The sequence below is a fragment of the Bradyrhizobium sp. WSM1743 genome, assembly GCF_000473065.1.
GTDB lineage: Bacteria > Pseudomonadota > Alphaproteobacteria > Rhizobiales > Xanthobacteraceae > Bradyrhizobium.
Window position 1 is genome coordinate 1 of sequence record NZ_AXAZ01000042.1, and the last position, 55,706, is coordinate 55,706.

A 55,706-nucleotide genomic window follows, 5' to 3' on the forward strand; every position below is an offset into this window, starting at 1 on the left:
GTCAGTTCCCGCGCCCAGTAATGCGCCCCGCCGCAGGCTTCCATCCCGACCTTCGTCGCCGGCAGCCGTGCGAAGAAGGCCAGCATGTCACGCCGGCGCAGTTTCTTGCGCAGCACCGGTTGCTCCGCTGCGTCAACCCCATGCAGCTGGAAAACACTCTTGGACGTATCCACTCCAATTCGGATAACCTCGCTCACGGACGGCTCCCTTGTCTGAGATCTAAACCGACCTCATTCTGGCACACTGATGCCGTCGGGGGGCCGTCCACCCCAACAGGAACCCACCACACTATGCGCGGCCCCGGCTCTGCGGCGCTGCGTGCTGCGCTGCGTCGGGGGCTCCCACGGCCAACCGTCTGGAACCCGGCCCATCCGCAACCGTTGGTTTGCGGTTGCAGCCGGAGAACGCGGCATGCGTGCACTCCTCATCATCCTCCTTCTGGCAATGCTGGCGATGGCCGGCTACTTCGCCTATTCCGCAATGGCGGTCGAAGGTGAGCCGATCCCGACGGAAGGCTATGTGGCGCTGGCGCTGGGCGCGGGGTTTTCCGTCATCGTCGGCGTCGGGCTGATGGTGCTGCTGTTCTTCAGCAGCCGCCGCGGCTACGACGAGCCGCCACATTTCAGGTAGGCAATCCGCCAGCGACGGCGGCACGGACGGCAGGCCCGGCGGGGCGGCGCCGGCAAAGCGGCCTGCGCCATCGTTGACGGCCTCCGCCCGGGCGGGCACTTTGGCGCCGACGTCCCAACCGGGGCCTCGCGACTTGCCCCGAGACCGAATAGCCTTCCCGCATGTCCAAGCCGCTGATCTCCGCTCTGGCCCAATTCGCGGCCGCCACGGCCGGCCGCAACATGACCAAGGCGGCCTATGTCGCGGTAATCGTCGGCGTGCTCAGCATGGTGTTGCTGACGGACAACCGGGCCAGAGAGGCGCGGGGCTGGGTCGATGCCCTGCTCTGGACCTGCCTCGCCTATTTCGTGTTCGAATGGCTGGTGCGGCTGCGCCACATGGCGCGGCAGGGGCGGCTTTCGCTCTATGTATCCTCCTCCGCCGGCATCGTCGACGCGATCGGGGCGCTGGCCGTGCCGGTTGCGCTTCTCCTCGGCGTCGAGCCGAAGACGGCCTGGCTGCTCAGCGTGCTCTGGGTTCTGAAGGTGGTGCCGGGCATTCCCGGCCTGCGGCAGCTGCGCCGCGTCCTGGTGCTGGAATCGGGGCCGCTGGTCAGCGTGCTCGTGATCTTCCTGATGGTGGTCTTCCTCGCTTCCGTCGCCGAATATTTCCTGGAGCGGGACGTGCAGCCGCAAACCTTCGGCAGCGTGCCGGCCGCGCTGTGGTGGGCGGTGGTGACCCTGACGACGACGGGCTATGGCGACGTCGTGCCGGTCACGCCGCTCGGACGCGTGGTGGCAGCCCTGGTGATGATCTCCGGCCTCGGCGTGTTCGGCCTCTGGACCGGTATTTTGGCGACCGGATTTGCCGCGGAGACGCGGCGCGACAATTTCCTCAAGACCTGGGAGTCCGTCAGCAAAGTGCCGTTCTTCGCGCCCCTGGGACCCGCAGCGATCGCCGACGTCACCCACATGCTGCGCACCATCGAGCTGCCGGCGCGCACCACAATCATCCGCAAAGGTGCGCAAGGGGACTGCATGTATTTCATCGCCGCCGGCGAGGTCGAGGTCGACCTGCCCGGCAAGAAGGTGCAGCTCGGCGAAGGCGCCTTCTTCGGCGAGATGGCGCTGCTCGGCAACAACAAGCGCGGCGCCAGCGTCTCGACCACGAAAGTGTCACGGCTTCTGGTGCTCGACCTCGTCGATTTCCGCGTGCTGATGGCGCGGCATCCCGATCTCGCCGAGACTATCGACGCGGAAGCAAAACGGCGCGCGCTCGAAAACAAGTAGTGGAGACAACAATGTCGGACACAGCCGACGCAGCCACCGGCCCCCTGCTCGAGATCACCGGCGCCCGCGCCACCATCTGCCTCAACCGGCCGAAGCATCTCAACCGGCTCCAGGCGGAGGATCTCGACGAACTGACAAGACTGTTCGACCGGGTCGAGGCCGATCCCGATATCCGCGTGCTGGTGCTGACCGGCACCGGGCGCGCCTTCTCCGCCGGCTACGATCTCAATTCGGTGGCGGAGCGTGCGGTCAGCGCCAGCGAGCAGCAGAGCGCGGGCTCGGCCTTCGAGGTGGTCGTCAATCGGCTCGAGGATCTCGGCGTGCCGACGATCTGCCGGCTCAACGGCGGCGTCTATGGCGGCTCGACCGACCTCGTGCTCGCCTGCGATTTCCGGATTGGCGTCGACACCGCGGAAATGTTCATGCCGGCGGCACGGCTTGGGCTGCACTACTATCCGAGCGGCATCAAACGCTACGTGACCCGCCTCGGCGTGGACAATGCGAAGAAGCTGTTCCTGACCGCGCAGAAGATCAGCGCCCCGGAGATGCTGCGCATCGGCTATCTCACCGCGATGGTGCCGGTGGAGTTCCTGGACGAGGAGGTCGACAAGCTCGCTGGCCTCCTCGCCGGCAACGCCCCGCAGGCGATGCGGGGCATGAAGCGCGCGATCAACGAGTTCGCCCGCGGCGAGCTCGACGAGCGAGCTGCCGACCAACGCCACCGCGACAGCATGCGCGGCGACGAGATCAAGGAAGGCATCAAGGCGTTTGCGGAGAAGCGGGCACCGCGATTTTGAAGCGCCCTCTCATCCACCAGCAGCCTCGGCATGCTGCGCTGCCATCTCCGCATCCGCGGCAGTGATGCGTTGGAACGCCGGCCGTGCGGTCATGCGCTCGGCATAGCGAACGAACACGTCCTTCTTCGGCACGATGCCGAACATCATGGTCCAGCTGAAGGCGACGCCCCACAACACATCGGCGGCCGTCATGCGCTCGCCGAGCAGATACGGTCCCTTCGACAGCTGTGCCTCGAGCGCGCCCAACATCGTATCATAATCGGCATAGGGCGACTGCGTGATCGGCGCCGGCTCGCGTTGCATGAACTTGTCGATCAAGGCCGGTTCGAACGAAGAGCCGTAATACGAGATCCAACGCAGATAAGGCCCGCGCAGCGGATCGTTCAGGGCGGGCGTGAGGCCGGCCTGCGGAAACAGGTCGGCAAGATAGATGGTGATGGCGACCTGCTCCGTCACCAACGCCTCGCCGTGGCGGATCGCCGGCACCTTGCCGAGCGGGTTGATGGCGAGATAGGCCGGCTTGCGCTGCTCGCCGGCCTTCATGTTGAGGACATGAAGATCATACGGAGCCCCCATCTCCTCCAGCAGCACCCGCGTGCCGGTGGCACGCGTCTGCGGCGAATAATACAGCGTGATGCGGTTCGGATCGGTCATGGCAGTCTTCTCCATCTGGCCGGCTGGCGATGGGCTGCTTGTAGCGAACCATACCTGACATCCTCTGTCAGGTATGGTTTAAGGCATCATGCGCGCGAGCCGGATGCTGTCGATCCTCACCACCCTCCAGGCCAGAGGGCGGGTCACCGCGCCCGAGCTCGCGGAGGCCTGCGAAGTTTCGGTGCGCACGATCTATCGCGACATCGATGCGCTCGCGGCATCCGGTGTCCCCGTTTACGCCGACCGCGGCGCGGAAGGCGGCTATCGCCTGCTCGACGGCTATCGCGTGCGGCTGAACGGGCTCTCGCAGAGCGAGGCGGGCGCGCTGTTCCTGGCAGGATTGCCGGGCCCGGCCGCGGCGCTCGGGCTGGACGCGGCGATGATCGCCGCGCAGAACAAGCTGATGGCTGCGCTGCCAGCGAATTTGCGCGAGGACGCCGGGCGCATGCAGGAGCGTTTTCACCTGGACGCGCCGGGCTGGTTCGGCGAGGCGGAAGATCCAAAGCACCTGCGCAGCATCGTCGGCGCCGTGCTGCGCGGAACGCTGATCAAGATCCGCTACCAGAGCTGGCGATCGGAGAAGCAGCGCCGCGTCGCCCCGCTCGGCCTCGTGTTGAAAGGCGGCAGCTGGTATCTCGCCGGGCAAGTCGACGGCAGCGTGCGGACCTATCGCGTTGCGCGCGTGCTCGACTGCACGTCGCTCGACGACCGCTTCGATCGTCCCGCCGGCTTCGATCTCGCCGCCTATTGGCAGGCTGCGACGATGCGCCTCGAGGCCGAGATGCATCCCAATGTCGCGATCGTCCGGCTGTCGCCGTTCGGCGTCAAGCTGCTCGACGCGCTGAGCCAGCCCTACATCAAGGCGCGCACGCAGCTCGAGGAGAGTACTGATGCAGACGGCTGGCGCATCGCGCGCGTGCCGATCGGCAAGACGTCGTGGCACGCCGCCGCCGAATTGCTGCGGCTCGGCCCCGAGGCCGAAGTGCTGGAACCCGCCGATCTCCGCGACAAGATGGCCGAGCTGACGCAGGCGATGGCTGTGCGCTATCGGGCGGTGCGAAAAGCCCGATCGCGACACATTTGGCCGCAGCCCACGAAACAATCCTGAAACACGATTCTTCCCTCGCGCCGTGAACGCATTCGCATTTCGCCTCGACCGAGATGCAGGGACACAACAATGGCCTTGGCGCCAAATGGAGAATGAAGATGTTTCGTAAGCTTGCTCTTGGTCTGATCGCCGCCGGTTCGCTCGGCGTTGCCGCGCTCGCCCCCACCGCCGCTTCGGCCGGTGGTTTCCATCATCACCACTGGGGTCATCACTGGGGTCCCGGCTGGGGCTTCGGCGGCGTCTACGTCAACACCGGCGTCAGCAACTGCTACCAGGAGCGCCTGGTCCAGACCCGTCATGGCCTGCGCGTGCGCGTCGTGAATGTCTGCGCCTACGGGATCTACTGATAGCTCGCGTTCACGACGAAGCTCCGGTCGCATCGCGGCCGGAGTTTTGCGTTGATGAACCAGCCTGCCGCTGCCGGCGAAACCATGCCCAGGTCTCGCGCGTCGTTCTGATGTAGCCGCGGCCGCGATGGACGATCTCGCCGTCGACGATCGCGTTCAGTCTCGGCAGCGCGTGAAAGGGGATCGAGGGATAAGCGTGGTGCTCGACATGATAGGGCATGTTCCATGCGAACCATTTGACGATTGCAGCGGTGTAGGTAGTGCGGGTGTTCTGAAAGGCGCTGCGGGTGCGATCGCAACCGGTGTGCTCGGCCAAGAGATAGGGCCGTAGGAAGAATTGCCCGATGACCAGCGGAACGACCCAGACCATGAGCAGCAGCGCGGAGGAGAACCACAGTGAGAGCGCGAGCAGCAGAACATAGAGGGTGCCATAGACGCGCGCTTCGGTCACAATAATGGCGCGCTTGTTCTCGGGGATCCAGGGCACCGTGACCTTGCCGGTGACGGCATGGCCGAGCATCAGCCGGAGGCGGCCCGCAACCTGAAGCAAGCCGCTATAGGCGATCACGATCTGGGTGTCGGATTTCGGCTTCACGCCGACGATCAGCTCCGGGTCCTTCTCGGGATCCTGGGTGTAGCGATGATGGTCCCAGTGGAACAAGCAGTAATATTCGTAAGGCTGCCCGATGATGAAGGCCGAGAGATAGCCGACCGCGAGGTTGAGGCTGCGGCTCTTGAACGCGGTCTTGTGCGCGGTCTCGTGCACCGCCATGAACAGAAAGGCGACGAAATAGCCCTGTACCACTATCAGCGGCAGCGCCCAAAGGATGCCATAGCTCGAGCTGACTTTCCAGATCAACGATCCGACCAGAATGACCACGCCGTAATGGCAAAGGCTGCGCGCCGCGCCCTGGAAATTGGAGCGGGCCGACAGTTCGCGCAGCATCGCCGGGCTCAGCGGCTTCAGACGATGGCCGGACTCAGAAACGCTTGCGTCAGTCATGATCGGGTGCATGTCTTACTTGCGGAGGAGCCCGGCGATCTCGGCCTTGATGAAGGCCTGGTCGCGGGGATTGTTGACGGGATTGCCGGCGCGATGGCCGTGCAGCGATGGGATCGGATGCAGCACGGCTGACTTTGCATTGACCAGCTTGCCGAGTTCGTCCTCGTTGTCGCGGACGTCGAAATAGCGATCGGTCGCGCCGGGCATCAGCAGCATATTCGCCTTGATCGCGGCGAGCGCGCGATCGAGATCGCCGCCGAAGGCCGAGCACCCGCTGATGTCGCCGCGCTGCCAGATGCCGATCTGCGCCAGGAGATCGTTGGCATCGCGCCGCGCGAAAGTCGCGTCCCAGGCGCGGACGAGATAGTCCTCGAGCGAGGTGAAGCCGGCCTCGCGCCAGAGCTCGTCGCGATAGAAGCCGTGCGACATCGCCCAGCCGGCATAGACGCGTCCCATGGCGCGATAGCCGGCAACGGGTTTTTCGACGAAACGGCCGTCGCGGAAGGCGGGATCGGCCGTGAGCGCGGCCTTCACGCTTTCCAGGAAGACGTAGTTGTAGGGCGCACAACGCGCGCTGCCGCAGACGACTGCGGCGCGCTCAACCATGTCGGGATGCAGCGCCGCCCAGTGATAGGCCTGCATGCCGCCCATCGACCAGCCATAAACCAGCGCAAGCTTTGAGATGCCGAAGCGTTCGGTGAGCAGCCGGTGCTGGACCGCGATGGCGTCGTGATAGGTCACTTCTGGGAAGGGCGTGGGCGTGTTCGACGGCGAGGACGACGACAGGCCGTTACCGAACAGATTCGGGATGACGATGAAATAGCGCGAGGGATCGAGCACGCCGTCAGGCCCGATCAGCCACTCGGTGTCGGTGTGCTGCGCGCTGAACGAGGTCGGATAGAGAATGACGTTGTCTCTGGCCGGGCTCAGCGTGCCATAGGTCTTGTAGGCGAGCTTCAGCTTCGGAAGGACGACGCCGGATTGGAGCACGACGTCGCCGGCCTCGAAGATCTCATAGTCGCGCTCAGCCATTGTGCGTCCCAATCTCGCTCGCGGCCCCCGCGACGCGACGCGGAGACGGCGATGCATCGATCATGCCAGCCGCAGACGCGCCATTGCGTCACGCTCAATAACTGTACGTATAGTACATTTATTATGGGCCGGCAAGATAAATCCGATCGGGCGCCGGGTCTCAGGCGATAGCCGCGATATATCGCGCCACCGATGCAGCAAACGCCGCTTTGGCGCCGCTCGCGATATTGCGGCCCCACCAGGCGCCATAGATCCGGTCAAAGGCGAGCGGCTCGACGGCATCAGCGATCCGCCGCACCGCGGCGGCGTTGAGCGGCATGTAATTCGGATAGGAATACATGAAGCTGACGAAGCGCCGGTCCATCGTCACCTGAGCGATGTCCCCGGTGAGCAGCGCGCCCTTGCCGCCCGCACCACGCGCATAATGCAGCACGGTGGCGCCGGCGAAGTGGCCGCCGGTGCGCAGCAGCAGCACATCGTCGGAGATGCGATGGCTTTCGCCGGTCCAATGCACGATCGATGGATGCGGACGCGTCACCCATTGGCCATCGTCCGCGTGCAGATAGACGGACACGCCGCCGAAGGCATCGCTCCAGTCGGCGAGCGCACCATAATAATGCGGATGCGAGATCGCGATCGCTTTTAACCCGCCGAGCGAGCGGACATGAGCGATCGCCTCCGGCGTCACCAGCGGCACGCAGTCCCACATCATGCATCCGTCCGCTAGCGGCACCAGCAGCGCGCGCTGGCCGATGGCGAAACTCGGCTCGAGAGCGAGACCGGTGAGGCCGAGATCATCGCGCCAGACGACGGGGTGGCGCTCTGCCAGCGCCGCGCGCGTCAGGAAGATTTGCCCTTTCCAGCCCACATACTGCCGTTCGTCCTCGCAGATCGGACAGGATGCGGGCGGATGTCCGCTGTCCGGAAATTGCGCGCCGCAGGTTTCGCAGGTCCAGAGTGGCATGGCCGTAATCCTGATTGAGACCGTCGCACGTATGACATGACGTCGCGGGCCTGCGATCGCAAGGGCGATCGGAACCAACGCGATGAGCGCAGGTTAGGTTCTGGTCCGCCCGGGCACCTATGGGCCCGCAATCTCCGCCTCATGCGAGATCCCAGTCGATCGGCAGCATTGCGTTCAGCGTCTCGATGGCATCGCGCTCCCCCTCCTCGTCCCGTATCTGGCCTTTGTTCGCGCTCAACTTCTTCATGGCCGACATGCAGTCCGGCATTGGGCCGTTCGTCGGGGTATTTCTTCAGGAGCGCGGCTGGGCCAGCGGACTGATCGGCACCGCCATGACCATCGGCAACGCCGCGGGCATGCTGATCACCACGCCGATCGGGGGCTTCATCGACGCCAGCCGCAACAAGCGGCTCTGGGTCGTCATTCCCGGCATCTGCGTCGTTCTCGCGTCCGCGATCATCCTGATCTCGCAGAACTTCTGGGCGGTGACGTTCTCGCAAGTCGCGCAATCGCTGGCGAGCGCCGCGATCGTGCCGGCGGTCACGGGCATCACGCTCGGCATCGCCAAGCAGAAGGGCTTCAATGCGCTCAATGGCCGCAACCAGGCCTTCAACCACGCCGGCAACATGGCTGGCGCCGCATTGTCGGGCTATCTCGGCTACAAGTTCGGCTACGTCGCCGTGTTCGCGCTGGCGGCCGTGTTCGGCGCCATCGCCATCGCCTGCGTCCTGATGATTCCGGCCAAGGCAATCGATGACCGCGCTTCGCGCGGCATCAAGGAGGACGATTCCAAGGCTCCGCCGGATGCGATCACGATGCTGCTCAAGCACAAGCCGCTGCTCGTGCTTGCACTCGCGCTCGCCCTGTTCCATCTCGGCAACGCCGCCATCGTGCCGCTCTATGGGCTTGCGGCGGTCGCCGAGGAACAGGCCAATGGCCCGAGCTTCGTCGCGACTACCGTGGTGATCGCACAAGGCGTGATGATCGTGACCTCTCTGATCGCGATGAAGGCCGCGAGCAAGCGCAACTACTGGCCGGTGATCCTGGTGTCTTTCATGTTCTTACCCGTCCGCGGGGTGCTCGCCTTCTTCGTCACGGGATGGTGGGGCGTCGTGCCGATGCAGGTGCTCGACGGCATCGGCACCGGGCTGCAAACTGTCGCCGTCCCCGGCATGGTCGCGCGTTCGCTCAACGGCACCGGCCGCATCAATCTCGGCCAGGGCGCCGTGATCACGGTGCAGGGCGTCGGCGCAAGCCTCAGTCCCGCACTCGGCGGCTGGATCGCGCAATGGATCGGCTACGGACCGACCTTCCTGCTGCTCGGCGGGTTTGGCCTGGCGTCCATCGCGCTGTGGCTCGCCTTCGGGGCAGCGGTGAAGAAGTATTGACTCACCGGCGCGCGGAATGCCGAGCTGCGGCACCTGGTCGCTGGCGCAGCGCGTAGTTGCGTGTGGCTTTTCGCGCAATCCCACGCTTTTCTCGTTGTCGCAGCTCGGCGCGCCGCGCGAGGATGCGATCCGCACCAAATCACCAACGAATGTTTTCCAGTGACCGATGACCCAGCCGCAACTCTCATTCGATGGAGATCCGAACGGTCCGGCCTATGAAGAATGGCGCGAGCAGTTTTGCCGCCGGGTCGCGAACGTCGACTTCGTGCCGGTCGGGGAAGGGCGCGTTCACCGGACCATTGCGCCTGCCATTCTTCCCCGCATCAGGCTCTCGGCATCGTTCGGCACGCCGATGTCTTTCGTGTCATTGGGGACGAACGACGAATTGGTGATCACGATGTCGCCCAATTCGGCATTGCGTGGGGCCATGGGGAAACGCCCGCTGGAGGTCGCCGCCGGCGACATCACGATTGGCGATCCCTCAATCAAGGGGGCCCAAATCACGCAACTGACGTATGGTAATTTCCAGACCGCACTGCTGCCGCGCAAGGCACTGCTGCGCGCGTGTCCGAATGCCGAGGACCTGATTGCACGGTCGATTCCCGGCGCCAACCCGATCACGTCGATGTTCCTGCGATATTATGACCTCGCGCATGCGCACGCGGACAAGCTCGCGCCGGCGGAGCTCGACGCGGTCTCGCAGCACCTGTTCGACCTCGCCGTCCTGATGCTCGGCGCACGCGGCGATGCTGCCGAAGAAGCTCGATTGCGCGGCCTTGCGGCAGCGCGTTTCGACGCCCTCAAATCCGACATCCTGGCGCAGCTGGATAGCCCCGCATTGTCGCTGTCCGACCTCGCAGCCGCGCACCGGATCAGCCCGCGCAGCATCCAATTGCTGTTCGAGCGGGCCGGCATCACCTATAGCGGCTTCGTGCTGGAGCAACGATTACTGCGCGCCGAGCGACTGCTGCGAAATCCTGCCATGCGCAGCCGCAAGATCATCGAGATCGCGCATCTCGCGGGATTCCACGATGTATCTTACTTCCATCGCGTATTTCGCCGCCGCTTCGGACAAACACCCGATGACATGAGGAAGCTCGCCGGCGACGCCGGCTAGCAAACTCAGCGACGACGGCACCCGCCCCTACGTTCCAAAATTCTTCTGGATCGCCTTGTCGAGTGTCTCGCCGCCGACGAAGCGCTGGCGCAGCTCGCGCTTGAGCAGCTTGCCGCTCGGATTCTTCGGCAGGCTATCCACGAAGATGACGCGCTTGGGCACCTTGAAATGCGCCATCTGGCCGGCGCAGTGCTGGATGACCGCGTCCTCGTCCAGCTTCTCGCCGCTCTTGACCACGACGATCGCGGTCACCGCCTCGATCCAGCGCGGATCGGGCAGGCCTACGACGGCGACCTCGGAGACGGCGGGGATGCGGTAGATCATCTCCTCGACCTCGCGGCTCGCGACGTTCTCGCCGCCGGTCTTGATCATGTCCTTGACACGATCGACCACGGTGATGTGACCTTCCTCGTCGACGGTGGCGAGATCGCCGGAATGAAACCAGCCGCCGGAGAACGCCGCCGCGGTCTTGACGGGATCGTTGTAATAGCCGGAGAGCAGATGCGGCGAGCGGTGCACGATCTCGCCGACTTCGCCGACCTTGACGTCCTCCATCGCCGTGGTGACCACGCGCGTCTCGACATTGAGGACGGGCTTGCCGGCCGAGCCGGCCTTGCGCAATTGATCCTCGGGCCGCAGCACGGTCGCGAGCGGTGCGATCTCGGTCTGGCCGTAGAAATTCCAGAACCTGACATTGGGCAGGCGCCGCTGCAGCTCGAGCAGCACCTCCACCGGCATGATCGAGGCGCCGTAATAGCCCTTCTGCAACGTCGATAGATCGGTCTTGTCGAAGTTCGGCGAGCGCAGCATTGCGATCCAGATCGTCGGCGGCGCGAAGAACGAGGTGATCTTGTGCGCCTGGATCAGCGCCAGAATATTGTCGGCGGTCGGCTTGCCCGTGATCACGCCGGAGGCGCCGAGATAAACCTGCGGTCCCAGGAACACGTCGAGCTGGGCGCAGTGATACAGCGGCAGCGCATGCAGGAACTTGTCCTCCACGCTCATGCCGCCGTCGATGATGCAGCTGACATACTGCCACATCACGGCTTCATGGGTCAGCATCGCGCCCTTGGGCAGCGATTCCGTGCCGCTGGTGTAGACGATCTGCGCGAGATCGCGGCTGTCGACCGATGCGTCCAGGAACGAGCCGTCGGCGTCGAGGAGAGCGTCGAAAGTGGTGAGGCCCGCAGGCGCCGTGGCCGGATCCTCGCCCGGCAGCCAGATCATCTTCTCGACCGCGCAATCTTTCGCGCTCGCCGCGCGTGCGGGCTCGACGAAATCAGGTCCGGTCGCGAGCAGCTTTGCGCCGGAGCTCTTCAGGATGAAATTGATCTCGTCCGGATTGAGCATGAAATTGATCGGCACCAGCACCGCGCCGATCCGCGCCACGGCGAAGCGCAGCGCGGCGAAGGCGTGCGAATTGCGCGAGAGCACGGCGAGGCGGTCGCCCTTCCTGACGCCGAGACCGAGCAGGCCGCGGCCGAGCCGGTTGCAGATCGCGTCCATCTCGGCAAAGCTCCAGCTGACATTGCCGCAGCTCACCGCGAGCTTGGCCGGCTCACGGCCCGCCGAGCGGCGCAGGAGATCGCCAATGGAATGCTCGCGCGCTTTCGAGATGGTGGCTTCGGTGTCGCCGGTCATGTGTCCCTCCAATTGATTATCTTTGCTTGTTGAAACCGTTTGAAATCCACGGGCGCTATCTGCGCCGGGTCGCCTGCGCGTGCTCCATGTACATGTGCTCGACCGAGCGATCGAGCGAAGCGATCTTCTCGAAGCCGCGTCGCCAGTCCTGCAAGTGCCGGCGCGTCCACAGCACGCCGGCCTCGCGGTCGCGGCGGCGGATCGCGTCGATGAGATGGCGGTGCGCCGCGACGAGACGCGGGCCGCCTTCGGCGACACCGGTCACGATCATCTCGGTGGTCGGATAGAACAATTGCGCAGCCGGCTCGCGTGCGAGCTGGAGCACGCGGTTTTGCGAGGCCTTCGCAACCAGCACGTGGAATTCGGCGTCGCATTCGGCGAGCATCGCGGGATTGCCCACAACGGCCTCGCTGCGCGCGAGATTGTTGGTGAGCTCCGCGATGTTTTGTTCCGTCGCGCGCTCCACCGCGCCTTCGATGCTGGCGACCTCCAGCGTCATCGAGGCCTCGTAGAGTTCGCGGAAGGTGACCTCGTGCAGGACCAGCGCGCGGCTGAGACGGCTTGCGAGCTTGCTGTAGCGCGGCAGGCAGGCGTGCAGGCGACGCGAGGAATCGCGCCGGATCAGTCCGCCCTCCTCCAGCACGCGGATGCCCTCGCGAATGGTCGAGCGATTGACGCCGAACTGGCGGACCAAATCATGCTCGGTGCCGATGGGATCGCCCGGCTTGATACGGCCATTGACGATCTCGCGCTCGATGGCGTCCGCGACCTTCTGATAGGCGGGCGCGACATCGATCGGACGAAAGAGCGGCGCAACGGGCAAATCAGACCTCATTGGCGATTGTCGGACAAACTATAGCATTGACCGCAGAATGCGTCAAACTGCCGTTATTCCGGCGGTACATGCAACAAATTGACTCTGCCGGAACCCGGCTCTAGCTTTGTCGGACAAAGGGAACAGAATGGTCCCGCTCAAGAGGAAACGTATCCATGAAACCTATCGCGGCACTCGTGTCTGCCGCCGGCTTGCTGTCGGCTGCCCTGATCACCCCCGCCTCGGCCCAGCAGGCGCCTCTCAAGATCGGGGTGCTCTCCGACTTCTCTTCGGTCTATTCCGACATCGGTGGCATGGGGAATGTCGAGGCGACCAAAATGGCGATCGAGGATTTTGGCGGTCAGATGTTCGGCAAGCCGATCGACATGGTCAGCGCCGACGTGCTCAACAAGCCCGACGTCGCCTCCACCATCGCCCGCAAATGGTGGGAGACCGAAGGCGTCGACATGATCATCGATCTGCCGACCTCAGCGACCGCGCTCGCGGTGATGGAGCTGTCGAAGCAGTACGAGAAGATCATGATCGTGACGGATGCGGCGAGCTCCGATATCACCGGCAAATCGTGCTCGCCCTACACCGCGCACTGGACCTACGACACCTATGCCAACGCCCATACCGTCGGCAGCGCCATCGTCAAGAACGGCGGCGACACCTGGTTCTTCCTGACCGCCGACTACGTGTTCGGCCATTCGGTCGAGCGCGACACCGGTGACGTCGTGAAGGCCTCCGGCGGCAAGGTGCTGGGCAGCGTCAAGCATCCCCTCAACACGGCGGATTTCTCCTCGTTCCTGCTTCAGGCCCAGGCTTCCAAGGCCAAGATCATCGGTCTTGCGAACGGCGGCGGCGACACCATCAACGCGATCAAGCAGGCCGGCGAGTTCGGTATCGTCGCCGGGGGGCAGAACCTGGCTGCGATCGTGATGTTCATCTCCGACGTGCACAGCCTGGGCTTAAAGCTGGCGCAAGGCCTGATCATCACCGAGGCCTATTATTGGGACCTCAACGACAAGACCCGCGCCTTCGGCAAGCGCTTCCTGGAGCGCGTCAAGCGCATGCCGACCATGAACCAGGCCGCGACCTACAGCGCGACGCTGCATTACCTCAAGGCGGTGCAGGCCGCCGGCACCCGCGACACCAAGACGGTGATGGCCAAGATGCGCGAGCTGCCGGTGCGAGACGCCTTCACCGACAACGGCGTGCTGCGCGAGGACGGCCGCATGGTGCATAGCATGTACCTGTTCCAGGTGAAGAAGCCGGAGGAATCGAAGGGACCGTGGGACTATTACAAGCTGCTCGCCGAAGTTCCCGCTGACCAGGCGTTCCGACCGCTGAAGGACGGCGGCTGCCCGCTGGTGAAGTGAGACTCGAAGGCGCGCGAAGCAAGACCGCGCGCGCTTGGCCTGCCCGCTGTCGCGCGGACCCGCCTGCTCCCATCAGGTCACCTCGTCGCCGCTCGCAAGCATTCCGGTCAGCATCGCTTCGGCTTTGTGCTTGAGCGGCAGCGCGCCGCTGTCGGAGGCGAGCGCGATGGCGGCGCGCAGCGCGACGAGGATGGCGGCCTTGTTCGCCGCGTCCGACGGTGGCGTCACGACGGCTTCGCCGAACAGGGCCTCGGCCTCGAGGCCCGAAAACCCCTGCTGGCGGGCGGTGTTGCGCGCCTCGCGCAGCATGTTCTGCGCGGCCCTGACATCGCCGAGGCGGTGGGTGGCGAGCGCCAGGTAGATCGAGCTGCGCAGCACCGCCGAGGTATAACCGACCGCCCTCGCCTCCTCGCGCGCTTCAGTCAGCATGCCGCGCGCCCGGTCGAACAGCCCCTGCTCCAGATACGCGATGCCGAGATGACAGGCCAGCACCGGCACGAACAGCCGAATGCCGTGCTTCTGCGCCAGGACAAAGCCATCTTCGAGAATGGCAGCGGCCGCGGCGGGATCGTTCCGGCCGAGCTTGAGCCAACCGCCGCTATAGGCCGCGGCGACGCGGTCATAGGGGCGGCCGGTCTCCTCGGCAATCGCGGCGGCCTGTTGCTGGAGCTGCTCGGCGGCGTCGAGCTCGCGCATGACGGTGTGGGTGAAGCTCTTCATCATGCAGCAGAGGAGGAGTGTATATTTCGGCGGCGTGGCGAAGGGCGCACTCGCTTCCATCCCCATGAGATGAGCACGGGCCTGTGCGAACGTCTGCTCTGCCTCGCGATAGCGTCCGGCAAGAAAGTACGCTTGGCCGAGATTGTATAGTGCGAGGTTGCGCCACCCCGGATTACCTGTTTCCTCGGCAAGACCAACAACTTCCTCACCGAGAGCAACAGCTTCGGTGGGCGTCCCGTAGAAGTTCTGTCCGCCGGCCATGACCGTCATGGCGGCAACCTTCCTGCCGACGTCTTCGATCTCGCTGGCCCTGCGGTCGGCTTCCTTTCCCAGATCGACCCACTCGGCAATCCGACCGGACCAGATGAAGGCCATGCGCGCCTCCATCCGGAGATCGATGGCATTCGTCTCCCGCGAACGCGTCATCGGAGTCTTATCGAGCGAACTCATCGCCGTCTGGAAATAGTCGACCGCATCGGCATATGCCGAACGCAAAAGACACTTTTGTGCGGCGATTCTCCCGTAGCTGAACGCCTTCGGCCAGTCCTTGGCACGTACCGCATGGTAATAGAGGGCGTCGGGATCATCTCTCCACGTACCGTCGCTCTCGAAAGCCGCAAGAACGCGCGCATGTATGCTCTCGCGTACCTTTTCAACCATCGATTCATAGGTAACTTGGCGGACCATTTCATGCCGAAACTCAAGCGAATTCTCGAGGTCGCTATCGATCCGAACGAGAAGCTCAGCGCGGTCGAGCGCCGCAAGGCAATCCTGGAAGGCGTTTTCAGGCAGCGCCGAGACCTTCTGCACGACCGCTTCGTTCGATCGCGGTCCCAATGCGGCAGCCACCTGCAAGACGAGGCGCTCCTGTCGCGACACGCGATCCAGCCGCGCTGCAATCACGCCTTGGATGCTCGCGGGGATGCCCAGCTCCTCAATCGGCCGAACGAGAGCCAGATCGCCCCACTGACCGCGCAGCGTACCGTTATCTTTCAGCCCACGGCAGACCTCCTCGATGAATAGCGGGACGTTTGCCGTGTGAGAAATGATCCGGTTCTTCAAGTCGCCATTTGTCGCGGATGTGCCAAGCATGTCGGCCAGCATCGCCAATCCTGAATCATCGTCCAATGGACGCATCGCAATCACCTCGGCATGACAACGCGCGATCCATTCCGGCATTCCGTTCGGTCGGCTCGTCAGGAACACGAACAGATTGGGAGCCTGGAGCGACGCAATGGCCGCAATAACGTTGTCGCTGGCTCGATCGACCCAGTGTAAGTCCTCTATGAGAAGAATGGCGCTCTTTCGCCGGACCACGCTTTCCACGATCGCGCAGCTTGCCTCGGAAATTGCGCGACCACGCGCGTAAGGCTCCAATTCGCTCCAGCGCGGATCGGAAATGGGCAAATCCAGCACTGCATCGATTGCAAGCCGATGCACCGCCGACAAATCCTCTCGAGGATCTCCCAGGCGATCCGAGTCCTTTGCGACGGCCTCGAGGACAGAAAGCACCAGACGCTTCAAGGTGCTGAATGGCGCCCCCTGAAGGTTAGGGCTGCATTCGGCGTCGAGCAGCAGCCAGCCATCGGTCCGAAGATCCTGCACAAACTCGTGTGCAAGCCGCGATTTTCCAATGCCGGCGTCGCCCATCAGCAGAACAGTCTGCCGACTCGTCGTAACCCTTTCCGCGGCACGCCACAGCAGCGCCCGCTCCGTCGTGCGATCAACAAACCGGGAAACGCTGCGCGCACGCCGCACCCGCCAGCTCGAAAGATCGCTCGCTCCGACAACGCGATACACAGGTAGGGCTTCGCTGAAGCCACGCAGGCTCTTGCGGCCAAGAAAATCAAAGCGGACGTGCCCGTCTGCCAGCTTCTGGCAGGCTTCGGACACATAGATCTGGTTTGCCTCAGCCGCCGACTCCAGCCGCGCGGCCAAGTGCTGGGCTGCGCCACCAATCTCATAAACCTTGGAAAACTCGCTGGAGACCATGTAGGCCACCACATGGCCCGAGTGGAGGCCGACCCGGACCTGAAGTCCGGGATCGCCAAGGCTGCCTACACGCCGGACCAGCTCGATGGCCGCGTGGCAGGCCAAGGGTGCATGGTTGTCGTCGGCGATCGGGGCGCCAAAGACGGCCGCCAGCCCGTCCCCCAACTCCTTGCTGACAATTCCGCCAAACTGACGTACCGCGGCCCTCATCGCCGCCAGCGCCGGCTCAAGGCGCGAGACGGCCTCCTCCGGCTCCAATTCGGCAACCAGACCCGTGGAGTCCACGACATCAGCTCGCAGGATCGTCACAAAACGACGTTCGCTGTCGGGATCGACTTGCTTGCGCACTGCGGCCCCGCATTTGGAGCACCAGCTATCGTCCGGATCGATCGCCGACTGACATGCGAAGCAATGCATTCCTGCGCCTCAAAGGTCGCGGCCCTTCTGTCGACCAGAATCCACCGGCAACTTTCGACAACAATACCTATCAAGGACCGCTTAGCAATCGCGCTCGCTCCTCTGTCAGTAGGCACGGTGCGGTTGGCGATCTGGACGAAGCACAGTCCTGAGTGGTAGCGTAAACAATCCCAGCAAAGATGGGGCACGTTTTCGACGGCGTGAGGTCGGCCAGACTGATCAGCGTTGCCGGAGTTGTATGTATTTCGCAAAGCCAAGGAAATATTGAGGGAAATGCGATGGGCTCGAGAACTTACACCGGGGCTTCTTTCAAGGATTTGATGAACGACAATTATTTCCCGCTGGAAAACATGCAGAGGAGCGTGGACATCCTGAAGGCGTCGCCGGACATTCATCTGCCGACTCTCGAGTATGGCCAATACCACCTGATCCTGACGCCGGCCGACAGATGGCCGGATGGGAGCGCAGCGTATTGGCACAAGGAGAAGGGCCGGGCTCGCGTCGATCTCAGCACCCAGCCGAACTGCACGCCGCTCTCCAACGACGAGCCCGGCGTCATTCCGCTGACCCGCTGCGATCTGCTCGATGCCAGCGTCCGGAAGTGCTTCAATTCCGAGCCGCCGATCCCGATGAAGACCAATATCATCACCCATGCGGCGAGCGACGCCTATGCGCACCGACACGAGATCCGGCTGACGTGGGAATATGCCAACGGCGATGACAAGGCGCCGACGCTGCTCTATCTGACGATGGTCTGCCCGTACAGGGAGTGATTAGAAACGTTCTGTTTCGTGAGCATGAACGCCCGCGCCATAGGCGCGGGCGTTTTGTCTAGCAGCTGACCGCCGCGCGCCACGTTGCTGCTCCAGGCGCGAGCGTCGCGCCGACTTGAGCCCGCCGCAGCGCCTTGCGCGCGTCGTCCCGTCTCGCCTTCCATCAAGGGTGTTCGCACGAAGATGGCGCGCTTCCCTGCTGCATCTGCACTCGTGTCGATGCGCCGAACGAGGTGTTCGACACCTATGCGCGGCCAGTCGGCGATTTGGTTGCGGGGGCGGACGCAACCACCGCTACCAGCATTCGGTTCGGGGTGCCATTTGATCGAGGCCCCTCCTGCCTCGCGGATGCAGTGAACATATTCCAGGCTATTGATTTTTCGAAATCGACGCCGGATCGAACGAAAACGTCAGATCGCGCGACAGAGTTGCATGGCTGGATCTGATGATCCCAATGCTTTGCCTGAACCGGATGAATCTCTGGATCGTACGGTGCGCCTGCCGCCCAACGACTGCTCGCTGGCCGGGACGGTGCAGCAGGGCCGCGATATGATGTTCGCTCAGCTCGCCGACGTGAACATGACCGAAGCGCTGGGCAATGTTTCACGACGCGGTGCTCGAAGGCGCCATTTTAGCGCGTTGCGATCTGCGTGGCGCGACCTTCAATAGCGCCAATCTGCGCCGAGCCGACCTTCGCGGTGCGAATTGTGGGCTCGACAATCTAGGCGGTTCGACCGATTTCATTGGAGCTGACCTTTCAGGTGCCGAATTGCGTCAGGCCAATATCGGCGGTGCGGATTTCACTGGCGCGAAGTTGATCGGCACCGATCTTTCCGGCGCCAACGCCGTCAGTGAGTTGCCTAACTGGCGGCTCACATGGTTCAGGGGCGCTGATTTGACCAATGCACGTCTTGCGGGAGCAAGGCTGAGCGGCGCGACATACGACGATCGCACCGTCTTTCCCCGCGGGTTCAATCCGGACGAGGCCGGGATGATCCGATTCGTCGGGAGAAAGATGTAGACGGTGGATGTGAACACCTTCGGGAATTGCGGGGCGGGACATTCGATTGAGCGACAAGAAGTCCGCATTGCTGCAACGTCTCGCCAAGCTGAGCCTGCGGATGGGGTCAAACGACCTTGCAATAGCCTCTGCCGAAATAAAAATGGCCCGCATCAAGCGGGCCATTTTCGTATCGGATCCGGTCAATCCGAATTTGGTTGCGGGGATAGGATTTGAACCTATGACCTTCAGGTTATGAGCCTGACGAGCTACCGGGCTGCTCCACCCCGCGTTAAACACTTGCGCGCCTTCGCCAAAATGCCGGGGACGGTGGATGAGGGCCGGCGCTGTTCGCGTGGCTTACTTGTCCCGCCCAAAGGCTTCCTTGGAAGGCAACCCCGGGGCAAAGCCCGTCGGGTGCGGGGCGTATGTATCAAGGCGAGGTGCCTTTGGAAAGAGCTGCGGGAACGTTTTTTTCGACTTTATGACAGGCAGATGGACCGGATTCCGGTCGATTTGCCGCATACTTGCCAGAAGTTCCGCAAAGGGCCAGCTTGCGGCAACAAACAGAGGCGAAACGCCGTCTTGGGGAGGACCGCCATGGACCACGCCTTGGACCATCCCTTGGATCGCCCCCTGACGAGCGCCGCGCTGCGGGTGCTGGAAGATCGCTTCCACGCCATGGTCGCGCGGTCGCGGAACGAGCCGGCGCCCGACCTTGCCCAGCGGCTTGACCGGCTGGCACGGCTGCGCAGCGTCGTCGCCGACAACGAAGAGCGCTTCCGGCAGGCGATCTCGACCGATTTCGGCCACCGCTGCGCGGTCGAGACCACCATCGCCGAGACCATGCTGGTGTTCTCCGAGATCCGGCATGCCAAAAAACACCTCAAGACCTGGATGACGCTGCAGCGCGTCGCCACCGCGCTGCAATTCCTGCCCGCGCGCAACCGGCTGATGCCGCAGCCGCTCGGCGTCGTCGGCATCATCGCGCCATGGAATTACCCGCTCCAGCTCACGCTCGCGCCCGCGATCGGCGCCATCGCCGCCGGCAACCGCGTCATCATCAAGCCGAGCGAGCTGGTCCCGCACTTCGCGGCGCTGCTGAGGGAGACCGTCGCCCAGAAGTTCGATGCCGCGGAGGTGCTGGTCACCGGCGTCGAGGACGAGATCGCCAAGGGGTTTGCGAGCCTGCCATTCGATCATCTCGTCTTCACTGGCTCGACGCGGGTCGGGCGGCTGGTCGCGGAGGCCGCGGGGCGCAATCTGACGCCTGTTACGCTCGAGCTCGGCGGCAAATCGCCTGCCATCATCGACGCATCCGCCGACCTGGAAGAGGCAGCCGAGCGCATCGCCTACGGAAAACTGCTCAATGCCGGGCAGACCTGCATCGCGCCGGACTACGTGCTGGTGCCGGAAAATTCTGTGCAGTCCTTCGCCGAGAAAGTGCGCGCGCAGATGCGGCGCATGTTCGGCACCGATCCTGCCAACAAGGACTACACCTCCATCATCTCCGACCGGCATTATGCCCGGCTCGAAGGCCTGGTTGCGGATGCCGTGCAGCGTGGCGCAAAAATCCTGCAACCGGCAAAGCCCGATGATCCCAACTGGAAGGCGCATCGCAAATTCCCGCCGACGCTGATCGTCGGTGCGACCGAGGCGATGGCGGTGATGCAGGAGGAGATCTTTGGCCCGGTGCTGCCGGTGCTCGGCACGCGCGATGCGGCGGAGGCGATCGCCTTCGTCAACGCGCGCGACCGGCCGCTCGCGCTTTATTGGTTCGGCAAGGATGGCGGCGCGCGCGACGAGGTGCTGGCGCGCACCGTCTCCGGCGGCGTCACTGCCAACGACTGCCTGTTTCACTTCACGCAAATCAACCAGCCGATGGGCGGCGTCGGTGCCTCCGGCACCGGCGCCTATCACGGCGAGTGGGGTTTTCGCACCTTCAGCAAGCTGAAGCCGGTGTTCTATCGCTCCAAGTTCAACCGCCTCGCCGATCTCTATCCGCCCTATGGCGGCAAGATCGCGCGGCTGGAGAAGTTGATGCGGTTGATGTCGTAGGGGCAGTCGTTCCGGGGCGCGAAGCGAACCCCGGAACCTCGAGATTCTCAGGTGCGCAAGTGCGCACCTGAGTTCGCGCTGCGCGCGCCCCGGAATGACGATAACGGGGGAAATAACCTTGACCGACACAGTCGACTTCGTCGTCGTGGGCGCGGGCTCGGGCGGCCGCACCATCCCGCGAGGGCGGGGACCCATAACCACAGGGAGCAGTTTGGGACGGGATGGAAACTCCGAGTCTTCGTCAAACCAGGTCCTGTGGTTATGGGTCCCGGATCTGCGCGCGCCTTTGGGCGCGCTTGCCCGGGACGACGGCGGAGTGCAAATCGCCTCTTCGTGACGATGGGGAAACTAGTTCAGCAGGAAACCACCGTCGACGGTGATGACACTCCCCGTCATGTATCGCGACGCGTTCGACGCCAGCAGCAGGATCGCGCCGTCGAGATCGGACTCGGCGCCGACGCGGCGCTGGGGAATGCGTTTGGCGAGGCGCTCGCCTGCCGGCGTCGACCAGAACGCGTGGTTCATCTCGGTATCGATATAGCCGGGCGCGAGCGCGTTGATGCGGATGTTTTGCCCCGCGAGCTCCAGCGCCATCGCCTTGGTGGCCTGGATGATGCCGGCCTTGGAGATCGCGTAAGGCGAGACCGCCTTCAAGACGCCGGTGCCGAGCACCGAGGCGATGTTGACGATGTTGCCAGACTGCTTCCGCGCAATCATGCGCCGCGCGACTTCCGTCGCGAGGAAATAGGCACCCTTGAGGTTGGCGCCGATCACCGCGTCCCAGTCCGCCTCGGTCTGCTCGGTCGCGAGCTTCTCGATGGCGATGCCGGCATTGTTGATCAGCACCGTGACGGGGCCGAGCGCGGCTTCCACGGCGTCAACGGCCTTGGCGATCGAGGCGGTGTCGGTGACATCGAGCGCGACCGCAGCTGCGCGGCCGCCCTTGCCGCGGATCTCCTCCTCCAGGCTCTTCAGCTTGTCGGTCTGCCGCGCAGCGAGCGCGACGGCCGCACCATGCGCCGCCAGCACCCGGGCAAATTGCCGGCCCAGCCCTTGGCTCGCGCCTGTGACGAGGATGGTTTCTTGACTGACGTCGAACAGGTCTGACATTGGCGATAACCCTTCGCTTTTGGAGCCATCAATACAGACGATTGTAGCGATCTGAAACCGGAATGATCGGTTCGGCGTTCCCGTGAAGGCAGGGCTTTGGCTCATGAACAGTTTCGATCTCGCCGTCTATGCCGCGCTCGCCGTCGCGGTCGGCTTCGGTTTCAGGACCGGGCTGCTGCGCAGCGCCATGACCATCCTCGCCTATCTCCTCGCCGCGCCGATCGCGGTGGCGCTGATGCCGCTGATCGCGCCGCAGCTCGCCGGCAATCCGAACTCGCCCCTGCTGCAGAACTGGATCTGGTTCTTCGGCATCTTCGTGGTGGTCGGCATGCTGTTCGGCCATATCGGCCGCGTCGCGCTGAACGACACCATCGGCGAAGCCGGCATCGGCGACCGGCTCGGCGGCGCCGCGCTCGGCGCCGTCAGGGTCGGCTCGTCGCCACCACGCTGGTCTTGGTGTTCGACCAGATCGTGCCGGCCAACCGCCAGCCGCCTTTCCTCGCCGGCTCGCATCTGCGACCACTGTTCTCGGCCGCCGGCCAGATGGGCTTCAAGTCGCTGCCGCCGGAGGCCGCGGCCGCGATCGACCGCCTCAAGCAGGAGCGGCGCATCTGATCAGGCGCATTTGCATCGCTGGCGCGGAGGCGCATGCATTTTGGTGCGAGCGTCTCCCTTATCAGCGGCGCCACAGTTGGCTAGAGTGCGGCCCGTCCAAAACCTGCCTGACATTTACGGGAGTGAAACAGTGGATCTTGGGATCAAAGGTCGCCGCGCCATCGTCTGCGCATCCAGCAAAGGCCTCGGGCGCGCCTGCGCCATTTCGCTGGCGGAGGCCGGCGTTCATGTCACGCTGACCGCGCGCGGCGCCGAGGCCCTGAAGAAGACGGCCGACGAGATCCGCAAGGCCTATCCGGACGTAACCGTCACCGAGATCGTCGGCGACATCACGACGCCGGCCGGCCGCGAGGCGGTGCTGAAGGCCTGCCCCGAACCCGACATCCTGATCAACAATGCCGGCGGCCCGCCGCCCGGCGATTTCCGCAACTGGACCCGCGACGACTGGATCAAGGCGATCGACGCCAACATGCTGACCCCGATCGAGCTGATCAAGGCGACGGTGGACGGCATGATGGCGCGCAAGTTCGGCCGCATCGTCAACATCACCTCGGCCGCAGTGAAGGCACCGATCGACATCCTCGGCCTCTCCAACGGCGCGCGCGCCGGCCTCACCGGCTTCATCGCCGGCCTGTCGCGCAAGACGGTGATCAACAACGTCACCATCAATGGCCTGTTGCCGGGCCCGTTCGAGACCGATCGGCTCACCGGCACCGCGAAGGCCGAAGCTCAGAAGCGCGGCACGACGCCTGAGCAGATCCTGGCCGAGCGCGCCAAGCTCAACCCCGCCGGCCGCTTCGGCCAGCCCGACGAGTTCGGCTATGCCTGCGCCTTCCTGTGCGGCGCCAAGGCCGGCTTCATCACCGGACAGAACATTCTGCTGGATGGCGGTGCGTTCCCGGGCACGCTGTGAGACTGCTGGCCCAAATGTACTGAAGGTGCCGTCATGGCCGGGCTTGTCCCGGCCATCCACGCCTTGCCGCACGCTACGAAGAACGTGGATGCCCGGGACAAGCCCGGGCATGACGATCACCGCTTCGTCGGTTCGTCCTCATCCTGCTGACTGGGGGCGGACGAATCGGCCGTCGTGCGCTCGCCCGTCCAGTCGATGCCGAATTCGTCGAGGCCGTTGGCGAGCAGGTCGCCCAGCATCGGCTCGCCGAGCAGATAGTGCACCGTTTCGCGGCGCGGGCTGCGATACTCACGCCGCGCCTCCACGGCGCGGCTGCGCAGATCCTCCCAGTCTTCGATCGTGCCGTCGCCGCGACCGAGCCAGGTCAGCGCGACGAGATCGAGCTGCTCGTCCTCATTCAAGGCGATCATGAAACTTCCGAGCTCTTGGACGACAGGGTCGGAGCCGTCGTCCTCGAGAACATCGAGCGCATCGTCATCGATCGGGTTCGAGCCGGAATCCGGATCGGAGCCCGCCTCCTTGACGTCGAATTCGCGTGCCTTCTCGATGATGAACGCGACCTTTTCAGCGGATATTGCAAGCTCTGGCATGGCTCCTCCTCCGGTTCCCGCGATAACGCCGCATTGCGCCAGATGATCCATTGCGCTTGATGGCTGAAAGCCGCATGTTTCGGCACCAAAACAAGAACATGGGAAGGTGTCGGATGCAGTGGAAGGTGGGCAGGGTCAGAATCACCAAAGTGGTGGAATTGGAGACGGTGGGTTCGACCCGTTTCATCCTGCCGCTCGCGACCAACGAGGAAATCCGCAAGCTGCCCTGGCTGATCCCGCATTTCGCCACTGAAGAAGGCCGGCTGAAAATGTCGATCCATTCGCTGGTGGTGGAGACGCCAGGCAAGCGCATCGTGGTCGATACCGGCCTTGGCAACGACAAGCAGGGCCGCAACGTCCCGACCTGGAACAATCGCAGCACGCCATTTCTGGAGACCATGACGGCGGCCGGCTTTCCGCCCGACAGCATCGACACCGTGCTGTGCACGCATCTTCATGTCGATCATGTCGGCTGGAATACGAAGCTGGTCGATGGCAGATGGGTGCCGACCTTTGCAAATGCGCGCTATGTTTTCGGCAGGACCGAATACGAACACTGGCGCGACCATTCGAATGAACCGGACAAGGCGGCGGTGTTCAATGATTCCGTGCAGCCGATCGTCGATGCCGGCAGGGCCGATCTGATCGCGAGCGACCACCGGCTCTGCGAGGAGGTCAGCATGATCCCGACTCCGGGCCACAGCCCCGGCCATATGAGCATCCTGATCCAGTCAGACGGCGAACAGGGCCTGCTCACCGGCGACGTCGCCCATCACCCCTGCCAGATGGCGCATCTCGACTGGTCCTCGACCGCCGATTCCGACCAGGCACAATCGGCCAAGACACGACTTGAGCTATTCGGTCGGTTCGCCGATACGCCCACGCTGGTGATTGGCGGGCATTTCTCGGCCGGGCATATCAAGCGCGACGGGGACGCGTTCAGGTTTGTAGCGCTGGATTGATCTCCGTGTCCCGGACGCGGTGCAGCGTGCAACGCTGCTCCGCAGAGCCGGGACCCAAATGCGGCGGCGTGGGTCCCGGCTCTGCGTCGCGTCATTTCATGCCGCGCCGCGTCCGGGACACGAGACCTACGACCGCCCACCGAATTTCGAAGGCTGCAATGCGGCCCGTTCTGAGCGGTTGAATTTCCTGCCGCCCTGTTCCATGAAGCTATTAACCGATCGGTCCAATCTCCAGGGAGAAACGAGAATGAAGCTTGTTCGTTATGGCGAGAAGGGGGCGGAAAAGCCCGGCCTGATCGACAGATCCGGCCAGTTGCGCGACCTGTCGGCGCATGTGAAGGACCTCACCGGCGAGGCCTATTCGCCTGAGTCCCTGAAGAAGCTCGCGGCGCTCGATCCCGCCTCGCTGCCCGCCGTGTCCGGCAAGCCGCGGTTCGGAGCGCCCGTCACCGGCATCTCGAAATTCGTCGCGATCGGCCTCAATTACAGCGACCATGCCAAGGAGACAGGCAACCCGATTCCGGCCGAGCCGATCTTCTTCCTCAAGGCGAACACCGCGCTCTCCGGCCCGAACGATCCGGTCGAAAAGCCGCGCGGCTCGACCAAGCTCGACTGGGAGGTCGAGATTGCCGCGATCATCGGCACCCGTGCAAAATACGTCTCGGAAGCCGACGCGCTCAACCACGTCGCCGGCTACTGCGTCTGCAACGACGTCTCCGAGCGCAATTTCCAGATCGAGCGCCTGGGCCAGTGGACCAAGGGCAAGTCGCACGACACGTTCGGCCCGCTCGGGCCGTGGCTCGCCACCAAGGACGAGATCAGGGACGTGCAGAACCTTTCGATGTGGCTCGACGTCAATGGCCAGCGCCGCCAGACCGGCTCGACCGCGACCATGATCTTCACCATGGCCAAGTGCATCTCCTACGTCTCGCAATTCATGACGCTCCTGCCTGGCGACGTCGTCACCACGGGCACCCCGCCCGGCGTCGGCATGGGCATGAAGCCGCCGACCTTCCTCAATGTCGGCGATGTCGTGTCGCTCGGCATCGAAGGTCTCGGCGAGCAGCGCCAGGAGATCGTCGCGGCGTAGGGCGCGATTCCCTCTTCGTCATTCCGGGACGGCGCGTAAGCGCCGAACCCGGAATCTCGAGATTCCGGGTTCGATGCTTCGCATCGCCCCGGAATGCAACAAGGACCCAAAATGAAGCTCACCTTCTCCCCCGCCTCGCCCTTCGCCCGCAAGGTGCGCATCGCCGCGATCGAGCTCGGGCTGATCGACAAGATCGAGCTCGTGCCCGCAACCGTCGCACCGGGCACGGCCAACGAGGACTATTCGAAGATCACGCCGCTGAAGAAGCTGCCGGTGCTGATCACCAATGACGGCGACGTGATTTTGGACTCCTACGTCATCGTCGAATATCTCAACGAGATGGCCGGCGGCAGCCTGATCCCCGATTACGGTCCGCGGCGCTGGAAGGCCAAGACCAATCACTCGCTGATCAACGGCATGCTCGATTCCATGCTGCTGTGCCGCTACGAGAAGATGGTGCGGCCGCAGGGCCTGCAATGGCAGGCCTGGTCGGACGATCACTGGAACAGGGCCTGGACCGGCATGGCGCGCTTCGAGAACATGCCGGAGGTGCTGAACGGCCCGTTCGACATCTCGCAGATCGGCCTTACTTGCGTGCTCGGCTATGCCGACTTCCGCTTCGCCGATTGCGGCTGGCGAAAGGCCTATCCCAAGCTCGACGCCTTCCACCAGAAGATGCTGGAGCGGCCCTCGGTGAAGATCTCGGTGCCGCCTCCGGCGTAATCGCAGGAGTTCTCATGAGCCTCACATACTCGGTCGGCGATCTCACCATCCATCGCATCATCGAGCAGGAAACCTCGTTCGTCCCGGCGCTGGAGATGCTGCCGGGACTAACGCCCGAGGTGCTGGCCGAGAACCGGGCCTGGATGCGACAAGCCAAGGCGCTGAACGAGCAGGACGTACTGCTGCTGTGCTTCCAGTCCTATGTGGTGAAGACGCCGCACCACACCATTCTGATCGACAGCTGCATCGGCAACGACAAGCCGCGGCCGCAGCGGCCGAAATGGAACATGAAGACCGACGACACTTACTTGAGCGGACTCAAGGCCGCCGGTTTCTCGGTCGATGACATCGACTTCGTGATGTGCACCCATCTGCATGTCGACCACGTCGGCTGGAACACGCGGCTGGAGAACGGCCGCTGGGTGCCGACCTTCCCGGAGGCGCGTTACATTTTCGCCAAGCAGGAATTCGACCACTGGTCCGCACAGAATGCGAAGGCGGAGATCCCGCCCTTCGCCGACAGCGTGCTGCCGGTGGTCGAAGCGGGGCGTCACGAACTCGTCGGAAATGATCATCAGATCGGCGATCACGTCCGCATCCTGCCGACGCCGGGCCACACGCCCGGCCACGTCGCCTTCACGATGGGCCGCGGCAAGGACGACGCGGTATTCTCCGGCGATCTCATGCATTCGCCGTTGCAGACGCTCTATCCGGAGCTGTCGATCAAGTTCGACGTCGATCCGGACGCGGCGGCGATAACCCGTCGCAGCTTCCTGGAGCGCTATTGCGACACCGACACGCTGTGCTGCACCGCGCATTTCCCCTCGCCCTCGGTGGGGAAGATCCGGCGCAAGGGCAACGCGTTCGTGTGTGCGGCGGTGTAATCGAACGCGGCTCGCACCGCGAACTCCCATCCTCCCCTGGAGGGGGAGGATCGGTTCGCTTGCAGCGCAGCTGAATGCGAACCGAGGTGGGGTGACGGTCTCTCCTCGTTGAAACTGCCCGTGTTGAGAGATCACCCCACCCCGCTCGCGCTTCGCGCGATCGACCCTCCCCCTCCAGGGGAGGGTAAGAGACGCTCAAGTGGAGGACATGATGACCGATCTTCCCCCAATTCCCCTGCCCGCCGGCATCCGCTCGCGCTACGCCGACGGCATCAACGGTTTGCGCACGCACGTGCTCGAGGCCGGCTTCGAGAGCAAGGGACGTCCCTGCATCCTGCTGTTGCACGGCTTTCCCGAGCTGGCGTTCTCCTGGCGCAAGGTGATGCCGGTGCTCGCCGCGGCCGGTTATCACGTGATCGCGCCGGACCAGCGCGGTTATGGACGCACGACGGGATGTCGTGCGGACTATGATGGCGATCTTGCGCCCTTCTCGCTGTTCAATCTCGTGCGCGATGCGCTCGCCTTGGTGTCGGCGTTCGGCTACAGGCAGGTCGATGTGGTCGGGCACGATTTCGGCAGCCCGGTCGCGGCCTGGTGCGCCTTGATCCGGCCTGACGTCTTTCGCTCGGTGACGATGATGAGCGCACCATTCGGCGGACCGCCGCCGCTGCCGTTTGGCACCGTCGACATGCCGGCCAAGCCGCCAGCCGAAGATCCTGTTCATCGCGAGCTCGCCGCGCTGCCGCGGCCGCGAAAACACTATCAATGGTACTACTCGACGCGCGAGGCGAACGCCGACATGCACCGGGCGCCGCAGGGCGTGCATGATTTCCTGCGCGCCTATTATCATCACAAGAGCGCGGACTGGACCGGGAACAATCCCTATTCGCTGCAATCGTGGTCGGCGCAGGAGCTGGCGAAGCTGCCGACTTATTACGTGATGGACTTGAACGAGACCATGGCCGAGACGGTTGCGAAGCAAATGCCCTCGCCCGCAGCTGTCGCCGCCAATCGATGGCTGCCAGAGCGCGAGCTTGCTTACTACAGCGCCGAATATGGCCGCACCGGATTCCAGGGCGGCCTGCAATGGTATCGTTGCGGCACCTCGGGCACTTTCAACAACGAGCTGCAATTGTTTGCCGGCCGTAGCATCGACGTGCCCTCCTGCTTCATCTCGGGCAAGCAGGATTGGGGCACTTATCAGCGTCCCGGCGTGTTCGAGACAATGCAGGCGCGCGCATGCACGAAAATGCTCGGCTGCCATCTCATCGACGGTGCCGGCCATTGGGTCCAACAGGAGCAGCCGGCCGAGGTGAGCCGGTTGCTGCTCGACTTCCTTGCAAAGGCCGGCACGGTCTGATTTGACCCGGAAACGGCGGCGCCTTATATAGTTTAGAATGATTCTAAACTATTGAAACAGGGCCGCCGTGAAGAATTTTGCCGATCTGACCGAGCGCGAGGTGCTGGCGGTCGCGATCTCCTCCGAGGAGGAGGACAGCCGCATCTACATGACCTTCGCCGAGGATCTGAAGGAACGCTACCCGGACTCGGCCAAGCTGTTCGAGCAGATGGCCGAGGAGGAGCGCGGCCATCGTCACATGCTGCTGGAAATGTATGAGCAGCGCTTCGGCCAGCACCTGCCGCCGATCCGCCGCGAGGACGTCAAGGGCTTCCTGCGCCGCCGGCCGATCTGGCTGACCAAGAACCTGCCGCTCGACACCATCCGCCGGGAAGTCGAGACCATGGAGCTCGAGGCCGAGCGCTTCTACGCGAAGGCCGCCGAGCAGGCCGAGGACGTCAATGTGCGCCGGCTGCTCGGCGATCTCGCCGAAGCCGAGAAGAGCCACGAGCACACCGCCGCCCGGCTGACCGGCGAAATCCTGAAGCCCGACGTGCGCGCGGAGGAAGACCGCACGCGCCGGCGGATGTTCGTGCTGCAATATGTGCAGCCGGGCCTCGCCGGCCTGATGGACGGCTCGGTCTCGACACTGGCGCCGCTGTTCGCGGCCGCGTTCGCCACGCACCAGAACTGGCAGACGTTCCTGGTCGGCCTTGCCGCTTCGATCGGCGCCGGCATCAGCATGGGCTTTGCAGAAGCGCTGTCCGACGACGGTTCGCTCACGGGGCGCGGCTCGCCCTGGCTGCGCGGCATCACCTGCGGCGCAATGACGACGCTCGGCGGGCTTGGCCACACCGCGCCCTATCTCGTGCCCGACAGCTGGGCCAACGCGTTCTGGATCGCGACGGGAATCGCCTGCGTCGTCGTGTTCTTCGAATTGTGGGCGATCGCCTTCATCCGCTCGCGCTACATGGACACGCCGTTCCTCCAGGCCGTGTTCCAGATCGTGCTCGGCGGCGCCATCGTGCTGGCGGTGGGGATCGTGATCGGGGCGGCGTAGGCATTCCGCACTCACTGTCATGCCCCGGCTTGACCGGGGCATCCAGTACGCCGCAGCTCATCGACTGAACCACAGTCGTCTCGGCGTACTGGATCGCCCGTCCAAGCCGGGCGATGACAGCGAGTTCTTGACTCCATCCGTTCCGTCCCGCCGCCGTCATATCAATCGCGATCAAACAGTGATTGCGGCGCTCGGCCAAACTGCGCATCATCTCAAGACAACCAGAACGGGAGACGCGTCGTGGCCAAGTCGGAATGGAGTTTCAAGAGCGCGGTCGAGCTCTCGGCCGCATTGAGCGCGAAAAAGATCTCCGCGGTCGAGCTCACGCGGGACGCGATCGCCCGTATCGAGCGGCACGACGGCAGGATCAACGCGATCTGCGTCCGGGATTTCGAGCGTGCGCTCGGCGCCGCGCGCGAGGCGGACGCCGCATTGGCCCGCGGCGAGCGCAAGCCGCTGCTCGGCCTGCCCATCACGATCAAGGAATCCTTCAACATCGCCGGCCTGCCGACGACCTGGGGGTTCGTGCCGCAGAAGGACTTCAAGCCTGTGGAAGACGCGCTGGCGGTGGTCCGCATCAAGCAGGCCGGCGGCGTGATCCTCGGCAAGACCAATGTGCCGGTCGGCCTCGGCGACTGGCAGAGCTACAACGACATCTACGGCACCACCAACAACCCCTATGATCTCGGCCGCACACCGGGTGGTTCGTCCGGGGGATCGTCGGCAGCCCTTGCTGCAGGCTATTGCGCACTCGCCACCGGCTCCGACATCGGCGGCTCCCTGCGCGTGCCGGCATTTCATTGCGGCGTCTTCGCTCACAAGCCGACTATCAATCTCTGCGCGGCGCGCGGCGAGACCCCGCCGCCGTTTCCGGCCATTCCGCGCGAAGGCGACCTCGCCGTCATCGGTCCGATGGCGCGCACGGCGGCGGATCTCTCCTTGCTGCTCGACGTCATGGCGGGACCCGATCCGCTCGACGCCGGTATCGCCTACAGGCTCGACTTGCCCGTCGCACGGCATCAGACGCTGCGGGATTTTCGTGTCCTGGTGATCGACAGCCATCCGGTGTTGCCGACTGACCGGGATGTCCGCGGCGCAATCGACAAGCTCGCAACCGATCTCGCGAAGGCCGGCGTCACGGTCGCGCGCGAGAGCGCGCTGCTCCCCGATTTTGCAGAGACGTCGCGGCTCTACATGCGCATGCTGCTGGGCTTCCTCGGCGCGTTCTTACCTGCCGACGAGCTGGCGGATGCGCAGGCACGGGCGAGCCAGCTATCACCCGAGGACCCGAGCCTCGGCGCGGAACGACTGCGCGGCATCACCGCGAGCCACCGCGCCTGGGTGCTCGACGCAGGTAGTCGCGCCGGCCTGCGCGCACAATGGCGGGCGCTATTCAAGAGCTTCGATGCGGTGATCTGCCCGATCATGCCGACGCCGGCCTTTCCGCATGATCATTCGCCGGAGCAGCGTCTGCGAACGATCAGCATCGACGGCAAGGACTACCCCTATTCCGACCAGCTTGCCTGGCCGGGTATCGCAACGCTTCCGGGACTGCCTGCGACGGCGGTTCCGCTCGGCCTGTCGAAAGACGGCCTGCCCGTCGGTGTGCAGATCGTCGCTCCCTTCCTCGAGGACAGGACGCCGCTCAAGCTCGCCGAGTTGATCGAGCGCGAGTTCGGCGGCTTCGTGCCGCCGAAGATGTTTGACGATTGATAATCCTCGTCATTGCGGGGAGCCCTTGCGACGAAGCAATCCAGACTGCATCCGCGAAGACATTTCTGGATTGCTTCGCTTCGCTCGCAATGACGGGGGTAAAGCAACATCGAGATTCCGGGTTCGCGCTCCGCGCGCTCGCTCAACTCCCGCCGCGGAGTACGGGATTGCCCGGTCGAGCCGGGCGATGACACCTGGTTTGGGGGTGCCAGCGCTCAACTATCGGACACGATCCCGCCGCGCTGCGTGTTGCCCGCCTTCATCTTGGCGAAAACCCTTGATTACCGACAGCTTCAATTTTCACTGCAGATGGCCGTCTGTAAAGCAATCGCTAACCAAACAATCTTTTCCCGAGCAATGGGCAAACTGCACATCCGACATTTATCCAGCTGGCAATTGTTCGCCCGTCAAAATTGCAAGTCACGAAAGGACCCTCATAGGCTCCCATCTCGAGGATGTCACGAGGACGCGTTGCGAAGCCCGGAGTGCTTCTGAGCCCGGCGAAGGGTACCGCTCAAATCCAGCGAGGGTGATTGCGTGACAAACGACACAATTGAGACCGGCGCACTTCGTCACCTCGACCATCGCGTCAATCCAGAGGAGTCGCTGCCCGGGAGATGGCGCATTCCGATTGCCGTAGCTGTCGGGTGCGGGCTCATTGGCCTCGTGCTCCGTTACCTCGCGCGGGAGCACGCGACCGCGGACGCTGCTGAGTACATCACCTGGTACACCTTTGCGCGAAATCACGGCATTGGCGGGCTGGCCGAGGCTTTCACCAACTACACGCCATTTTACAGCTACCTCCTGCTGATCGCCACCCGACTTGATGGGCTGGGTCAGCCGCTTTCGCTCGTGAAGATGATCTCGGCAATATTCGAGTTCGGCTGCGCGATCGTCGTGGCCGGGATGGTCTGGCGAGTTACAAAGGCGCCGTTGCGCGCGTCCCTGGCCTTCTGCACGGTATGGCTTGCGCCAACGGTGCTCTTCAACGGCGCAATGTGGGGGCAGGCCGATTCAATCTGGACCTTCTTCGTGCTGGTTTCCGTGGCGATGTTCATGCGCGACCAAAATGGCGTTCTGCCATTCGCAGTAGCCTGCTCGGTGAAAGCCCAGGGCGTATTCCTCGGACCGTTCGCGCTCGGCATGATTCTGCGCCGCAAGATCCACCTGGCATGGCTTACCGCTATTCCGGGAGTCTATGCGATCCTCGCAATTCCTGTCCTCGTCGCCGGCAGATCCCTGGTTTCCGTGCTCGGGATCTATCTCGACCAGGCCAACACATTTCATCGCCTGACCATGAATGCAGCGAACGTCTGGGTGTTCGCTGGAGCAACGCCGTACGCGGTCGGCGTCACCGCCGGCCTCGTGCTCGCGGCGGCGAGCGGGCTTGCCTTGTCGATCTTCATTGCACAGTCCAGGCGGACGGGGCCGGAATTCATTCTCCTCGTCGCATGCGTATCGCTCGTTCTCATGCCGTACTTGCTTCCGAAAATGCACGAGCGCTATTTCTATGGGTTCGAACTTGCATGCATCGCCCTAGCCTGCCTCAATCTGCGCTATCTGCCGTTCGCGGTGATTGCCCAAGTCGACGGCGTGCTGTCCTATCTCGCGTTCGAGAGCGGGATCGTCATGGGTCTGCTGCCGGCGGCGCTCTGCAACACCTTTCTCGTGTTCTACCTCGTGCTCGATCTCCGCAACGGCGAACGTGGATCTCGCCTTCCGCGGTTGGTCTGGCTTGGCTTCATTGCGTCGACGGCAGGATTGTTCTCCTATTTGCTATTCGCAGGCGTCGGCTTGAACGTGTCCCCTGCCTATATGCTCGCCGCGGGTCTTGCCGCGCTCATGACGCTGCTGCTCGTCAAGGAGTCGCGTTGCGCCTCGACCGACGGCCCGGCCCCGTCGCATTGACCTCATGTTCGAGTAGCAGCGCTAGCTGTCGAACACGATCACGCTGCGCAGCGTCTTGCCGGCCTTCATGTTGGCAAAGCCTTCGTTGATCTCGCTGAGCTTCAGCTTGGCCGAGATCCAGTCTTCCAGGTGCAGGCGGCCGCGCAGGTAGAAATCGACCAGGCGCGGCATGTCCACGCGGAAATGGTTGGAGCCCATCGATGAGCCCTGGATCTTGCGCTCACGCAGGAAGTCGAAGCCGTGCAGCTCGATCTTCTGGCCGAACGGGATCATGCCGACGATGGTGGCGGTGCCGCCGGATGCGAGCATCGCAAAAGCCTGCTCCGCAGTCTCCTTGCGGCCGAGCACCTCGAAGGAATGATGCACGCCGCCATTGGTGAGGTCGCGCACCTGCTTCACGACATCGCCATCCGCCGGGTTGATGATATCGGTCGCCCCCAGCTTGGTCGCGAGCTGGAGTTTTGCGGGATTGGTGTCGATCGCGATGATGCGGCCGGCGCCGGCGATCTGCGCGCCGTTGATCGCGGCCATGCCGACGCCGCCACAGCCGATCACGGCCACGGTTTCGCCGGCCGTCACTTTCGCCGTATTCACCACCGCGCCGTAGCCGGTGATGACGCCGCAGCCGATCAGCGCGGCGAGATCGAGCGGCATTTCCTTGCGAATCTTCACGATGGCATTCTCGTGCACCAGCATCTGCTCGGCAAAGGAGGAGAGATTGAGGAACTGGTGCAGCTTTTCCGGCTTCGACCACTGCATGCGATCGGAGACGCCCGGCATCATCTTCACCGTGGTGTCGGTGCAGAGCACGGTACGCCCTGTGGTGCAGTTGTCGCAGGTGCCGCAAAACACGGACAGGCAGGTGACGACATGGTCGCCCGGCTTGACGTAGGTGACATCAGAGCCGACCTGCTCGACCACGCCGGCGGATTCATGTCCGAGCACCGCGGGCAGCGGATGCGGATAGAGGCCTTCCATGAAGTGCAGATCGGAGTGGCAGAGGCCGGCGACTGCGGTGCGGATCAGCACCTCGCGCGGCCCCGGCTTCGGCAGGCTGATGTCCTCGATGACGAGCGGCTGGTTGACTTCATAGAGGACGGCGGCCTTCATCGGTGTTTCCTCGGTGTTGTGTTTTCGTTGGTTTTCGACTCTGCATCTCTCCCGAAGGGAGAGGTCGGAAACGCATCGAAGATGCGATTCCGGGTGAGGGGGTTCGGGTCTCACGTGAGAGCGCAACCCTCACCCGGATCGCTGGCGCGATCCGACCACTCCCTACGGGAGAGGTGAAGAGCCTACGCTGCCTGAACGAGTTCGCCAACCTCGCTCATGCCTACGGCACGATCGCCGAGCAGCAGCGCGGCGATTTTCGCTTGCGCGGCATTTTCCGTCAGCCGGAACGGATCGCTCGGCAACACCCGATGGTCGATGACGAGGCGTGACAGCAGCAGGCGGCGCGCATCGCCGCGCGTCTCGTGGATGCGATGCGCTTCCGAAGCGAGCGCGACGGAGCTTGCGACATGATAGAGCAGGCTGGTGGCGCGGCGCGCATCCGCCTCGTTCTCGGCCTTGCCCGCGACTACGCGTGCAAAGCCGACGGCGCGATCGGTGAGGCCGCGCAGATGGTCGCGCCAGGCCTGCGGCACCGAGGCGCTGTCGTCGAGCCGGGCGTGCAGATCAGCCGCGAGCGCGGACTCCGCACCGTGGCGGCCCACCGCGCGCCGCAGCGCATCGATCGCCACGATGTTACCGGTGCCTTCCCAGACCGAGCCGAGATGGGCATCGCGCAGCAGGCGAGCGGTGGCGAATTCCTCGATGTAGCCGATGCCGCCGCGCATCTCGAGCGCATCGCCGCAGACTTTTCGCGCGTCACGCGTGGCGCGGAACTTCAGCGTTGGGGTCAGGATGCGCAACAGCGCCGCCGCGTCCTGACTGCCGGCTTCGGCGCGATCGAGCGCATCGGCGGTGAGAAAGCTCATCGATAGCGCCTGCTCGACCGGCAGCGTGATCTTCAGCATCTGCCGCCGCCCAAGGGGCAGGTCGATGATGCGCTGGCCGAACACGACCCGGTTGGTCGCCACCGTCATCGCATCGTGATAGGCGCGGCGCATCAGTGCCGTCGACTTGACACCGTTGGAGAGCCGCGACGAGTTCACCATCTCGGCCATCTGCACGAAGCCGCGGTCGAGCTTGCCGACGGCATAGGCGATCGCGCCTTCGAGCTTGATCTCGCCCGACGCCATCGAGCGCGTGCCGAGCTTGTCCTTGAGGCGCACGATCCGGTAGTGGTTCTGCGCGCCGTCGTCGAGGAAGCGCGGCATCAGGAACAGGCCGACGCCGCGCGTGCCGGGGCCGGCGCCCTCAGGGCGCGCCAGCAGCATCACGACCTTTGCATCGGCATTCGAGCAGAACCATTTTTCGCCGTAGAGACGCCAATGGTCGCCCTCCTGCACCGCGCGCGTGGTCAGCGTGCCGACGTCGGAGCCGCCCTCCTTCTCGGTCATGAACTGCCCGCCTTGCGTCAGCTTGCTCATGTCGGTCGAGGTCAGGCCATCGAGATATTTCGCCTTCAGCGCCTCGCTGCCGAAATTCGCCAGCAGCTTGGCGCAGCCGTCGGTGACGTTGATCGGACAGCCCATGCCGAATTCGGCCTGGTTGAACAGGAAGGTGAAGGCCTGCTTGGCGACAACAGGATATTTGTCCGGCCAGCCCATGATGCCCTTGCGGATCGAGAGCGCGTGGATGCCGAACTCGCCGAACGCTGCGTTTTCCAGCTCACGATAGGCGGGGTGATATTCGATCCATTGCACGTCGCGGCCGAACTTGTCACGCTGGTGCAGAATGGGCGTGTGCCGGTCGGCGAGCCGCGCGCATTCGTCGAGATGGCCGCCGGCGAGCTCGCCGAGGCGATCGAGATGCGGCTCGATGTGGCGGAACAGCGGCTCCGGCAGATAGATGCGCAAGAGATCCGCCAGCGCCGGATCGGCGCGGTAGAAATTCATGCCTGACGTGTCGGGCGCCAGCAGGCCGGATGATGCGGCCGCGACATCTTGTGGCTGCGCTGTGACCGGCTTGTGCATGATCGTCCTCTTCGTTTCCGCCCGACGGCAATCCTTTGCGCTTGCCGCTTGGGATGATGTCAATCATGCTCCAGTCGCGGACAGCGATAAAGCCGCAAATTGTCAGGGCGGCATGATCGCCGTGATGGAGCAATTCGCTCTGCGGAATTGTGATCGACCCGGCTGGTTGTCCGCACGGCCCATGCATAGATCAACGGCTCCCTCTTTCCGAGAGATCACGCCATGGAACATCCGAAATACAAGATCGCCCTCATCGTCGGCGCCGGCGAAGGCCTGAGCGCATCGCTGGCGCGCGTGCTTGCGGCGCAGGGCATCCGCGTCGCGCTCGCCGCGCGAAGGATCGAGAAGCTCGGCGCGCTCTGCACCGAGACCGGGGCCAAGGCCTACGCCTGCAACGCCACCGAGCCTGACGAGGTGGAGCGGCTGTTCGGCCTGGTCGAGCGCGAGATCGGCACGCCCGACCTCGTCGTCTACAACGCCAGCGGCCGCACGCGCGGGCCATTCGTCGACCTCGTTCCGGCCGACGTCGCGCAGGCGATTGCGGTCAGCGCCTATGGCGGCTTCCTGGTGGCGCAGCAGGCAGCCAAACGCATGCTGCCTAACCAGCACGGCGCGATCCTGTTCACCGGCGCCTCGGCCAGCGTCAAGGGCTATGCGCAATCAGCGTCATTCGCGATGGGCAAGTTCGCGCTGCGCGGCCTTGCGCAGAGCCTGGCGCGCGAACTCTCGCCGCATGGCATCCATGTCGCGCATTTCGTCATCGACGGGGGTATCCGCAGTGCGGCGCGCACCGAGCCAGACGACAAGCCGGATTCGATGCTCGATCCTGATGCGATCGCGCAGAGCTATTGGAACGTATTGCAGCAGCCGCGCAGCGCCTGGAGCTGGGAGCTGGAGCTGCGGCCCTGGGTGGAGAAGTTTTGAAGAGGGTTTGTCATTCCGGGGCGGTCCGCAGGACCGAACCCGGAATCTCGAGATTCCGGGTTCGATGCTTCGCATCGCCCCGGAATGACAACAAAAGAGAGAGGCGACATGACCACGGAAACGACCATCGATACCGGCACCAACGAACTCCTCTGCGTCATCCGCGACCGCGTCGCTGTCATCACGCTGAACCGGCCGGAGGCGCGCAACTCGCTGTCGGATGCGCTGACGCCGGCGTTGCGCACGATGATCCGGACCTGCGGCGAGAATCCTGATGTCGGCGCGCTGCTGCTGACCGGCGCGGGCGAAGCGTTCTGCGCCGGCGGCAACGTCAAGGGCATGGGCGCGCATCGCGACAAGGCAAAGCTCGACATGTCCTTTGACGACAAGGTCGCCGATCTCCAGGAGCGGCAGCGGCTGCTCACCGGCGCGCTGGTGTCGGTGCGCAAGCCGACCATCGCCGCCCTGCCCGGCCCCGCGGTCGGAGCCGGGCTCGCCATCGCCATGGCCTGCGACATCCGCATCGCCGCGCAATCCGCCTTCGTCGCCACCGGCTATGCCCGCATCGCCCTCAGCGGCGATTACGGCATCGCCTGGCTGCTCACCCGCCTCGTCGGCACCGCGCGGGCGCGCGAATTGATGTTCACCGGCGATCGGGTCGATGCCGCACGCGCCGAGGCGATCGGCCTCGTCAATCGCGTCGTGCCCGACGACAAATTGCAGACTGAGGCGTTCGCGCTGGCAAAGTCGCTCGCCGAAGGCCCGCGCTTGGCGCTGCGCTACATGAAGGACAATCTCGACGAGGCCGTGCTGTTCGACTTCGAGACCGCCCGCGACCACGAAGCCGAGCGGTTGATCCGCCTCACCACGACCGCCGATCACAAGGAGGCGGTGCAGGCCTTCATCGAGAAGCGCAAGGCGGAGTTTTCGGGGAAGTAGGCGCATCGGGCGGCGCCGCGCGCCCGAACACCTCACCGTCACCCTGAGGCGCGAGCCGTGCGGTGCGCAGCACCGCTCAGCGAGCCTCGAAGGGCGACGGCCCGACTTTCGCCGCGGCGAACCAGATGGGCCGTTCATCCTTCGAGGCTCGTTCTGCTAAAGAACGCAGAACGAGTACCTCAGGATGACGGATCTCGCATGAGCCAAAAAAATGCCCGGCTCTGGCTTGGCCAGGCCGGGCATCGAGTGGTGTCAGGCCGAGGCTGAGGGGCTGTCGGCCTGACGGGAAAGGGCGGCGAGACGCCAGCTCGCGCAGGGGATGTCTTTGGGCGCGACGCTGATCTCCTTGTCGAAGCGCACCAGCTTCCAGTCGTCGGGATGATTGACGAAGGCGAAGCCGGATTTGCGCGCGACCGACGCCATGGCCTCGTTGGAGCGCAGCGTGTCGCCGAACATATGCTCGGCGCCGAGCGCAGCGGCGCGGCATTCCAGGTTCTTCATCAGCGCGGTGGCGATGCCATGGCCGTGCCAGCGGTCATCGACCGAGAGGCCGAACTCGAGCGTGGCGGTCTCGGCATGGAAGGCATAGCGTGCTTCGGCCACGATGGTCTCGAAGCCGTCGACCATCATGGTCGCCACGATGGTGAAACGATCGCGCTCGCCGACCTCGAGGAAATCGTGCAGCAGGCCCTTCGGCAATTCGCTGATCGCGCCGAAGAAGCGGTTGTAGCGGGAGCGGGTCGAGAGCGAGCGGAAATAGTGCTGCAGCTCGTCGGTGTCGCGTGGCTCGACGAAGCGGACATTGAGCGCCTCGCCGTGCCGGGTGCGCAGCGTATCTGAATATTGCCTGAGGTCTTCGAGGCGGAGGGTGCTCATGACACATGCCATGCGGAAAAGGGACCGCCGGCGCCCCTGTGATGAGGCGGCGCCGGCCTGGCGGCCTATCAGGCCCGCCAGAAGGGTTTGTCAGCCTCGTAGGCAATGTCGGACCAGGACAGCCCGACATCCTGGAGATCTCGCGCGGTCCAGTTGGTGAGCTCCCGGCGGGTGCGATAGCGCTCATGCCAGACGTGGAGAGTCTCACCGATCTGCTGGATCAGGCCGGGTGCATGATGATTTGTCATCGAATTGTCGGTCAACGTAGACATTTTCAGCTCCTGGAGCTAAGTTGACCGCTAATATCTGCTTCCTGCTGCGTTGCGACAAACGACAATTTGTACCTTTTCGCATGAATTAACGTCATGTATCCTGCTGCCAAATGACTGCCAGATTGCCGTCCCTGAACGGATTGCGGGCGTTCGAGGCCGCCGCGCGCCATCTCAGCTTCACGCTGGCCGCCAGCGAGCTGAACGTGACCCAGACCGCGATCAGCCATCAGATCCGCAGGCTGGAGGAGGAGCTCGGCATCCGCCTGTTCATCCGGCAGAACCGGGCGCTGGCGCTGACGCCGGAGGCGCGCGACTACCTCCCGGGCGTCCGTGCCGCCTTCAACGACCTCCGCCTCGCGACCGACCGCCTGCTGCGGAAGGAGGACGACAAGGTGCTGACGGTGTCGACGTTGGCCTCGCTCGCGGCAAAATGGCTGCTGCCGCGGCTGACCGATTTCCAGGAGCAGCATCCCGGCATCGACGTGCGCATCACCACCTCGACCAGCCTCGTCGATTTCCAACGCGACAATGTCGATGCCGCGATCCGCTATGGCCGCGGCCAGTGGCCGGGCGTGCGCGCCGACTGGCTGATGGCGGACGAGCTGTTTCCGGTGTGCAGCCCGTCACTGCTGCGCGGTGACAAGCCGCTGCGCCGGCCCGAGGATCTGCGCAACCATCCACTGCTGCACACATCCAACGCCAACAGCGACGATTGGCGGTTGTGGCTGACCGCGGCGGGCCTGCCGGCTGACATCGCCAGGCAGCCTGGCATCACCTTCGACATGATCTTCATGACCATCCAGGCCGCGATCGACGGCATCGGCGTGGCGATGGGGCGGACCTCCTACGTCCAGGACGACATCGCCAAGGGTCGGCTGGTGGTCCCCTTCAAGATCGCGCTGCCGGCCGATGCCGGGTTCTACTTGGTCGCGCCGGAGGGGGGCCGCGAGGCGTCGAAGCTTGCCGCGTTCCGGCAGTGGGTGCTCGCGGCAGCGCAGAATAGAGCCTGAAGGGCGCGATTTCCCCTAAGAGCGGCGAGGGAGCGCACCTGACGTGCGGCGAGACTACAGCTCCACCACCACGTAGTCGCTCTCGATCCTGACCGGGATCGTCTCGGCCACATACGGTCCCTTCACCATGCTCGCGCCCGGCTCGACATGGGCCGGATAGGCTTTCACGCGAAAGCGGCGGGGGTCGCAATAGGATTGACCGGTGCGGATGTCGAACTCCCAGCCGTGCCAAGGGCAGCGGATGATCTCGCCGAGTTTCGTATATTCGATCTCGCCGGGATCCGTCGATTGCGCGAGGCCGATCAGCGGGCCCTCGCACAATGCCGCACCCTGATGCGGGCAGCGGTTCATCAGGCCGAAATATTCGCCCTTGATGTTGAAGACCGCGATCGGCCGTCCGTCGATCTCCAGGAATTTTCGCGTGCCCGGCGGAAGCTCATCCACTGGCGCAATGACGTGACGCGCCATCAGTTTATTCCGTAGAGTTTCTTCGCATTGCCGAGGTAGAACGCCTCGCGATTGGCCTCGCTGACGCCCGCAGCCAAGACACGGGAAGGCTCGTCGTAGTCCCAATGCGGATAATCGGTGGCGAACAAGAGCCGATCCCAGCCAATCCACTTGATGATGTCGAACAGGTCCTCGCGCCGCTCCGGATCCTCCATCGGCTGCGTCGTCCACCACACCTGCTCGCGGATGTATTCCGACGGCGGCCGTTTGACATGCGGGACCTCGCTGCGTAGCCGCTGCCAGGCCTTGTCCAGCCGCCACGCCAGCGACGGCGCCCAGCCGAAGCCGGCCTCGATCATCACCATCTTCAGTTTCGGGAAGCACTCGAACACGCCTTCGAGCACGAGACTCGCCAGCGCCGATTGCTGACATTGCGAGTGGCCGACCATCTCCTCGATGTAGTAGGACGGCCAGCCCGAGGGCGTGATCGGGTTACCGCCGAAACCGAAGGCGTGAACGCCGACGGGAAGGCCCGCCTCTTCCGCGGCCTGGTAGATCGGCCAGTAGCGACGCTGGCCGAGCGGCTCGACATTGCGGCTGAGCAGCAGCACCTGCACGAAATTCTTGTCGCCGGCGCGCTCGCGGATCTCGGCGGCGGCCGACAGCCCATCCTCATTGCCGACGACGATGGACGCCTTCAGCCGCTTGTCCTTGCTGGTCCATTTGTCGATCTGCCAGTCGTTGATCGCCGAGCACAGCGCGGCCGAGAGTTCGTGATTGCGGATGCCCTGCCCGGTGTTGAGCGGATTGAGCACCCCTAACTGCACGTTGTTGGGATCGAGCAGCTGCTTCTGCATGAAGGAGAGCGAGGAGCCTTGCGGGCCGCCTTCCGGCGGATAGGCATCGCGGCGCGAGGCGTTGGGCTGGGCCTTCGGATAGGGCGGGCCTTCCATCATGCCCTGATAGGCGTGGACGCCGTAGACTTCGAGGTGATGCTGCCAGCGTTTGGCGAGGTAGGGATAAAGCTCGGTGCGAGTGGCGCGTGCCGGATGGATGTCGCAGTCCGCGATTGCGGTTTTGACGGTCAGTGGGGAAGCGGCTTCTTGGTTCTCGCGGAACTGGATATTCATCGCCTTGCCTCCTTTGGCAGCGGGCTCACGTCAGGCGGGGATACGTTGCATGGGGATTGTCGATCATGATCTTGCGCACGAGATCGGGGGACAGACCTTCGGGCAGCGCGTCCTGGCCGTCGAACTGCCAGTGCGGATAGTCCGTGGAGAATAGGACCAATTCGTCGGACTGCATATGCTCAAACAGGCGAATTAATGTCTCAGGTTCCGGCGGCGCATCAAATGGCTGTAACGAGAAGCGGATGTTGCTGCGCACAATCTCCAGCGGCGCGCGATCGACCCACGGTGTCTCCATCCGCACCCCACGCCAGAACTTGTGCAGGCGCCAGAGATAGGGCGCGATCCAGGAGACGCCGGACTCCAGCATCACCATTTTCAGCCGCGGATGTTTGGCGAACACGCCTTCGACGATCAGGCTGGTGAGCTGGGTCTGGAACGCCTGGGCCTGCCCGACATAATCCTCAATGTGATACGACCCCCAACCCACGGCGGTCGGCGGATTGTGATAGGCGGAACCGGCGTGGATGCCAACCGCGAGTTCCAGACGTTCGGCGGCCTCATAGATCGGCCATAGTGCGCGCTTGCCCAGCGGAGTATCGCCCATCACCAGCATGAGCACTTGCACGAAGCGCTTGTCCTGTGCGCAGCGCTCGATCTCGGCGACCGCTTTCTCGACGCTTTGCGTGGGGATCACGATGGAGCCGCGCAGTCGTGAATCGCGATCGAGCCATTCCTTCGCCAGCCAGTCGTTCAGCGCGCGGCAGAACGCGGCCTGCATATCCTCGGAGAACACCATCTGCACGCCGTACAGCGGATTGCAGATGGCATGCTTGAGCTGGAAGGGATCGAGCACGTGTCGCTGCATGTCCGACAGGCTCTCGCCGGGTTTGCCGGTCTCGGGCCGCCAGTCCGGCCGCGCCGTGATCGGCGAGTTCTGCGGATAGGATTGCGAGAGGAGGTCGACCATGCCGCGCGTCGTCACCTGATCGCGCCAATAGTCGTTCAGGTACGGCAGCAGGCTGGTCAGATGCGGCACGGCCGGATGCACGTCGCAATCGATGCCGCCGGCGATCAGGGACGCCATCACGTCTCCCTTCTCACGTTTCCTCGCATGTCTCTTTTTGCACCCCGCATTCAAGCAGGCCTGCCCGTTGCCCGCAACTCGGCGAAGCATCCTGTCATATGCTAGGAAGGCTGAGCTCGGTTGCGAAGGAATGGGGTACCAGGGATGAAAGAGCTCGTCGGCATCGCGGAACAGATCGCGGCACAATTGATCGCGCGCAAACAGACCGTTGCGGTTGCGGAATCATCAGCCGGCGGCCTGATCTCGGCCAGCCTGCTCGCGGTGCCCGGCGCCTCCTCCTATTACCTCGGCGGCGCCGTGGTCTACACCCGCGATGCCAGGCGCGTGCTGATGGATATTTCGGACGAAGGAATGAAGGGTTGTCGGTCGTCATCGCAGCCTTACGCAAAGCTCCTCGCCGAACAGATGCGGAGCCGCTTTGGCTGCGACTGGGGCCTGTCCGAGACCGGCGCCGCCGGCCCCAGCGGCAACCGCTACGGCGATGCCGCCGGCCATAGCTGCATGGCGATTGCGGGGCCTGCGTCAGAGATGATGACGCTGGAGACTGGTAGCAATGACCGGTTTGTCAACATGCAGGTGTTCGCGGCGACGGCACTGAAGCTGTTGCTGCGGAAGCTGGAGGGGTGAGCGGCTGTGCGGATGAAGTTAGCCGGGATAACCTCACCACCAACACTGCCGTCATCGCCCGGCTTGACCGGGCGATCCAGTACTCCGAGGCGGTTGTGATTGAATCGAAGGCCCGCGGCGTACTGGATGCCCCGGTCAAGCCGGGGCATGACACCGAGAGTGGGGAGCTGTGAGCTGACAATGGAGCAGCAGTTACCGCCCCAAGTGCCGCATGAAAATCCGCACCACGTAACCCTGTACCCGCGGCGCCTCGTCATAAATATCTGACGCGATCCGCTCGATGGTCTCGCGCAGCGACAGGAATTGCGCCTGACGCGCGCTGCTTTCGGTGCCCTGCATGCCCGCGAGCTCGTCCATCGCGGCATCGCTGATCTGGCACTGCACCACATCGCCGTCGTTCAGCATGGTGAAGCGAAAGGCCAGCCGTTCAAGGTCATGGCCGATGATCTTGTCGCGCATCAGCGGCATCAAGTCGTCCCGGTCGAGCCCCCGCACCGGACAATGCTGAAAATCGCTCCGATTGTCAGCAGCAAAGTGCAGCTTCGCTCCTACTGGAACGCCACTTCGGCAAAGCTGCGGAGCTTGCGCGAATGCAGCCGCTCGGATTCCTGCTGCTTGAGCCGCTCCAGCGCCTTCAGGCCGATCTCGAGATGCTGACCGACACGGCGGCGGTAGAATTCGCTGGCCATGCCGGCGAGCTTGATCTCACCGTGCAGCGGCTTGTCGGAGACGCACAGCAGCGTGCCGTAGGGGACGCGGAAGCGGTAGCCGTTTGCGGCGATCGCGGCCGATTCCATGTCGAGCGCGACCGCGCGCGACTGCGACAGGCGGCGGATCACCTCACGCCCGGAAATCTCCCAGTTGCGGTTGTCGACGCTCGCCACCGTGCCGGTACGCATCAGGCGCTTGAGCTCGAAACCTTCGAGCCCCGTGACGTCCTCGACCGCCTCCTCGAGCGCGACCTGCATCTCTGCCAGCGCCGGGATCGGCACCCACAGCGGCAGCTCCCGGTCGAGCACATGGTCCTCGCGCACATAGCCGTGCGCGAGCACGTAGTCGCCAAGCCGCTGCGTGTTGCGCAGGCCCGCGCAATGGCCGAGCATCAGCCAGGCATGTGGCCGCAGCACCGCGACGTGGTCGGTGACGTTGCGCGCATTGGACGGACCGGTGCCGATATTGATCAGCGTGATGCCGCGATAGCCGGGCGCGACCAGGTGGAAGGCCGGCATCTGCGGTGCGCGCAGGGGCGCCGTCCCGCTGATGGCGCCGCCGCTGCTCGTGATCACATTGCCGGGCGCGACGAAAGCATCGAGACCGGCCTCGCCGGACTGAAGCCGCTGCTGGCAGAGCTGCGCGAAAGCGTCGACATAGAACTGGTAATTGGTGAAGATTACGAAGTTCTGGAAATATTCAGGATCAGTGCCGGTGTAGTGATAGAGCCGGCGCAGCGAGTAATCGACGCGGGCGGCGCGGAACAGGGACAGTGGCTCGGGCCCGCCCAGCTGGAGCTCGAAGGTGCCGTCGGCGATCGAATCGTCCATCGTCGCGAGATCGGGCACGTCGAACGCATCGCGCAGCGACCGCGTGACGGCGGAGTTCTCGCTGGTGGTGATGGCGGCCTCGATGTTGATGTCGCGGCGATAGGCGAAGTGGATCGGGATCGGCTCGGCGGACTCGCCGATCTCGACCGGCACGCCGTGATTCTGGATCAGCAATCCGATCTGCTCGGTGAGGTAGGCGCGGAATAGATCCGGCCGCGTGACGCTGGTCTCGTGCACGCCGGGGCCATGGACGAAACCGTAGGACAGGCGCGAATCCAACCTCGCATGCGTCGCGGTGGTGAGGCGGACGAAGGGATAATGGGCCCGGACCCGCGTCGTGATCGCTTCGCCATTGACGTACGCCTCGAAACGATCGCGCAGAAACTTCGTGTTGCGCTCGTAGATCTCTTCGAGGCGGGCAACGGCCGCGGAGGCATCGGAGAAGGATTCGGTGGCGATGGAGGGTGGGGACTGCATTGTTCGACCGCCGGGTTTGCTGTTTGCAATCGCAGTATAGCAAACTGACAGCCAAGTCGTCATTGCGAGCGCAGCGAAGCAATCCAGAAATCTCTCCGTGGAGGCAGACTGGATTGCTTCGCTCCGCTCGCAATGACGAGCGGAGATGACGTGCTTACGCGCGTCACTTCTCCCGGAAGGCGCGCATCAGCTGGTCGTGCAGCGGCTTCATCAGATAGGACAGCATGGTGCGGTCGCCGGTCTGAACGAAGGCTTCCACGGGCATGCCGGGAATCAGCTTGACGTCGCCGAGCCGGGCGACCTCCTCGGGCGGCATCGAGACGCGGATGGTGTAGTAACCCTGGCCGGTGCGCTGGTCGGTGGTGACGTCGGGCGAGACGCGGCTGACGACGCCGTTGAGCTCGGGCGTGGTGCGCTGGTTGAACGCGGAGAGGCGCAGCAACGTCTTTTGGCCGATCTGGAGCTTGTCGATGTCGACCGGATTGACCTTGGCCTCGACCTGGAGATCGTCGGCCTGCGGCACGATCAGCATCAAGGTATCGCCGGCAGTGACGACGCCGCCGACCGTGTGCACCGTCGATTGCAGCACCATGCCATCCTGCGGCGCGCGGATGTCGACGCGGCGGAGCTGATCTTCGGCAGCGACCTTGCGCTCGATCAGCTCACCGATCTTGTCGTTGGTCTCGCGCAGGTCCTTGGAGACCTCGCTGACCACGTCCTTGTCGATCTGGATGATCTGGAGCTCGGTCTCGGTGATCTTGCCCTTGGCCTGGGCGCGCGAGGCGATGTACTGCGCGCGCTCGCCGTTGAGGCGGGCCGAGTCGCGTTCGAGCTGGGTCAGGCGCGAGATCTGCACCAGACGCTTGTCGTAGAGCTCGCGCACGCCGGTGAGCTCGTTCTGCACCAGCGCGATCTCCTGATCCTTGGCCTTCTCCTGGGCGCTGAGACCGGCGATTTCCTCGTTGAGCTGCGTGATGCGCTCACGCAGCTGGGCCTTCTGTCCGGTGCGGCCGTTGACGCGGACGTCGAACAGCTTGGTTTCGGCCGATAGCAGCACCTTGACGTCGGGATCGTGGGCGCGATCGAGAAGGCTTTGCGGGAATTCGATCTTGTCGACACCGCGCTGCTCGGCCTGCAGTCGCGCCGCGCGCGCCTGCGCGGCGTCCAGATTCTTGGTGACGATCGCAAGGTTGGCTTTGGTGACGGTGTCGTCGAGCCGCACCACGATGTCGCCGGCCTTGACCAGGTCGCCGTCGCGGGCGCGCACCTCGCCGACCACGCCGCCGGTCGGGTGCTGCACCTTCTTGACGTTGGATTCGACCACGATCTGCCCCGGCGCGATCAGCGCGCCCGAGATCAAGACGGTCGACGCCCAGCCGCCGAGGCCGACGACCAGGACCAGCACAATCGCGAGGCCGAGGATCAGGTGAAACTTGATGGAATCACGCACGGTCTTCTTGGCGGCGGGCTTCGCACCGCCGATCGCCATCGTGCTCATGACTTTGCGCTCATGACTTGGCCACTCCGCCTTCGCTGACGATCTTGATCGGTGCCGGCGGCGTCACGCGCGGCTGCAGCACCTGGGCGAGCACCTGCTCCTTCGGGCCGAACGTCTGCATGCGGCCGTCGCGCAGCACCAGGATCTGGTCGACCGCCTCGACGCCGATCGGGCGGTGCGCCACCACGACGACGATGGCGCCGCGCTCGCGCGCCGACCGGATGGCGCGGGTCAGCGCCTCATCGCCTTCGGTATCAAGATTGGAGTTGGGCTCGTCGAGCACGATCAGGAAGGGGTTGCCGTAGAGCGCGCGCGCCAGCGCCACGCGCTGCGCCTGGCCTGCCGACAGCGCGGCGCCCTGCTCGCCGACTTGCGTGTTGTAGCCCTCGCGCATCTTGATGATCATCTCGTGCACGCCGGCTTCTTTCGCAGCCGCGATGATGCCTTCAGAGGTCGCCGCAGGATCGAACCGGCTGATGTTCTGCGCGATGGTGCCGCCGAACAACTCGACATCCTGCGGCAGATAGCCGATGTGGCGGCCGAGCATGTCGGACGACCATTGATCGAGCGCCGCCCCGTCGAGCCGCACCTTGCCGCGCACCGGCTGCCAGACCCCGACCAGCGCGCGGATCAGCGACGACTTGCCGGAGCCGCTCGGGCCGATCACGCCGAGGCCGTTGCCGGCGGCGAGCGCGAAGGTGATATCCTGCACCACGAGACGCTGGTCCCCCGGCGGCACCATGGCGACACCTTCGACCGACAGGCGGCTGGTCGGCGCCTGCAACTGGGTCGGCATCGCCTGCGCCGGCATCTGCTCCAAGAGGCGCGTGAGGCGGTGCCAGCTCTGACGCGCAGCGACGAAGGATTTCCAGTGCGCAATGGCGAGATCGACCGGCGCGAGCGCGCGGGCGGAGAGGATTGAACCTGCGATGATGATGCCGGCGGTCGCCTCCTGGTGGATGACGAGATAGGCACCGACCGCGAGCACGGCCGATTGCAGCATCATGCGCAGCACTTTTGCGACCGCGCCGAGACCGCCGGCGACGTCGCTCGCCCGCTGATTGCCGGAGAGGTATTTTTCGTTGGCCTCGCTCCAGCGCTGATTCATCCGGCCGGCCATGCCCATCGCCACCATCACTTCGGCGTTGCGGCGGCTGGCCTGGGCGAGATCGTTGCGCTGGGCGGCGAGGCCCATCGCCTCCTTCGCCGGCTGGCGGGACATGAACTCGGTGACCAGCGTCAGCCCGACCAGGATGATGGCGCCGACCAGCGCGGTGACGCCGATCAGGACATGGAAGGCGAAACAGATGGCGAGATAGAGCGGCAGCCAGGGCAGATCGAAGAACGCGCTCGGCCCCAGGCCGCCGAGGAAGGAGCGGACATTGTCGAGATCGCGCAGCGGCTGCAGGCCCTCGTTGCGGCTGCCGACCAGGAGCGGCAGGCGCACGATGGTGTCGAATACGCGCTTGTTGAGGGCCTCGTCGAGCGAGGTACCGATCCGCCCCAGGATGCGGTTGCGGATCATGTCCAGCACGCCCTGCGCCATGTAGAGGAAACTGGCGAGGATGATGAGGCCGACCAGCGTCGGGATGCTGCGGCTCGGCAGCACCCGGTCGTAGACCTCCAGCATGAAGATCGACCCGGTCAGATAGAGCAGGTTGATCATGCAGCTCATCAGGCCGACGCCGATGAATGCCGTGCGACAAGCGCGCAAGGCATCACCGAGCTCCGAACGGCGGACGCCAGGGATGGCTGCCATCAGTCTGATCTCTTTCAGGTGGGGGCCACAGCCCCTGATTTCACGCGCATTCAGAGTACTCGCCCCGGATTAACATCATGTTCGCTCTGCGTCCAACGCAGCCGAGTTCATCCAGAACCCTGATGGGCCACATCTACCCCCGACGGCCCCGCACGCAAGTCCGGTATTTCACAGTCTTTGCGGCTTTTTGGTGCAGAGGCTGCCGTCCTCCCCAGCTCAGGACAGGCGCCAAGTTCCGACCAATCGAACCGAGCGGCTGGCTAGAGCCGGCCGCCGCCGCGCACCAGCCGCACCACCAGCAGCAGGATGACCGCGCCGATCGCGGAATAGACGATCTCGGAGACCAGGCCGGTGCCGAGACGGATGCCGAGTTTGGGAAACAGAAGACTCGCGACCAGTGCACCGGCAATGCCGATCACGATGTCGCCGATGATGCCGAACCCAGCGCCCCGCACGATCTTTCCGGCAAGCCAGCCGGCGACCAGGCCGACGAACAGGATGACGAGCAGGCCTTCGTTAGAAATGTACATAAGTTAAGGTCCCTCTCCTTGAACGGAGCCATGGAACGGGAACCGGGATGAATGGGGTGTGAATGCTGCTCGCGGCCCCGGCCGGTTGGCGCGCTACGTCGCGGCAACCGGTCCCGCCAGCACACACCTTGCCGCTCGTCCCGCCTCCACCTCGACATTCGCAGGCAATTGCTCCAGGCAGCGCGGCTGGGCCATAGCGCAGCGGGGTGCGAAGGAGCAATTGTGCGGCTTCTCGGCGAGCGAGGGCGGCGTGCCGGGGATGGTCTCCAGCCGCTGGCCCCGCTTGGCGCCATGGATGGTGGAGGCGAGCAGGCCCTTGGCGTAGGGATGCACGGGCGAGCGGACGATGTCGCGAAGCGAGCCCTGCTCCACGATCTGGCCTGCATACATTACCGCGACGCGGTCGCAGATCTCGATGGCGACGCCGATGTCGTGGGTGACGAAAATGACGGACATGCCGAACTCGCGCTGCAGCTCGCGCAGCAGCAAGAGGATCTGGATCTGCACGGTGGCATCGAGCGCGGTGGTCGGCTCGTCGGCCAGCAGGATTTTTGGCCGACAGGCGAGCGCCAGCGCGATCATCGCGCGCTGGCGCATGCCGCCGGACATCTCGTGCGGATAGGCATCGAGCCGGCGCTTGGCCGAGGGAATGCGCACGACCTCGAGCATTTCGAGCGCCCGCGCGCGCCCTTCCGCAAAGCTCTTGCCCTCGTGACGCACCACGCTTTCGGCGATCTGCGCCCCGATGGTGTAGACCGGATCGAGCGCCAGCGCGGGCTCCTGGAAGATCATCGAGACGGTCTGGCCGCGAAACGACGACAGCTCTTCGTCGTTCATGGCGAGCACGTCACGGCCCAGCACGTTGACCGTGCCGGAGATCTGCGTGCGCTTCTTCGGCAACAGCCGCATCAGCGCACGCAGGGTCACACTCTTGCCCGAACCGGATTCGCCGAGCAGGCCGAGCACCTCGCTGTTGCCGAGCGACAGGCTGAGGTCGTTCACGGCATAGACCGTGCGCTCGCCGGTGAAGCGGATGTTGAGGCCTGAGATCGCGACGAGCTTGGTCATGACGGCAGCTTGGGGATCCGGTCGTGATAGTCGGTGGCGCGCTGGAAGGCGGCGCCGATGGTGAGCAAGGTCGCTTCGTCGAAGGAGCGGCCGATCAACTGCATGCCGACCGGCAGGCCGCTTCTGGTGAAGCCGGAGGGCACGGTGAGCGACGGCAGGCCGAGGAAATTCACCGGGCGGGTGAACAGCGTCAATCGCTGCAACAGCGCCGGCGCGTTCGGACCGCCGCCGACGTCGCTCTCCTCGATCGTCGGCGCCGGCACCGGAGACGCCGGTGCGATCACCGCATCGACGCCAGCGGTTGCGGCGTTATGCGCGGCGAGGGCGGACCCACGCCAGCGCATCGCCTCAAGATAGGTGATAGCGGGAACGGCAAGCCCGTTCTGAAGCCGCATCAAAACCTGCGGGCCATAATCCTGCGGACGCTCGATCATCCAGCGCTTGTGGAAGGCGGCGGCTTCCGCGGCGAGCACGAGCTGGCTTGCCGAAGACAATTGCCGCTGATCGGGAAGGTCGACCTTGATGATGTCGGCGCCCTCACGCTTGAGCACGGCGATGGTCTCGTCCAGCACGCGCGCGACCTCGCTGTCGAGATCGTCGACATAGAACGACGCGGGCACGCCGATCTTGAGGCCCTTCAGCGAGCCCTTCGTCGCTGCGACGTAATCCGACAACGGCTCGTGACTACAGGTCGAATCGGCAGGATCGGGGCCGGCCATCAGCGCCAGCAACAGCGCGCAGTCCTCGGCGGTGCGGGCGAGCGGGCCGACCGTGTCGAGCGATTGCGACAGCGGCATCGCACCGGCGCGGCTGACGCGGCCCACAGTGGTCTTGAGGCCGGTGACGCCGCAGAAATGCGCGGGCATGCGGATCGAGCCGCCGGTGTCGGAGCCGAGCGCCGCATAGGTCAGGCGTGCGGCAACCGCGGAGCCGGAGCCGGACGAGGAGCCGCCGGTGATGTGGGCGACGTTCCAGGGATTGCGCACCGGACCGTAATGGGCGTTGTGGCCGGTCGGGCCATAGGCGAACTCGGCCAGATGCAGCGTGCCGAGCCGAACCTGGCCGGCGTCCTTCAACCGTTGCAAGGCGGTGGAGGTCACGGTCGGCACGAAATCGCGGCGGATCAGGGAGCCGCAGGTCGCAACGTGGCCAGCGTCGTAATACATGTCCTTGTGCGCGAGCGGCACGCCGTGCAGCGGGCCTCGGACATTGCCTTTGGCGAGCTCGGAATCGGCGGCATCCGCCGCTTTCAATGCAGCTTCGGCCTCGATCGACATGAACGCGTTGAGGTGCGGCTGCCATTGCCCAATGCGGTGCAGCAGCGCGCGCGTCACCTCATGCGAGGACAGCTGCTTCATCGCGATCGCACGCGCGACCTCGGTGAGCGTCATCAATGCAGGCTCGGCGTTCATTTCGACACCTTCTGCATCTGCGCGAGCACGTAGCCGGCCGGCTCGAGATCGAATGGCAGCGTGCCGGCGATGGCGGCGAAGCCTTCGAAGGCAGGTCCGATGGCATTGGAGATGCGGGTTGCGATCTCGTCGTCCACGGGAATACCCGAGACTTGCGCGATGGGCTTGATCTCTTTCGGTGTCGGTCTTGTCATGCTGTTTCCCCTGCGGGTGCGCGGCTATGGCCTGAACCCGGGATCGCCATGTAGCACGCGGCCTCGTGACCCATTCTATCGAGCGCGGTGAGCTTTGGTGTCGCATTTGCGCAGAGCGGCTCCGCAAACGGACAACGGGTGTGGAAGCGGCAGCCCGAGGGCGGATCGATCGGATTGGGCGGGTCGCCTGATATTGGCGGCGTCTCGGTGCGCTTGTCGGGGTCCGATGACGGCATCGCCGCGAGAAGGGCGCGCGTGTAGGGGTGGGCCGGCGCGTCCCAGACCTGGTCGACCGGGCCGAGCTCGACGACCTCGCCGAGATACATCACCAGCACGCGGTCCGAGATGTAACGGACGACGTTAAGGTCGTGGCTGATGAAGAGATAGGTCAGACCGAACTCGCGCTTGAGATCGGCCAGCAGGTTGAGCACCTGCGCCTCGACGGATTTGTCGAGCGCGGAGACGGCCTCATCCAGGATCACCAGCCGCGGCGAGAGAGCGAGCGCGCGGGCGATGTTGACGCGCTGGCGCTGGCCGCCGGAGATTTCGTGCGGATAACGGTTGGCGAAGGTTTCCGGACGCAAGCCGACCTTGCCGAGCAGCTCGCGAGCGAGCGCCCGCGCCGCGCCATCGGCCATGCCGTGAACCTTGGGCCCGAACGCGATGGATTCCTCGATGGTCAGGCGCGGATTGAGCGAAGCGTAGGAATCCTGAAACACCATCTGCATGCCGCGGCGCAGCTCGCGCAGCGAGAGCGACTGCCCGACCGTCATGCCGTCATAGATGATGTCGCCGTCATCGCACGGCATCAGATGCATCAAAAGGCGCGCGGTGGTGGACTTGCCGCAGCCGGACTCGCCGACGATGCCGACGGTCTCGCCCTTGGCGACGGAGAACGAGACGTTGTCGACGGCGCGCACGGTGCGCTTGGCGGCGAACAGCCCACCGCGCACCGGGAAATGCTTGGTCAGGCCGTTGACCTGCAGCAGCGGCTGCGCGACTCCGCCGCGGTCCTCGACCGGTTCGAGCATTTCAACTGAGGCATTCTCGCTCATGGCCGGTATCCTTTACCTCTCCCCATCGGGAAGAGGTCGGCGCGTAGCGCCGGGTGAGGGGGCGCGGCAAACTCGATGCAGCGTAACCCCTCACCCGGATTGCATCTTGCGATGCAATCCGACCTCTCCCTTCGGGAGAGGTGTGGCTCCGACATCGCCGCAATCAGAATCTCTCTCATTGCGTTAATTCCTGATGTCCATGGCGCTGCGCAGGCCGTCCGAGAGGAGATTGAAGCAGATCGAGACCGCGAAGATCATCGCACCCGGCAAGGCTGCGACCCAGGGATTGACATAGATCGCGGTGCGCAAGGTGTTCAGCATCAAGCCCCATTCCGGCTCGGGTGGCTTGGTGCCGAGGCCGAGGAAGGACAGGCCGGCCGCCAGGATCATCGAGACCGAGATCAGGCTCGTCGCATAGACGAAAATTGCACCGAGCACGTTGCCGAGGATGTGCACGCGCATGATGGTGAAGGCGCCCGCGCCGGAGGCGCGTGCGGCCTCGACGAAGTCCATGTTGCGCACGCCTGTGGTGACGCTCTCGGCGACGCGGGTGATCTGCGGCACGAACACGATGGTGAGCGCCACGATGGAGTTGAGGATGCCGGCGCCCAGCGCGCCGGAGATCGCGATCGCCAGCAGAACGGACGGGAAAGCGTAGAACACGTCCACGGTGCGCATGATCGCGGTGTTGAGCTTGCCGCCGACATAGCCGGCGACGATGCCGAGCGAGGTGCCGATGCAGAAGGCCAGGATTACGGGCAGGATGCCGATCACCAGCGACAGCCGCCCGCCATAGATCAGTCGCGCCAGCATGTCGCGGCCGAGCTCGTCGGTGCCGAGCGGATAGCCTGTCGTGCCGATGTGACGGAGGCGGCGGATCATCGAGCCCTTGTAGGGGTCTTCGAGACCCAGCCACGGCGCGAGAATCGCGGAGAGAAAGATCAGCAGCAGCACCAGCGCGCAGGCCATGCTGACCTTGTCGCGCATGATGCGGCGTCCGACGGTCGCCCAATAGCCGCGTGCCTTGGTGGCGGGTGCGGCCTGCAGCGCGGCGTCGGCGGCGGCTGACAACGGAAGCTCGCTCATCCCGCTAGCCCCGCTTGATGCGCGGATCGATCGCGGCTTGGGCGATGTCGACCAGGAGATTGAGGAAGACGAAGAACAGCGCCAGGATCAGAATCGTGCCTTGCAGCAGCGGCAGGTCGCGCTGGAAGATCGCCGAATTGAGCAGGAAGCCCGAGCCCGGCCAGGAGAACACGGTCTCGATCAGGATCGAGCCACCGAGCATGTAGCCGAGTTGAAGCCCCATCACGGCGAGCGCGGTGGGCGCGGCGTTCTTGATGACGTGGCGGAACACGCCGGTTTCACGCAGGCCCTTTGCCCGCAAGGCCTCGACGAAATCCTGGCTAAGGATGTCACCGGTGAGAGCACGCACCGTGCGCGTGACGATACCCATGGGAATCACCGAGGTCGTGATCGCCGGCAACACGAGATATTTCAGGTGCGCCCAGTCCCACGCCCAGGAGTTGGAGCCGCTGGGACCGGCGCCAACCGCGGGCAGCCAGTTCAGCTGGACCGAGAAGATGATGACGAGCAGCATGCCGAGCCAGTAATGCGGCACCGACACGCCAGCGATGGCAAAGGAGGTCGCGACCTTGTCGATCCAGGTCTCGCGGAAATAGCCGGCGATCAGGCCGAGCAGGATACCCATGGTGAAGCCGATGATGGCGGCGGCGATCGCGAGCGTGACCGTGTTGCCGACCGCGCGCATGAC

52 protein-coding genes, 1 tRNA gene and 2 pseudogenes (1 of these 55 running past the window's edge) are annotated in these 55,706 nt (G+C 64.4%); 26 read left to right on the forward strand and 29 right to left on the reverse strand.

What is annotated here, in order from left to right:
• Positions 1-197 (reverse strand): annotated as a pseudogene (locus tag YU9_RS46100) (IS110 family transposase); the annotation flags it as partial.
• A 214-nt stretch (positions 198-411) separates the two neighbouring features.
• Here YU9_RS46100 and YU9_RS0123295 point away from each other — a divergent pair.
• The 3 genes from YU9_RS0123295 to YU9_RS0123305 all read left to right on the forward strand — a co-directional run bounded on the left by YU9_RS0123295 (position 412) and on the right by YU9_RS0123305 (position 2,695).
• Entirely contained in the window at positions 412-630 is a 219-nt protein-coding gene (locus YU9_RS0123295; RefSeq protein ID WP_027574957.1) for a hypothetical protein, read from the forward strand.
• Between the two features lie 161 nt (positions 631-791).
• On the forward strand, positions 792-1,898 hold the full coding sequence (locus tag YU9_RS0123300; protein ID WP_027574958.1) for a cyclic nucleotide-gated ion channel: 1,107 nt from the start codon (positions 792-794) through the stop codon (positions 1,896-1,898).
• 11 nt (positions 1,899-1,909) lie between these two features.
• Positions 1,910-2,695 (forward strand): enoyl-CoA hydratase/isomerase family protein, encoded by a 786-nt coding sequence (locus YU9_RS0123305; protein WP_027574959.1) that lies wholly within the window; start codon positions 1,910-1,912, stop codon positions 2,693-2,695.
• Between the two features lie 9 nt (positions 2,696-2,704).
• Here the strand turns inward: YU9_RS0123305 and YU9_RS0123310 are convergent, their stop codons facing one another.
• Complete coding sequence (locus YU9_RS0123310) at positions 2,705-3,349, reverse strand: glutathione S-transferase family protein (protein WP_027574960.1); 645 nt, start codon at positions 3,347-3,349, stop codon at positions 2,705-2,707.
• 88 nt (positions 3,350-3,437) lie between these two features.
• Here YU9_RS0123310 and YU9_RS0123315 point away from each other — a divergent pair, with 88 nt between their 5' ends.
• Positions 3,438-4,457, forward strand: a complete 1,020-nt coding sequence (locus YU9_RS0123315) for a YafY family protein (RefSeq protein ID WP_027574961.1) — start codon at positions 3,438-3,440, stop codon at positions 4,455-4,457.
• Positions 4,458-4,555: 98 nt separating this feature from the next.
• On the forward strand, positions 4,556-4,804 hold the full coding sequence (locus tag YU9_RS0123320; RefSeq protein ID WP_027574962.1) for a hypothetical protein: 249 nt from the start codon (positions 4,556-4,558) through the stop codon (positions 4,802-4,804).
• 10 nt (positions 4,805-4,814) lie between these two features.
• Here YU9_RS0123320 and YU9_RS42330 read toward each other — a convergent pair whose 3' ends face one another.
• The 3 genes from YU9_RS42330 to YU9_RS0123335 form a co-directional block, all read right to left on the reverse strand.
• The gene (locus YU9_RS42330; RefSeq protein WP_051380490.1) at positions 4,815-5,807 is read right to left on the reverse strand and encodes a fatty acid desaturase; all 993 of its coding nucleotides are present in this window, start codon (positions 5,805-5,807) and stop codon (positions 4,815-4,817) included.
• Between the two features lie 15 nt (positions 5,808-5,822).
• On the reverse strand, positions 5,823-6,839 hold the full coding sequence (locus YU9_RS0123330; protein ID WP_027574963.1) for an alpha/beta fold hydrolase: 1,017 nt from the start codon (positions 6,837-6,839) through the stop codon (positions 5,823-5,825).
• A gap of 160 nt (positions 6,840-6,999) precedes the next feature.
• Positions 7,000-7,803: an MBL fold metallo-hydrolase gene (locus YU9_RS0123335; RefSeq protein ID WP_027574964.1), complete on the reverse strand. Its 804-nt coding sequence runs from the start codon at positions 7,801-7,803 to the stop codon at positions 7,000-7,002.
• A 245-nt stretch (positions 7,804-8,048) separates the two neighbouring features.
• Here YU9_RS0123335 and YU9_RS0123340 point away from each other — a divergent pair, with 245 nt between their 5' ends.
• Together YU9_RS0123340 and YU9_RS0123350 are read left to right on the forward strand one after the other, a co-directional pair.
• Entirely contained in the window at positions 8,049-9,191 is a 1,143-nt protein-coding gene (locus YU9_RS0123340; RefSeq protein ID WP_245266498.1) for an MFS transporter, read from the forward strand.
• Between the two features lie 166 nt (positions 9,192-9,357).
• The gene (locus tag YU9_RS0123350; protein WP_027574966.1) at positions 9,358-10,308 is read left to right on the forward strand and encodes an AraC family transcriptional regulator; all 951 of its coding nucleotides are present in this window, start codon (positions 9,358-9,360) and stop codon (positions 10,306-10,308) included.
• A 27-nt stretch (positions 10,309-10,335) separates the two neighbouring features.
• On the opposite strand, the gene YU9_RS0123355 is transcribed toward YU9_RS0123350, so the two are convergent.
• Both YU9_RS0123355 and YU9_RS0123360 read right to left on the reverse strand, forming a co-directional pair.
• The gene (locus YU9_RS0123355; RefSeq protein ID WP_027574967.1) at positions 10,336-11,949 is read right to left on the reverse strand and encodes an acyl-CoA synthetase; all 1,614 of its coding nucleotides are present in this window, start codon (positions 11,947-11,949) and stop codon (positions 10,336-10,338) included.
• A 55-nt stretch (positions 11,950-12,004) separates the two neighbouring features.
• The gene (locus YU9_RS0123360) at positions 12,005-12,784 is read right to left on the reverse strand and encodes a FadR/GntR family transcriptional regulator (protein WP_027574968.1); all 780 of its coding nucleotides are present in this window, start codon (positions 12,782-12,784) and stop codon (positions 12,005-12,007) included.
• 155 nt (positions 12,785-12,939) lie between these two features.
• Here YU9_RS0123360 and YU9_RS0123365 point away from each other — a divergent pair, with 155 nt between their 5' ends.
• Complete coding sequence (locus tag YU9_RS0123365; RefSeq protein ID WP_027574969.1) at positions 12,940-14,145, forward strand: ABC transporter substrate-binding protein; 1,206 nt, start codon at positions 12,940-12,942, stop codon at positions 14,143-14,145.
• 72 nt (positions 14,146-14,217) lie between these two features.
• On the opposite strand, the gene YU9_RS0123370 is transcribed toward YU9_RS0123365, so the two are convergent.
• Complete coding sequence (locus tag YU9_RS0123370) at positions 14,218-17,274, reverse strand: adenylate/guanylate cyclase domain-containing protein (RefSeq protein WP_027574970.1); 3,057 nt, start codon at positions 17,272-17,274, stop codon at positions 14,218-14,220.
• Between the two features lie 278 nt (positions 17,275-17,552).
• Here YU9_RS0123370 and YU9_RS0123375 point away from each other — a divergent pair, with 278 nt between their 5' ends.
• On the forward strand, positions 17,553-18,047 hold the full coding sequence (locus YU9_RS0123375) for a hypothetical protein (protein ID WP_027574971.1): 495 nt from the start codon (positions 17,553-17,555) through the stop codon (positions 18,045-18,047).
• Between the two features lie 598 nt (positions 18,048-18,645).
• Entirely contained in the window at positions 18,646-19,068 is a 423-nt protein-coding gene (locus YU9_RS42335; protein ID WP_051380489.1) for a pentapeptide repeat-containing protein, read from the forward strand.
• 194 nt (positions 19,069-19,262) lie between these two features.
• Here the strand turns inward: YU9_RS42335 and YU9_RS0123385 are convergent.
• Positions 19,263-19,339, reverse strand: a tRNA-Met gene (locus YU9_RS0123385).
• A gap of 308 nt (positions 19,340-19,647) precedes the next feature.
• On the opposite strand from YU9_RS0123385, the gene YU9_RS0123390 reads away from it, so the two are divergent.
• Positions 19,648-21,105 carry a coniferyl aldehyde dehydrogenase gene (locus YU9_RS0123390; protein WP_027574972.1) on the forward strand — a complete coding sequence of 486 codons (1,458 nt, stop codon included), beginning with the start codon at positions 19,648-19,650 and terminating at the stop codon, positions 21,103-21,105.
• A gap of 348 nt (positions 21,106-21,453) precedes the next feature.
• Here YU9_RS0123390 and YU9_RS0123395 read toward each other — a convergent pair whose 3' ends face one another.
• Positions 21,454-22,215: an SDR family oxidoreductase gene (locus tag YU9_RS0123395; RefSeq protein WP_027574973.1), complete on the reverse strand. Its 762-nt coding sequence runs from the start codon at positions 22,213-22,215 to the stop codon at positions 21,454-21,456.
• Positions 22,216-22,318: 103 nt separating this feature from the next.
• Between YU9_RS0123395 and YU9_RS42340 the strand changes: the two are divergent.
• Positions 22,319-22,830: pseudogene (locus YU9_RS42340) on the forward strand (CvpA family protein).
• 130 nt (positions 22,831-22,960) lie between these two features.
• Positions 22,961-23,743 (forward strand): SDR family oxidoreductase, encoded by a 783-nt coding sequence (locus YU9_RS0123400; protein WP_027574974.1) that lies wholly within the window; start codon positions 22,961-22,963, stop codon positions 23,741-23,743.
• A gap of 116 nt (positions 23,744-23,859) precedes the next feature.
• On the opposite strand, the gene YU9_RS42345 is transcribed toward YU9_RS0123400, so the two are convergent.
• Positions 23,860-24,333 carry a DUF3775 domain-containing protein gene (locus YU9_RS42345; RefSeq protein ID WP_036017938.1) on the reverse strand — a complete coding sequence of 158 codons (474 nt, stop codon included), beginning with the start codon at positions 24,331-24,333 and terminating at the stop codon, positions 23,860-23,862.
• 113 nt (positions 24,334-24,446) lie between these two features.
• On the opposite strand from YU9_RS42345, the gene YU9_RS0123415 reads away from it, so the two are divergent.
• The 8 genes from YU9_RS0123415 (at position 24,447) to YU9_RS0123450 (ending at position 34,012) form a co-directional block, all read left to right on the forward strand.
• A complete protein-coding gene (locus tag YU9_RS0123415) occupies positions 24,447-25,295 on the forward strand; it encodes an MBL fold metallo-hydrolase (protein ID WP_027574976.1) in 849 nt (282 codons plus the stop codon).
• Positions 25,296-25,542: 247 nt separating this feature from the next.
• Positions 25,543-26,385, forward strand: a complete 843-nt coding sequence (locus tag YU9_RS0123420) for a fumarylacetoacetate hydrolase family protein (RefSeq protein WP_027574977.1) — start codon at positions 25,543-25,545, stop codon at positions 26,383-26,385.
• Positions 26,386-26,496: 111 nt separating this feature from the next.
• Entirely contained in the window at positions 26,497-27,108 is a 612-nt protein-coding gene (locus tag YU9_RS0123425; protein WP_027574978.1) for a glutathione S-transferase family protein, read from the forward strand.
• A 14-nt stretch (positions 27,109-27,122) separates the two neighbouring features.
• Positions 27,123-27,992, forward strand: coding sequence for an MBL fold metallo-hydrolase (locus YU9_RS0123430; RefSeq protein ID WP_027574979.1), 870 nt, complete (start codon positions 27,123-27,125; stop codon positions 27,990-27,992).
• Between the two features lie 211 nt (positions 27,993-28,203).
• The gene (locus YU9_RS0123435; protein ID WP_027574980.1) at positions 28,204-29,352 is read left to right on the forward strand and encodes an alpha/beta fold hydrolase; all 1,149 of its coding nucleotides are present in this window, start codon (positions 28,204-28,206) and stop codon (positions 29,350-29,352) included.
• Positions 29,353-29,419: 67 nt separating this feature from the next.
• The gene (mbfA, locus tag YU9_RS0123440) at positions 29,420-30,391 is read left to right on the forward strand and encodes an iron exporter MbfA (protein WP_027574981.1); all 972 of its coding nucleotides are present in this window, start codon (positions 29,420-29,422) and stop codon (positions 30,389-30,391) included.
• Positions 30,392-30,631: 240 nt separating this feature from the next.
• On the forward strand, positions 30,632-32,104 hold the full coding sequence (locus YU9_RS0123445; protein ID WP_027574982.1) for an amidase: 1,473 nt from the start codon (positions 30,632-30,634) through the stop codon (positions 32,102-32,104).
• Positions 32,105-32,641: 537 nt separating this feature from the next.
• Positions 32,642-34,012 (forward strand): membrane protein, encoded by a 1,371-nt coding sequence (locus YU9_RS0123450; RefSeq protein ID WP_027574983.1) that lies wholly within the window; start codon positions 32,642-32,644, stop codon positions 34,010-34,012.
• A gap of 21 nt (positions 34,013-34,033) precedes the next feature.
• Here YU9_RS0123450 and YU9_RS0123455 read toward each other — a convergent pair whose 3' ends face one another.
• Positions 34,034-35,122 carry a Zn-dependent alcohol dehydrogenase gene (locus tag YU9_RS0123455; protein ID WP_027574984.1) on the reverse strand — a complete coding sequence of 363 codons (1,089 nt, stop codon included), beginning with the start codon at positions 35,120-35,122 and terminating at the stop codon, positions 34,034-34,036.
• Positions 35,123-35,304: 182 nt separating this feature from the next.
• A complete protein-coding gene (locus YU9_RS0123460; RefSeq protein ID WP_027574985.1) occupies positions 35,305-37,089 on the reverse strand; it encodes an acyl-CoA dehydrogenase family protein in 1,785 nt (594 codons plus the stop codon).
• Positions 37,090-37,311: 222 nt separating this feature from the next.
• On the opposite strand from YU9_RS0123460, the gene YU9_RS0123465 reads away from it, so the two are divergent.
• A complete protein-coding gene (locus YU9_RS0123465; protein ID WP_027574986.1) occupies positions 37,312-38,013 on the forward strand; it encodes an SDR family oxidoreductase in 702 nt (233 codons plus the stop codon).
• Positions 38,014-38,121: 108 nt separating this feature from the next.
• A complete protein-coding gene (locus YU9_RS0123470) occupies positions 38,122-38,952 on the forward strand; it encodes an enoyl-CoA hydratase (protein WP_027574987.1) in 831 nt (276 codons plus the stop codon).
• A gap of 252 nt (positions 38,953-39,204) precedes the next feature.
• On the opposite strand, the gene YU9_RS0123475 is transcribed toward YU9_RS0123470, so the two are convergent.
• Together YU9_RS0123475 and YU9_RS0123480 are read right to left on the reverse strand one after the other, a co-directional pair.
• Positions 39,205-39,828 (reverse strand): GNAT family N-acetyltransferase, encoded by a 624-nt coding sequence (locus YU9_RS0123475; protein ID WP_027574988.1) that lies wholly within the window; start codon positions 39,826-39,828, stop codon positions 39,205-39,207.
• A 68-nt stretch (positions 39,829-39,896) separates the two neighbouring features.
• Positions 39,897-40,100, reverse strand: coding sequence for a DUF1127 domain-containing protein (locus tag YU9_RS0123480; protein WP_027574989.1), 204 nt, complete (start codon positions 40,098-40,100; stop codon positions 39,897-39,899).
• Positions 40,101-40,210: 110 nt separating this feature from the next.
• Between YU9_RS0123480 and YU9_RS0123485 the strand changes: the two genes are divergently transcribed.
• A complete protein-coding gene (locus tag YU9_RS0123485) occupies positions 40,211-41,110 on the forward strand; it encodes a transcriptional regulator GcvA (protein WP_027574990.1) in 900 nt (299 codons plus the stop codon).
• 54 nt (positions 41,111-41,164) lie between these two features.
• Here the strand turns inward: YU9_RS0123485 and YU9_RS0123490 are convergent, their stop codons facing one another.
• The 3 genes from YU9_RS0123490 to YU9_RS0123500 are packed head-to-tail and all read right to left on the reverse strand — an operon-like array spanning position 41,165 to position 43,771.
• Positions 41,165-41,578 (reverse strand): Rieske (2Fe-2S) protein, encoded by a 414-nt coding sequence (locus tag YU9_RS0123490; RefSeq protein WP_027574991.1) that lies wholly within the window; start codon positions 41,576-41,578, stop codon positions 41,165-41,167.
• Positions 41,578-42,687: an amidohydrolase family protein gene (locus YU9_RS0123495; RefSeq protein ID WP_027574992.1), complete on the reverse strand. Its 1,110-nt coding sequence runs from the start codon at positions 42,685-42,687 to the stop codon at positions 41,578-41,580. The genes YU9_RS0123490 and YU9_RS0123495 overlap by 1 nt, the downstream gene beginning before the upstream one ends.
• A gap of 25 nt (positions 42,688-42,712) precedes the next feature.
• A complete protein-coding gene (locus YU9_RS0123500; RefSeq protein ID WP_027574993.1) occupies positions 42,713-43,771 on the reverse strand; it encodes an amidohydrolase family protein in 1,059 nt (352 codons plus the stop codon).
• 144 nt (positions 43,772-43,915) lie between these two features.
• On the opposite strand from YU9_RS0123500, the gene YU9_RS0123505 reads away from it, so the two are divergent.
• Both YU9_RS0123505 and YU9_RS48045 read left to right on the forward strand, forming a co-directional pair.
• Positions 43,916-44,398, forward strand: coding sequence for a CinA family protein (locus YU9_RS0123505; protein ID WP_027574994.1), 483 nt, complete (start codon positions 43,916-43,918; stop codon positions 44,396-44,398).
• A complete protein-coding gene (locus YU9_RS48045) occupies positions 44,395-44,571 on the forward strand; it encodes a hypothetical protein (RefSeq protein ID WP_156952065.1) in 177 nt (58 codons plus the stop codon). Before YU9_RS0123505 ends, YU9_RS48045 begins: the two co-directional genes overlap by 4 nt.
• A 19-nt stretch (positions 44,572-44,590) precedes the next feature.
• Here YU9_RS48045 and YU9_RS0123515 read toward each other — a convergent pair whose 3' ends face one another.
• The 11 genes from YU9_RS0123515 to YU9_RS0123565 all read right to left on the reverse strand — a co-directional run.
• Entirely contained in the window at positions 44,591-44,866 is a 276-nt protein-coding gene (locus tag YU9_RS0123515; RefSeq protein ID WP_027574995.1) for a DUF1488 family protein, read from the reverse strand.
• Positions 44,867-44,946: 80 nt separating this feature from the next.
• Positions 44,947-46,416: an AMP nucleosidase gene (locus YU9_RS0123520; RefSeq protein ID WP_027574996.1), complete on the reverse strand. Its 1,470-nt coding sequence runs from the start codon at positions 46,414-46,416 to the stop codon at positions 44,947-44,949.
• 163 nt (positions 46,417-46,579) lie between these two features.
• A complete protein-coding gene (locus YU9_RS0123525; protein WP_027574997.1) occupies positions 46,580-47,914 on the reverse strand; it encodes an HlyD family type I secretion periplasmic adaptor subunit in 1,335 nt (444 codons plus the stop codon).
• A gap of 10 nt (positions 47,915-47,924) precedes the next feature.
• Positions 47,925-49,673 carry a type I secretion system permease/ATPase gene (locus tag YU9_RS0123530; protein WP_027574998.1) on the reverse strand — a complete coding sequence of 583 codons (1,749 nt, stop codon included), beginning with the start codon at positions 49,671-49,673 and terminating at the stop codon, positions 47,925-47,927.
• 260 nt (positions 49,674-49,933) lie between these two features.
• Positions 49,934-50,203 (reverse strand): GlsB/YeaQ/YmgE family stress response membrane protein, encoded by a 270-nt coding sequence (locus tag YU9_RS0123535; RefSeq protein ID WP_027574999.1) that lies wholly within the window; start codon positions 50,201-50,203, stop codon positions 49,934-49,936.
• Between the two features lie 93 nt (positions 50,204-50,296).
• Positions 50,297-51,271 carry an ABC transporter ATP-binding protein gene (locus YU9_RS0123540; RefSeq protein WP_027575000.1) on the reverse strand — a complete coding sequence of 325 codons (975 nt, stop codon included), beginning with the start codon at positions 51,269-51,271 and terminating at the stop codon, positions 50,297-50,299.
• Positions 51,268-52,683, reverse strand: coding sequence for an Asp-tRNA(Asn)/Glu-tRNA(Gln) amidotransferase GatCAB subunit A (locus tag YU9_RS0123545; protein ID WP_027575001.1), 1,416 nt, complete (start codon positions 52,681-52,683; stop codon positions 51,268-51,270). The genes YU9_RS0123540 and YU9_RS0123545 overlap by 4 nt, the downstream gene beginning before the upstream one ends.
• Positions 52,680-52,877, reverse strand: coding sequence for a hypothetical protein (locus YU9_RS0123550; protein ID WP_027575002.1), 198 nt, complete (start codon positions 52,875-52,877; stop codon positions 52,680-52,682). The genes YU9_RS0123545 and YU9_RS0123550 overlap by 4 nt, the downstream gene beginning before the upstream one ends.
• On the reverse strand, positions 52,874-53,932 hold the full coding sequence (locus YU9_RS0123555) for an ABC transporter ATP-binding protein (protein ID WP_027575003.1): 1,059 nt from the start codon (positions 53,930-53,932) through the stop codon (positions 52,874-52,876). Before YU9_RS0123555 ends, YU9_RS0123550 begins: the two co-directional genes overlap by 4 nt.
• A gap of 183 nt (positions 53,933-54,115) precedes the next feature.
• The gene (locus tag YU9_RS0123560) at positions 54,116-55,018 is read right to left on the reverse strand and encodes an ABC transporter permease (RefSeq protein ID WP_027575004.1); all 903 of its coding nucleotides are present in this window, start codon (positions 55,016-55,018) and stop codon (positions 54,116-54,118) included.
• Between the two features lie 4 nt (positions 55,019-55,022).
• Positions 55,023-55,706 carry the 3' portion of an ABC transporter permease gene (locus tag YU9_RS0123565; protein ID WP_018643381.1) on the reverse strand. 270 nt of this gene lie beyond the right edge of the window, so 684 of the gene's 954 nt are visible here — the last part of the coding sequence; its start codon lies beyond the right edge, outside the window; the stop codon is at positions 55,023-55,025.

What these genes read in the sequence shown, in the direction of transcription:
- YU9_RS0123295 (WP_027574957.1), top strand. Translation starts at nt 412, where the DNA reads ATGCGTGCACTCCTCATCATCCTCCTTCTGGCAATGCTGGCGATGGCC.
- YU9_RS0123300 (WP_027574958.1), top strand. Translation starts at nt 792, where the DNA reads ATGTCCAAGCCGCTGATCTCCGCTCTGGCCCAATTCGCGGCCGCCACG.
- YU9_RS0123305 (WP_027574959.1), top strand. Translation starts at nt 1,910, where the DNA reads ATGTCGGACACAGCCGACGCAGCCACCGGCCCCCTGCTCGAGATCACC.
- YU9_RS0123310 (WP_027574960.1), bottom strand. Translation starts at nt 3,349, where the DNA reads ATGACCGATCCGAACCGCATCACGCTGTATTATTCGCCGCAGACGCGT.
- YU9_RS0123315 (WP_027574961.1), top strand. Translation starts at nt 3,438, where the DNA reads ATGCGCGCGAGCCGGATGCTGTCGATCCTCACCACCCTCCAGGCCAGA.
- YU9_RS0123320 (WP_027574962.1), top strand. Translation starts at nt 4,556, where the DNA reads ATGTTTCGTAAGCTTGCTCTTGGTCTGATCGCCGCCGGTTCGCTCGGC.
- YU9_RS42330 (WP_051380490.1), bottom strand. Translation starts at nt 5,807, where the DNA reads ATGACTGACGCAAGCGTTTCTGAGTCCGGCCATCGTCTGAAGCCGCTG.
- YU9_RS0123330 (WP_027574963.1), bottom strand. Translation starts at nt 6,839, where the DNA reads ATGGCTGAGCGCGACTATGAGATCTTCGAGGCCGGCGACGTCGTGCTC.
- YU9_RS0123335 (WP_027574964.1), bottom strand. Translation starts at nt 7,803, where the DNA reads ATGCCACTCTGGACCTGCGAAACCTGCGGCGCGCAATTTCCGGACAGC.
- YU9_RS0123340 (WP_245266498.1), top strand. Translation starts at nt 8,049, where the DNA reads ATGGCCGACATGCAGTCCGGCATTGGGCCGTTCGTCGGGGTATTTCTT.
- YU9_RS0123350 (WP_027574966.1), top strand. Translation starts at nt 9,358, where the DNA reads ATGACCCAGCCGCAACTCTCATTCGATGGAGATCCGAACGGTCCGGCC.
- YU9_RS0123355 (WP_027574967.1), bottom strand. Translation starts at nt 11,949, where the DNA reads ATGACCGGCGACACCGAAGCCACCATCTCGAAAGCGCGCGAGCATTCC.
- YU9_RS0123360 (WP_027574968.1), bottom strand. Translation starts at nt 12,784, where the DNA reads ATGAGGTCTGATTTGCCCGTTGCGCCGCTCTTTCGTCCGATCGATGTC.
- YU9_RS0123365 (WP_027574969.1), top strand. Translation starts at nt 12,940, where the DNA reads ATGAAACCTATCGCGGCACTCGTGTCTGCCGCCGGCTTGCTGTCGGCT.
- YU9_RS0123370 (WP_027574970.1), bottom strand. Translation starts at nt 17,274, where the DNA reads ATGCATTGCTTCGCATGTCAGTCGGCGATCGATCCGGACGATAGCTGG.
- YU9_RS0123375 (WP_027574971.1), top strand. Translation starts at nt 17,553, where the DNA reads ATGGGCTCGAGAACTTACACCGGGGCTTCTTTCAAGGATTTGATGAAC.
- YU9_RS42335 (WP_051380489.1), top strand. Translation starts at nt 18,646, where the DNA reads ATGTTTCACGACGCGGTGCTCGAAGGCGCCATTTTAGCGCGTTGCGAT.
- YU9_RS0123390 (WP_027574972.1), top strand. Translation starts at nt 19,648, where the DNA reads ATGGACCACGCCTTGGACCATCCCTTGGATCGCCCCCTGACGAGCGCC.
- YU9_RS0123395 (WP_027574973.1), bottom strand. Translation starts at nt 22,215, where the DNA reads ATGTCAGACCTGTTCGACGTCAGTCAAGAAACCATCCTCGTCACAGGC.
- YU9_RS42345 (WP_036017938.1), bottom strand. Translation starts at nt 24,333, where the DNA reads ATGCCAGAGCTTGCAATATCCGCTGAAAAGGTCGCGTTCATCATCGAG.
- YU9_RS0123415 (WP_027574976.1), top strand. Translation starts at nt 24,447, where the DNA reads ATGCAGTGGAAGGTGGGCAGGGTCAGAATCACCAAAGTGGTGGAATTG.
- YU9_RS0123420 (WP_027574977.1), top strand. Translation starts at nt 25,543, where the DNA reads ATGAAGCTTGTTCGTTATGGCGAGAAGGGGGCGGAAAAGCCCGGCCTG.
- YU9_RS0123425 (WP_027574978.1), top strand. Translation starts at nt 26,497, where the DNA reads ATGAAGCTCACCTTCTCCCCCGCCTCGCCCTTCGCCCGCAAGGTGCGC.
- YU9_RS0123430 (WP_027574979.1), top strand. Translation starts at nt 27,123, where the DNA reads ATGAGCCTCACATACTCGGTCGGCGATCTCACCATCCATCGCATCATC.
- YU9_RS0123435 (WP_027574980.1), top strand. Translation starts at nt 28,204, where the DNA reads ATGACCGATCTTCCCCCAATTCCCCTGCCCGCCGGCATCCGCTCGCGC.
- YU9_RS0123455 (WP_027574984.1), bottom strand. Translation starts at nt 35,122, where the DNA reads ATGAAGGCCGCCGTCCTCTATGAAGTCAACCAGCCGCTCGTCATCGAG.
- YU9_RS0123460 (WP_027574985.1), bottom strand. Translation starts at nt 37,089, where the DNA reads ATGCACAAGCCGGTCACAGCGCAGCCACAAGATGTCGCGGCCGCATCA.
- YU9_RS0123465 (WP_027574986.1), top strand. Translation starts at nt 37,312, where the DNA reads ATGGAACATCCGAAATACAAGATCGCCCTCATCGTCGGCGCCGGCGAA.
- YU9_RS0123470 (WP_027574987.1), top strand. Translation starts at nt 38,122, where the DNA reads ATGACCACGGAAACGACCATCGATACCGGCACCAACGAACTCCTCTGC.
- YU9_RS0123475 (WP_027574988.1), bottom strand. Translation starts at nt 39,828, where the DNA reads ATGAGCACCCTCCGCCTCGAAGACCTCAGGCAATATTCAGATACGCTG.
- YU9_RS0123480 (WP_027574989.1), bottom strand. Translation starts at nt 40,100, where the DNA reads ATGTCTACGTTGACCGACAATTCGATGACAAATCATCATGCACCCGGC.
- YU9_RS0123485 (WP_027574990.1), top strand. Translation starts at nt 40,211, where the DNA reads ATGACTGCCAGATTGCCGTCCCTGAACGGATTGCGGGCGTTCGAGGCC.
- YU9_RS0123490 (WP_027574991.1), bottom strand. Translation starts at nt 41,578, where the DNA reads ATGGCGCGTCACGTCATTGCGCCAGTGGATGAGCTTCCGCCGGGCACG.
- YU9_RS0123495 (WP_027574992.1), bottom strand. Translation starts at nt 42,687, where the DNA reads ATGAATATCCAGTTCCGCGAGAACCAAGAAGCCGCTTCCCCACTGACC.
- YU9_RS0123500 (WP_027574993.1), bottom strand. Translation starts at nt 43,771, where the DNA reads ATGGCGTCCCTGATCGCCGGCGGCATCGATTGCGACGTGCATCCGGCC.
- YU9_RS0123505 (WP_027574994.1), top strand. Translation starts at nt 43,916, where the DNA reads ATGAAAGAGCTCGTCGGCATCGCGGAACAGATCGCGGCACAATTGATC.
- YU9_RS0123515 (WP_027574995.1), bottom strand. Translation starts at nt 44,866, where the DNA reads ATGCCGCTGATGCGCGACAAGATCATCGGCCATGACCTTGAACGGCTG.
- YU9_RS0123520 (WP_027574996.1), bottom strand. Translation starts at nt 46,416, where the DNA reads ATGCAGTCCCCACCCTCCATCGCCACCGAATCCTTCTCCGATGCCTCC.
- YU9_RS0123525 (WP_027574997.1), bottom strand. Translation starts at nt 47,914, where the DNA reads ATGAGCACGATGGCGATCGGCGGTGCGAAGCCCGCCGCCAAGAAGACC.
- YU9_RS0123530 (WP_027574998.1), bottom strand. Translation starts at nt 49,673, where the DNA reads ATGGCAGCCATCCCTGGCGTCCGCCGTTCGGAGCTCGGTGATGCCTTG.
- YU9_RS0123535 (WP_027574999.1), bottom strand. Translation starts at nt 50,203, where the DNA reads ATGTACATTTCTAACGAAGGCCTGCTCGTCATCCTGTTCGTCGGCCTG.
- YU9_RS0123540 (WP_027575000.1), bottom strand. Translation starts at nt 51,271, where the DNA reads ATGACCAAGCTCGTCGCGATCTCAGGCCTCAACATCCGCTTCACCGGC.
- YU9_RS0123545 (WP_027575001.1), bottom strand. Translation starts at nt 52,683, where the DNA reads ATGAACGCCGAGCCTGCATTGATGACGCTCACCGAGGTCGCGCGTGCG.
- YU9_RS0123550 (WP_027575002.1), bottom strand. Translation starts at nt 52,877, where the DNA reads ATGACAAGACCGACACCGAAAGAGATCAAGCCCATCGCGCAAGTCTCG.
- YU9_RS0123555 (WP_027575003.1), bottom strand. Translation starts at nt 53,932, where the DNA reads ATGAGCGAGAATGCCTCAGTTGAAATGCTCGAACCGGTCGAGGACCGC.
- YU9_RS0123560 (WP_027575004.1), bottom strand. Translation starts at nt 55,018, where the DNA reads ATGAGCGAGCTTCCGTTGTCAGCCGCCGCCGACGCCGCGCTGCAGGCC.